The 56,690-nt window shown below is 69.9% G+C and carries 52 protein-coding genes and 3 tRNA genes (1 of these 55 running past the window's edge); 33 read left to right on the forward strand and 22 right to left on the reverse strand.

Annotated features, from left to right (window positions below; genetic code table 11):
* The 9 genes from dnaA (at position 1) to ACPWUT_RS00045 (ending at position 10,393) form a co-directional block, all read left to right on the forward strand.
* On the forward strand, positions 1–1,419 hold the full coding sequence (gene dnaA, locus ACPWUT_RS00005; RefSeq protein WP_284528436.1) for a chromosomal replication initiator protein DnaA: 1,419 nt from the start codon (positions 1–3) through the stop codon (positions 1,417–1,419).
* A gap of 453 nt (positions 1,420–1,872) precedes the next feature.
* The gene (gene dnaN, locus ACPWUT_RS00010) at positions 1,873–3,021 is read left to right on the forward strand and encodes a DNA polymerase III subunit beta (RefSeq protein WP_284528437.1); all 1,149 of its coding nucleotides are present in this window, start codon (positions 1,873–1,875) and stop codon (positions 3,019–3,021) included.
* A gap of 91 nt (positions 3,022–3,112) precedes the next feature.
* On the forward strand, positions 3,113–4,297 hold the full coding sequence (recF, locus tag ACPWUT_RS00015; protein ID WP_425839296.1) for a DNA replication/repair protein RecF: 1,185 nt from the start codon (positions 3,113–3,115) through the stop codon (positions 4,295–4,297).
* A complete protein-coding gene (locus ACPWUT_RS00020; RefSeq protein ID WP_284528439.1) occupies positions 4,290–4,784 on the forward strand; it encodes a DUF721 domain-containing protein in 495 nt (164 codons plus the stop codon). Before recF ends, ACPWUT_RS00020 begins: the two co-directional genes overlap by 8 nt.
* Before the next feature lie 122 nt (positions 4,785–4,906).
* Positions 4,907–6,949, forward strand: coding sequence for a DNA topoisomerase (ATP-hydrolyzing) subunit B (gyrB, locus tag ACPWUT_RS00025; RefSeq protein ID WP_284528440.1), 2,043 nt, complete (start codon positions 4,907–4,909; stop codon positions 6,947–6,949).
* A gap of 191 nt (positions 6,950–7,140) precedes the next feature.
* On the forward strand, positions 7,141–9,747 hold the full coding sequence (gene gyrA / locus ACPWUT_RS00030; RefSeq protein WP_425839300.1) for a DNA gyrase subunit A: 2,607 nt from the start codon (positions 7,141–7,143) through the stop codon (positions 9,745–9,747).
* Entirely contained in the window at positions 9,744–10,148 is a 405-nt protein-coding gene (locus tag ACPWUT_RS00035) for a DUF3566 domain-containing protein (RefSeq protein WP_284528442.1), read from the forward strand. The genes gyrA and ACPWUT_RS00035 overlap by 4 nt, the downstream gene beginning before the upstream one ends.
* A gap of 81 nt (positions 10,149–10,229) precedes the next feature.
* Positions 10,230–10,303: transfer RNA gene (locus ACPWUT_RS00040), tRNA-Ile, on the forward strand.
* Positions 10,304–10,320: 17 nt separating this feature from the next.
* Positions 10,321–10,393, forward strand: a tRNA-Ala gene (locus ACPWUT_RS00045).
* Between the two features lie 58 nt (positions 10,394–10,451).
* Here the strand turns inward: ACPWUT_RS00045 and ACPWUT_RS00050 are convergent.
* Both ACPWUT_RS00050 and ACPWUT_RS00055 read right to left on the reverse strand, forming a co-directional pair.
* Positions 10,452–12,086 carry a DUF1501 domain-containing protein gene (locus ACPWUT_RS00050; RefSeq protein ID WP_425839303.1) on the reverse strand — a complete coding sequence of 545 codons (1,635 nt, stop codon included), beginning with the start codon at positions 12,084–12,086 and terminating at the stop codon, positions 10,452–10,454.
* Between the two features lie 10 nt (positions 12,087–12,096).
* Complete coding sequence (locus ACPWUT_RS00055) at positions 12,097–13,716, reverse strand: DUF1800 domain-containing protein (protein WP_425839306.1); 1,620 nt, start codon at positions 13,714–13,716, stop codon at positions 12,097–12,099.
* A gap of 133 nt (positions 13,717–13,849) precedes the next feature.
* Here ACPWUT_RS00055 and ACPWUT_RS00060 point away from each other — a divergent pair, with 133 nt between their 5' ends.
* A complete protein-coding gene (locus ACPWUT_RS00060; RefSeq protein WP_284528445.1) occupies positions 13,850–14,278 on the forward strand; it encodes an NUDIX hydrolase in 429 nt (142 codons plus the stop codon).
* Between the two features lie 9 nt (positions 14,279–14,287).
* Here ACPWUT_RS00060 and ACPWUT_RS00065 read toward each other — a convergent pair whose 3' ends face one another.
* Positions 14,288–14,782, reverse strand: a complete 495-nt coding sequence (locus tag ACPWUT_RS00065) for an aminoacyl-tRNA deacylase (protein WP_425839310.1) — start codon at positions 14,780–14,782, stop codon at positions 14,288–14,290.
* The gene (locus ACPWUT_RS00070) at positions 14,779–15,351 is read right to left on the reverse strand and encodes a DNA helicase (RefSeq protein WP_284528447.1); all 573 of its coding nucleotides are present in this window, start codon (positions 15,349–15,351) and stop codon (positions 14,779–14,781) included. The genes ACPWUT_RS00065 and ACPWUT_RS00070 overlap by 4 nt, the downstream gene beginning before the upstream one ends.
* A 123-nt stretch (positions 15,352–15,474) precedes the next feature.
* Between ACPWUT_RS00070 and ACPWUT_RS00075 the strand changes: the two genes are divergently transcribed.
* Positions 15,475–16,032 carry a peptidylprolyl isomerase gene (locus ACPWUT_RS00075; protein ID WP_284528448.1) on the forward strand — a complete coding sequence of 186 codons (558 nt, stop codon included), beginning with the start codon at positions 15,475–15,477 and terminating at the stop codon, positions 16,030–16,032.
* Between the two features lie 27 nt (positions 16,033–16,059).
* Positions 16,060–16,932, forward strand: a complete 873-nt coding sequence (locus tag ACPWUT_RS00080) for a rhomboid family intramembrane serine protease (RefSeq protein ID WP_284528449.1) — start codon at positions 16,060–16,062, stop codon at positions 16,930–16,932.
* A gap of 186 nt (positions 16,933–17,118) precedes the next feature.
* Here the strand turns inward: ACPWUT_RS00080 and ACPWUT_RS00085 are convergent, their stop codons facing one another.
* On the reverse strand, positions 17,119–17,358 hold the full coding sequence (locus ACPWUT_RS00085) for a cell division protein CrgA (RefSeq protein WP_284528450.1): 240 nt from the start codon (positions 17,356–17,358) through the stop codon (positions 17,119–17,121).
* A 70-nt stretch (positions 17,359–17,428) separates the two neighbouring features.
* On the opposite strand from ACPWUT_RS00085, the gene ACPWUT_RS00090 reads away from it, so the two are divergent.
* Genes ACPWUT_RS00090 through ACPWUT_RS00100 form a run of 3 tightly spaced genes read left to right on the forward strand, consistent with a single transcriptional unit; the run spans position 17,429 to position 18,991 of the window.
* On the forward strand, positions 17,429–18,199 hold the full coding sequence (locus tag ACPWUT_RS00090) for a class E sortase (RefSeq protein ID WP_284528451.1): 771 nt from the start codon (positions 17,429–17,431) through the stop codon (positions 18,197–18,199).
* Positions 18,199–18,357, forward strand: a complete 159-nt coding sequence (locus ACPWUT_RS00095) for a hypothetical protein (RefSeq protein WP_284528452.1) — start codon at positions 18,199–18,201, stop codon at positions 18,355–18,357. Before ACPWUT_RS00090 ends, ACPWUT_RS00095 begins: the two co-directional genes overlap by 1 nt.
* Positions 18,350–18,991, forward strand: coding sequence for an anthranilate synthase component II (locus ACPWUT_RS00100; RefSeq protein WP_284528453.1), 642 nt, complete (start codon positions 18,350–18,352; stop codon positions 18,989–18,991). Before ACPWUT_RS00095 ends, ACPWUT_RS00100 begins: the two co-directional genes overlap by 8 nt.
* A 12-nt stretch (positions 18,992–19,003) precedes the next feature.
* Here ACPWUT_RS00100 and pknB read toward each other — a convergent pair whose 3' ends face one another.
* The 7 genes from pknB to ACPWUT_RS00135 form a co-directional block, all read right to left on the reverse strand.
* Complete coding sequence (gene pknB / locus ACPWUT_RS00105) at positions 19,004–20,686, reverse strand: Stk1 family PASTA domain-containing Ser/Thr kinase (RefSeq protein WP_425839317.1); 1,683 nt, start codon at positions 20,684–20,686, stop codon at positions 19,004–19,006.
* A gap of 96 nt (positions 20,687–20,782) precedes the next feature.
* Positions 20,783–22,555 carry a serine/threonine-protein kinase gene (locus tag ACPWUT_RS00110; protein ID WP_425839320.1) on the reverse strand — a complete coding sequence of 591 codons (1,773 nt, stop codon included), beginning with the start codon at positions 22,553–22,555 and terminating at the stop codon, positions 20,783–20,785.
* Entirely contained in the window at positions 22,552–24,009 is a 1,458-nt protein-coding gene (locus tag ACPWUT_RS00115; RefSeq protein WP_284528456.1) for a peptidoglycan D,D-transpeptidase FtsI family protein, read from the reverse strand. The genes ACPWUT_RS00110 and ACPWUT_RS00115 overlap by 4 nt, the downstream gene beginning before the upstream one ends.
* 58 nt (positions 24,010–24,067) lie before the next feature.
* Complete coding sequence (locus ACPWUT_RS00120) at positions 24,068–25,411, reverse strand: FtsW/RodA/SpoVE family cell cycle protein (RefSeq protein WP_425842321.1); 1,344 nt, start codon at positions 25,409–25,411, stop codon at positions 24,068–24,070.
* 29 nt (positions 25,412–25,440) lie between these two features.
* A complete protein-coding gene (locus tag ACPWUT_RS00125; RefSeq protein ID WP_284528458.1) occupies positions 25,441–26,721 on the reverse strand; it encodes a PP2C family protein-serine/threonine phosphatase in 1,281 nt (426 codons plus the stop codon).
* Between the two features lie 13 nt (positions 26,722–26,734).
* Positions 26,735–27,271 (reverse strand): FHA domain-containing protein FhaB/FipA, encoded by a 537-nt coding sequence (locus ACPWUT_RS00130; protein WP_425839325.1) that lies wholly within the window; start codon positions 27,269–27,271, stop codon positions 26,735–26,737.
* Entirely contained in the window at positions 27,268–27,999 is a 732-nt protein-coding gene (locus ACPWUT_RS00135) for an FhaA domain-containing protein (RefSeq protein WP_284528460.1), read from the reverse strand. Before ACPWUT_RS00135 ends, ACPWUT_RS00130 begins: the two co-directional genes overlap by 4 nt.
* 146 nt (positions 28,000–28,145) lie before the next feature.
* On the opposite strand from ACPWUT_RS00135, the gene ACPWUT_RS00140 reads away from it, so the two are divergent.
* The 4 genes from ACPWUT_RS00140 to ACPWUT_RS00155 all read left to right on the forward strand — a co-directional run bounded on the left by ACPWUT_RS00140 (position 28,146) and on the right by ACPWUT_RS00155 (position 30,625).
* Positions 28,146–28,229, forward strand: a tRNA-Leu gene (locus ACPWUT_RS00140).
* 677 nt (positions 28,230–28,906) lie between these two features.
* Positions 28,907–29,446 (forward strand): hypothetical protein, encoded by a 540-nt coding sequence (locus tag ACPWUT_RS00145; RefSeq protein WP_425839329.1) that lies wholly within the window; start codon positions 28,907–28,909, stop codon positions 29,444–29,446.
* A gap of 75 nt (positions 29,447–29,521) precedes the next feature.
* On the forward strand, positions 29,522–29,917 hold the full coding sequence (locus tag ACPWUT_RS00150; RefSeq protein ID WP_425839332.1) for a carboxypeptidase-like regulatory domain-containing protein: 396 nt from the start codon (positions 29,522–29,524) through the stop codon (positions 29,915–29,917).
* A 21-nt stretch (positions 29,918–29,938) separates the two neighbouring features.
* Positions 29,939–30,625: a hypothetical protein gene (locus ACPWUT_RS00155; RefSeq protein ID WP_425839335.1), complete on the forward strand. Its 687-nt coding sequence runs from the start codon at positions 29,939–29,941 to the stop codon at positions 30,623–30,625.
* Between the two features lie 18 nt (positions 30,626–30,643).
* Here ACPWUT_RS00155 and ACPWUT_RS00160 read toward each other — a convergent pair whose 3' ends face one another.
* Together ACPWUT_RS00160 and ACPWUT_RS00165 are read right to left on the reverse strand one after the other, a co-directional pair.
* The gene (locus ACPWUT_RS00160) at positions 30,644–32,242 is read right to left on the reverse strand and encodes a putative Ig domain-containing protein (RefSeq protein ID WP_425839338.1); all 1,599 of its coding nucleotides are present in this window, start codon (positions 32,240–32,242) and stop codon (positions 30,644–30,646) included.
* 94 nt (positions 32,243–32,336) lie between these two features.
* Positions 32,337–32,960 carry a hypothetical protein gene (locus ACPWUT_RS00165; protein WP_425839341.1) on the reverse strand — a complete coding sequence of 208 codons (624 nt, stop codon included), beginning with the start codon at positions 32,958–32,960 and terminating at the stop codon, positions 32,337–32,339.
* Positions 32,961–33,302: 342 nt separating this feature from the next.
* Here ACPWUT_RS00165 and ACPWUT_RS00170 point away from each other — a divergent pair, with 342 nt between their 5' ends.
* The 3 genes from ACPWUT_RS00170 (at position 33,303) to ACPWUT_RS00180 (ending at position 37,209) form a co-directional block, all read left to right on the forward strand.
* Positions 33,303–34,322 (forward strand): TerC family protein, encoded by a 1,020-nt coding sequence (locus ACPWUT_RS00170; protein ID WP_425839344.1) that lies wholly within the window; start codon positions 33,303–33,305, stop codon positions 34,320–34,322.
* Positions 34,323–34,330: 8 nt separating this feature from the next.
* Entirely contained in the window at positions 34,331–35,617 is a 1,287-nt protein-coding gene (locus ACPWUT_RS00175) for a hemolysin family protein (RefSeq protein WP_425842324.1), read from the forward strand.
* Positions 35,618–35,736: 119 nt separating this feature from the next.
* Positions 35,737–37,209: an SPFH domain-containing protein gene (locus ACPWUT_RS00180; RefSeq protein ID WP_425839347.1), complete on the forward strand. Its 1,473-nt coding sequence runs from the start codon at positions 35,737–35,739 to the stop codon at positions 37,207–37,209.
* On the opposite strand, the gene ACPWUT_RS00185 is transcribed toward ACPWUT_RS00180, so the two are convergent.
* Positions 37,167–37,877 carry a VIT1/CCC1 transporter family protein gene (locus ACPWUT_RS00185; RefSeq protein ID WP_425839350.1) on the reverse strand — a complete coding sequence of 237 codons (711 nt, stop codon included), beginning with the start codon at positions 37,875–37,877 and terminating at the stop codon, positions 37,167–37,169. The genes ACPWUT_RS00180 and ACPWUT_RS00185 overlap by 43 nt on opposite strands.
* A 344-nt stretch (positions 37,878–38,221) precedes the next feature.
* On the opposite strand from ACPWUT_RS00185, the gene ACPWUT_RS00190 reads away from it, so the two are divergent.
* Genes ACPWUT_RS00190 through ACPWUT_RS00200 form a run of 3 tightly spaced genes read left to right on the forward strand, consistent with a single transcriptional unit; the run spans position 38,222 to position 40,797 of the window.
* On the forward strand, positions 38,222–38,905 hold the full coding sequence (locus ACPWUT_RS00190) for an ATP-binding cassette domain-containing protein (protein WP_284528468.1): 684 nt from the start codon (positions 38,222–38,224) through the stop codon (positions 38,903–38,905).
* 36 nt (positions 38,906–38,941) lie between these two features.
* Entirely contained in the window at positions 38,942–40,216 is a 1,275-nt protein-coding gene (locus tag ACPWUT_RS00195) for a DUF7224 domain-containing protein (protein WP_425839354.1), read from the forward strand.
* Complete coding sequence (locus tag ACPWUT_RS00200; protein ID WP_425839357.1) at positions 40,213–40,797, forward strand: hypothetical protein; 585 nt, start codon at positions 40,213–40,215, stop codon at positions 40,795–40,797. The genes ACPWUT_RS00195 and ACPWUT_RS00200 overlap by 4 nt, the downstream gene beginning before the upstream one ends.
* Positions 40,798–40,830: 33 nt before the next feature.
* Here the strand turns inward: ACPWUT_RS00200 and ACPWUT_RS00205 are convergent, their stop codons facing one another.
* Positions 40,831–41,472, reverse strand: a complete 642-nt coding sequence (locus ACPWUT_RS00205; RefSeq protein WP_425839360.1) for a GntR family transcriptional regulator — start codon at positions 41,470–41,472, stop codon at positions 40,831–40,833.
* Positions 41,473–41,814: 342 nt separating this feature from the next.
* On the opposite strand from ACPWUT_RS00205, the gene ACPWUT_RS00210 reads away from it, so the two are divergent.
* Positions 41,815–42,021 carry a cold-shock protein gene (locus ACPWUT_RS00210; RefSeq protein ID WP_144806772.1) on the forward strand — a complete coding sequence of 69 codons (207 nt, stop codon included), beginning with the start codon at positions 41,815–41,817 and terminating at the stop codon, positions 42,019–42,021.
* 7 nt (positions 42,022–42,028) lie between these two features.
* On the opposite strand, the gene ACPWUT_RS00215 is transcribed toward ACPWUT_RS00210, so the two are convergent.
* The 4 genes from ACPWUT_RS00215 to ACPWUT_RS00230 form a co-directional block, all read right to left on the reverse strand.
* Positions 42,029–43,285 carry a hypothetical protein gene (locus ACPWUT_RS00215; protein WP_425839364.1) on the reverse strand — a complete coding sequence of 419 codons (1,257 nt, stop codon included), beginning with the start codon at positions 43,283–43,285 and terminating at the stop codon, positions 42,029–42,031.
* Complete coding sequence (locus ACPWUT_RS00220; protein WP_425839367.1) at positions 43,282–43,962, reverse strand: HAD hydrolase-like protein; 681 nt, start codon at positions 43,960–43,962, stop codon at positions 43,282–43,284. Before ACPWUT_RS00220 ends, ACPWUT_RS00215 begins: the two co-directional genes overlap by 4 nt.
* A gap of 92 nt (positions 43,963–44,054) precedes the next feature.
* Positions 44,055–44,750: an endonuclease NucS gene (gene nucS, locus ACPWUT_RS00225; protein ID WP_284528474.1), complete on the reverse strand. Its 696-nt coding sequence runs from the start codon at positions 44,748–44,750 to the stop codon at positions 44,055–44,057.
* Between the two features lie 79 nt (positions 44,751–44,829).
* The gene (locus ACPWUT_RS00230) at positions 44,830–46,053 is read right to left on the reverse strand and encodes an MFS transporter (RefSeq protein ID WP_284528475.1); all 1,224 of its coding nucleotides are present in this window, start codon (positions 46,051–46,053) and stop codon (positions 44,830–44,832) included.
* 58 nt (positions 46,054–46,111) lie between these two features.
* Here ACPWUT_RS00230 and ACPWUT_RS00235 point away from each other — a divergent pair, with 58 nt between their 5' ends.
* The 7 genes from ACPWUT_RS00235 to mnhG are packed head-to-tail and all read left to right on the forward strand — an operon-like array spanning position 46,112 to position 53,445.
* Positions 46,112–47,164 (forward strand): LacI family DNA-binding transcriptional regulator, encoded by a 1,053-nt coding sequence (locus tag ACPWUT_RS00235; protein ID WP_425839372.1) that lies wholly within the window; start codon positions 46,112–46,114, stop codon positions 47,162–47,164.
* Positions 47,165–47,204: 40 nt separating this feature from the next.
* On the forward strand, positions 47,205–50,144 hold the full coding sequence (locus ACPWUT_RS00240) for a Na+/H+ antiporter subunit A (RefSeq protein WP_425839375.1): 2,940 nt from the start codon (positions 47,205–47,207) through the stop codon (positions 50,142–50,144).
* Positions 50,141–50,677, forward strand: coding sequence for a Na(+)/H(+) antiporter subunit C (locus ACPWUT_RS00245; RefSeq protein WP_284528478.1), 537 nt, complete (start codon positions 50,141–50,143; stop codon positions 50,675–50,677). The genes ACPWUT_RS00240 and ACPWUT_RS00245 overlap by 4 nt, the downstream gene beginning before the upstream one ends.
* A complete protein-coding gene (locus tag ACPWUT_RS00250) occupies positions 50,674–52,236 on the forward strand; it encodes a Na+/H+ antiporter subunit D (protein ID WP_284528479.1) in 1,563 nt (520 codons plus the stop codon). The genes ACPWUT_RS00245 and ACPWUT_RS00250 overlap by 4 nt, the downstream gene beginning before the upstream one ends.
* Positions 52,233–52,826 carry a Na+/H+ antiporter subunit E gene (locus ACPWUT_RS00255; RefSeq protein ID WP_284528480.1) on the forward strand — a complete coding sequence of 198 codons (594 nt, stop codon included), beginning with the start codon at positions 52,233–52,235 and terminating at the stop codon, positions 52,824–52,826. Before ACPWUT_RS00250 ends, ACPWUT_RS00255 begins: the two co-directional genes overlap by 4 nt.
* Positions 52,823–53,092 (forward strand): monovalent cation/H+ antiporter complex subunit F, encoded by a 270-nt coding sequence (locus tag ACPWUT_RS00260; RefSeq protein ID WP_284528481.1) that lies wholly within the window; start codon positions 52,823–52,825, stop codon positions 53,090–53,092. The genes ACPWUT_RS00255 and ACPWUT_RS00260 overlap by 4 nt, the downstream gene beginning before the upstream one ends.
* On the forward strand, positions 53,089–53,445 hold the full coding sequence (gene mnhG / locus ACPWUT_RS00265; protein WP_284528482.1) for a monovalent cation/H(+) antiporter subunit G: 357 nt from the start codon (positions 53,089–53,091) through the stop codon (positions 53,443–53,445). The genes ACPWUT_RS00260 and mnhG overlap by 4 nt, the downstream gene beginning before the upstream one ends.
* Positions 53,446–53,604: 159 nt before the next feature.
* Here the strand turns inward: mnhG and ACPWUT_RS00270 are convergent, their stop codons facing one another.
* Both ACPWUT_RS00270 and ACPWUT_RS00275 read right to left on the reverse strand, forming a co-directional pair.
* A complete protein-coding gene (locus ACPWUT_RS00270) occupies positions 53,605–56,214 on the reverse strand; it encodes a penicillin acylase family protein (RefSeq protein WP_425839381.1) in 2,610 nt (869 codons plus the stop codon).
* Between the two features lie 150 nt (positions 56,215–56,364).
* Positions 56,365–56,690, reverse strand: partial view of a YhgE/Pip family protein gene (locus ACPWUT_RS00275; protein WP_425839384.1) — the final stretch only. 1,618 nt of this gene lie beyond the right edge of the window; the window shows 326 of its 1,944 coding nt (coding positions 1,619–1,944); its start codon lies off the right edge, out of view — the gene reads right to left on this strand; the stop codon is at positions 56,365–56,367.

The following is a 56,690-nucleotide window of genomic DNA, read 5'->3' on the forward strand; positions in this document are numbered from 1 at the left end:
ATGACACACCACGAACCGCCCGACGTCCCGGTCTGGTCCGCGGTCCTCGATGTGCTGCGCGTCGACGAGCGCGTGACGCCGCAGCTGCAGGGGTTCCTCAACCTCGCCGTCGCGCAGGGCGTGATGGGCGGCACGCTGTACCTCGACGTGCCCAACGACCTGACGGCGGCGCAGCTCAACAAGCGGCTCCGCACACCGATCATGGAGGCGCTCTCCCACGTCGACGCCGAGCCCGGCGCATCGACCTTCCGCGTCGTCGTGAACCCCGAGCTCGCCGACGCGCACCTCACCGCGCCCGTCCCGGTGCAGGCCGCCACGAACTCGACGCCGGTGAGCCGGCCTCCGCTGGAGGACTACCCCGAGCCGGCGCTGCCGCCCTCGCGCAACGACACGCGGCTGAACCCCAAGTACACGTTCGACAACTTCGTCATCGGACAGTCCAACCGGTTCGCGCACGCGGCGGCGGTCGCCGTCGCCGAAGCGCCGGCCAAGGCCTACAACCCGCTCTTCATCTACGGCGATTCCGGACTCGGCAAGACGCACCTGCTCCACGCCATCGGCGACTACGCGCTCAGCCTCTACACCGGCATCCGCGTGCGCTACGTGTCGAGCGAGGAGTTCACGAACGACTTCATCAACTCCATCGCCAACAACCGCGGATCCGCGTTCCAGGCGCGCTACCGCGACGTCGACATCCTCCTCATCGACGACATCCAGTTCCTGCAGGGCCGCGCCGAGACGCAGGAGGCGTTCTTCCACACCTTCAACACCCTGCACGACCACGACAAGCAGGTCGTGATCACCAGCGACGTGCCGCCGCGCCACCTCACCGGCTTCGAGGACCGCATGCGCAGCCGGTTCGAATGGGGCCTCATCACCGACGTCCAGGCGCCCGACCTCGAGACCCGCATCGCGATCCTCCGCAAGAAGGCCCAGTCCGAGCGCCTGCTCGTGCCCGACGAGGTGCTCGAGTACATCGCGACCAAGGTCTCCTCGAACATCCGCGAGCTCGAGGGCGCCCTCATCCGGGTCTCGGCCTTCGCGAACCTCAACCGCTCCACCCTCGACATCTCGCTCGCGCAGACCGTGCTCCGCGACATCGTCGACCAGGACGACGCGAACGTCATCTCCCCGACCGACATCATCACCGCCACCGCGCAGTACTTCCGGCTGTCGGTCGACGATCTGTACGGCTCGAGCCGCTCGCAGTCGGTGGCCACCGCCCGCCAGATCGCCATGTACCTGTGCCGCGAGCGCACGAATCTGTCGCTGCCGAAGATCGGCCAGCTGTTCGGCAATCGCGACCACACCACCGTGATGTACGCGTACAAGAAGATCAGCGAGCTCATGAAGGAGCGCCGCTCGATCTACAACCAGGTCTCCGAGATCACGACGCAGCTCGGCCGCGTCGGCCGCTGACGCGCCCCGCCGCTCCCGCAGAGGCGCTCATGCCGCCGCCGGCACGCGTATTCCGTGATCGGCGCTTGACATCCGCGCTGCCGACGCTCCATCATTCGCGTTCTACACAGTGTGGACAGCCTGTGGATAACTTCGCGTCGAGGTCGGATGATTGTGAGCGGATCCGGCTGTCCTGTGGATGAGCGCCGTCGGTCCCGGGTCGGCGCGATCCCACTCCCCACGCGGATTCCGCAGCTCGCCCACAACTTACACGCGTGTGGTTCCCGCGTGCCGACAGGCATCGGCCGACTTATCCACAGTTTCCACAGCTGTTAACACCATGACAGAGAACTATCTCTATGAAGCCGATCCGATCACCTCGAGGGCGGCGGCCTGTGAGCGGGCGCCTCTTCCGAATCACACGGGTCGGGGCACTAGCATGGGAGAGCCCTACTCGACCCCAAGGGAGCCCCAGTGAAGTTCCACGTGAATCGCGATGTGTTCAGCGAGGCCGTGTCGTTCGTTGTGAAGCTCCTGCCGCAGCGCAATCCCCAGCCCATCCTGGCCGGTGTGCTGATCGAGGCATCCGAGTCCGGTCTGTCCCTCGCGGCGTTCGACTACGAGGCGTCGGCGCGCACGACGATCGAGGCCACCGTCGACGAGCCGGGCACGATCCTCGTCCACGGCCGTCTGCTCTCCGAGATCGCGAGCCGGCTCCCGAACGCACCGATCCAGATCGAGCAGGACGACGAGAACGGCATCGTGCTCACCTGCGGGTCGGCCCGCTTCACCCTCGCTTCCATGCCGGTGCAGGAGTACCCCGCCATCCCCGAGGTCTCCGGCGAGGCCGGCCTCGTCCCGGCCGAGGACTTCGCCACCGCGATCGCACAGGTCGCCTTCGCCGCGTCCCGCGACGACGTCACCCCGGTGCTCACCGGTGTGCAGCTCGAGGTGGCGGGCAACGAGCTCAGCCTCGTGGCGACCGACCGCTATCGCGTGGCCCTGCGGCAGATCCCCTGGGATGCCGGCACCACCACCACCTCCGGCGACGAGGCCACCGCCGCACTCGTCCCCGCGCGCACGCTGACCGAGGTCGGCAAGACCTTCGCGCACTCGGGCGACATCCAGGTCGCGTTCTCCGGCTCGGGCGACCGCGAGATCATCGCCTTCACGGCCGGCAACAAGACGGTGACCTCGCTGCTGATCAAGGGCAACTTCCCGCCGGTGCGGCGCCTGTTCCCCGAGCAGACCGATCACTACGCGGTCGTCAACACGGCCGACCTGATCGAGGCGGTCCGCCGCGTCTCCCTCGTGCTCGACCGCTCCGCTCCGCTGCGGTTCACATTCACCGACGAGGGCGTCTCGATGGACGCGTCCGGCACCGAGCAGGCCCGCGCGACCGAGTCGGTCGACGCGACGCTCACCGGCGAGGACGTCACCCTCGGCCTGAACCCGCAGTACCTGCTCGAGGCCCTCGGCGCCGTGAAGAGCGAGTTCGCCCGGGTGACCTTCACCTCCAGCGAGAACGCGAACAAGCTCAGCCCGGTGCTGATCACGCCGCAGACGTCCGGTACGCCCGAGAGCTTCAAGTACCTCCTGCAGCCGAACCTGCTGCTGCGCTGATCTTCGGCGTTTCGTCTCGCTGCGCTCGCTCAACGACCGGGCGGGTGCGCGGACTCGCGGCGACGTCGGTCACGAGAACTAGGCTGACGGGGTGATCGTGGAGCAGCTCAGTCTCGTCGACTTCCGCAACTATGCGGCCGCCGACGTGACCTTGCACCCGGGCACGAACGTCTTCGTCGGCCGCAACGGCCAAGGCAAGACGAACCTCGCCGAGGCGATCGGGTACTTCGCCACCCTCGGCTCCCACCGGGTGTCGCAGGACGCCCCGATGGTGAGGCACGGGGCTGATGCCGCGATCGTCCGCACGCGGCTCGCCCACGGGGAGCGCACGGTGATCCTCGAAGCGCAGCTGAACCGCACGGGGTCCAACAAGGCCCGGGTGAACGGATCTGCGGTGAAGTCGGCCGAGCTGCCGCGGTACGCCCAGGTCGTGCTGTTCGCCCCCGAGGACCTGCAGATCGTGCGCGGCGACCCGTCCGCGCGCCGGCGCTTCGCCGATCAGCTGCTCATCCAGCGCGCTCCGCGCATGTCGGCCGTGCTGTCGGACTACGACCGCGTGCTCAAGCAGCGCACGGCGCTGCTGAAATCGGCACGCGCCCGCGGCATCCGCGGCGAGGAGCTGACGACCCTCGATGTGTGGGACGACAAGCTCGTCCAGCTGGGCACGCAGGTCATCCGCGCGCGCCTCGCCCTGGCCGACGATCTGGCCGCTCCGCTCTCCCGCGCCTACACGACCATCGCCGGCGCCGATCATCAGCCCGAGCTCGAGTGGGCTCTTACCGTCGACGGCGCACGAGCCGACGACGACGACGAGAGCGAACGGGGCGGCGCCGCCCCGGCTCCGGCCGTGCGCGGTCGCTCCACCGAGGAGGTGGAGTCACGGTTCCGCGCGATGCTCGCCGCGAAGCGCCCCGCCGAGCTGGAGCGCGGGGTCACGCTCGTCGGCCCGCACCGCGACGACCTCGTCCTGCGCGTGCGGGGCCTTCCCGTCAAGGGATACGCGTCGCACGGCGAGTCGTGGTCGGTCGCCCTCTCGCTCCGCCTCGCCTCCGCCGAGCTCCTGCGCGAGCACTCGCTGCTGGGCGACCCGGTCCTGATCCTCGACGACGTGTTCGCCGAGCTCGACGCCGACCGTCGGTCGCGGCTGGCCGGGGTCGTCGCCGGTTTCGAGCAGGTGATCGTGACCGCGGCGGTCGAGGCCGATGTGCCCGAGGCGCTCCGCGCCCGCACCGTCTATGTCGAGGCGGGGACCATCCGGGAGAGCGCCGATGCCTGAGGACGAGGTCGAACCGGTTCCCGAGACGATCTCCACCTATCTGCGCCTGCGCGGGCTGGAGCCGTCGCCGCGCGGCAAGCGCCGCCGGCGCCGGCGGGACGATGACGACGAGAACCAGCCGTTCACCGCCGGTCGCGACCCCAAGGGCCTCGGCGATGCGCTCGCCGACCTCACCCGGCAGTCCGGATGGAACTCGCAGCTGGCGCGCGAGGACCTGGTGCTGCAGTGGGAGCAGGTCGCCGGCGAGGAGACCGCCCGTCACGCGGCTCCGGTCGCACTCTCGGACGGTCTGCTCACCGTGCAGTGCGACTCGACGGCATGGGCGAAGAACCTCCAGCTCATGCGCGGCGCCATCGTCACCGAGCTCATGAGCAGGTTCCCGGATGCGGGTGTCGAGAACGTGCGTTTCATCGGTCCGGACGTCCCCTCCTGGAAATGGGGCCCCAGAGCCGTTCCAGGGCGCGGTCCTCGCGATACCTACGGATAATCCAGGTCCCGCGGCATCCGGAGGGATTTCAGCGCGCCACAGCGCCGTTCAGGCGCCGAAAAGCACGCCCGGACGGCTAGACTGGAGGGAGTGTGGAATCCGATCTGGAGTGTTCGAAACCTATGACGTCCGATAACCCCGACACCGTTCCCGAGGTCGACCCCCAGCAGCCGACTGAGCGGGTGCAGAACGAGTACGGGGCCGATGCCATCCAGGTGCTCGAAGGCCTCGAGGCGGTGCGCAAGCGGCCCGGCATGTACATCGGCTCGACCGGTGAGCGCGGCCTGCACCACCTCGTCTACGAGATCGTCGACAACGCCGTCGACGAGGCGCTCGCCGGCTACTGCGACACCATCCATGTCACGATCCTCGAGGACGGCGGCCTCCGGGTCGTCGACAACGGCCGAGGGATCCCCGTCGACCCGCACTCGTCCGACCCGACCAAGTCGACCGTCGAGGTCGTCCTGACCGTCCTGCACGCCGGAGGAAAGTTCGGCGGTGGCGGTTACGCGGTCTCCGGCGGTCTCCACGGCGTCGGCTCCTCGGTGGTGAACGCGCTCTCGACGAGGTTCGAGGTCGAGATCCGCCGCCAGGGGCACGTGTGGCGGCAGTCCTTCTCCGGCGGCGGCAAGCCGGATGGACCGCTCGCGAAGGGCGAGGAGACCGACGAGACCGGCACCATCGTCACGTTCTGGCCCGACGACTCCATCTTCGAGACGGTCCACTTCGACTACGACACGCTCCGCACCCGCTTCCAGCAGACCGCTTTCCTCAACAAGGGGCTGCGGATCACGCTGAGCGACGAGCGCCCCGACTCCGCGTACATCGTCGACGGCCCCGACGGCACCGCCATCTCGACGCAGCCCCACGACGACTTCCTCTACGAGCGCGGTCTCGTCGACTACGTCGAGTACCTCAACAAGGTGCGCAAGGCCGAGGTCGTCAACGAGGAGATCATCGAGATCGAGTCGGAGGACACCGTCCGCCACATCTCGCTCGAGCTCGCGATGCAGTGGACGACCAGCTACACCGAGAACGTCTTCACCTTCGCCAACACGATCAACACCCACGAGGGCGGCACCCACGAAGAGGGCTTCCGCGCGGCGCTGACGACGAAGATCAACAGCTACGCGCGCGAGAAGGGCATCCTCAAGGAGAAGGACGACAACCTCACGGGCGACGACATCCGCGAGGGCCTGACCGCGGTCATCTCGGTGAAGCTGTCCGAACCGCAGTTCGAGGGGCAGACGAAGACCAAGCTCGGCAACACCGAGGCGAAGGCGTTCGTGCAGAAGATCGTCGGCGACCAGCTGACCGACTGGCTCGACCGCAACCCCGCCCAGGCAAAGCGCGTCATCACGAAGGCGCTCGACGCGGCGACCGCACGACTGGCGGCCCGCAAGGCCCGCGAGACCGCCCGGCGCAAGAGCGTGTTCGAGTCGGCGTCCATGCCCGACAAGCTCAAGGACTGCACGAGCAAGGACCCGTCGATCAGCGAGATCTTCCTCGTCGAGGGCGACTCGGCCGGCGGCTCGGCCGTGCGCGGTCGCGACCCCGAGACCCAGGCGATCCTGTCGCTGCGCGGCAAGGTCCTCAACGTCGAGAAGGCGCGGCTGGACCGCGCGCTCGGCAACAACGAGATCCAGGCCATCATCTCGGCCTTCGGCACCGGCATCGGCGAGGACTTCAACGTCGAGAAGGCGCGGTACCACAAGATCGTGCTCATGGCCGATGCCGACGTCGACGGTCAGCACATCACGACGCTGCTGCTGACGCTGCTGTTCCGCTACATGCGCGGGCTGATCGAGGCCGGCTTCGTGTACCTCGCGATGCCGCCCCTGTACCGGCTGAAGTGGTCGAACCACGAGCACGAGTACGTCTTCAGCGACCGGGAGCGCGATGCGCTGCTGGCCGACGGCCTGGCCAACGGCAAGCGCATGCCGAAGGACTCGGGCATCCAGCGCTACAAGGGTCTGGGCGAGATGAACCCGAAGGAGCTGTGGGAGACGACGATGGACCACAACACCCGGACGCTGCGCCAGGTGACCATCGACGACGCCGCGGCCGCCGACGAGATCTTCTCCGTCCTGATGGGCGAGGACGTCGAGTCGCGCCGCAGCTTCATCCAGCGCAACGCGAAAGACGTCCGCTTCCTGGACATCTGACCACCACTATCCACCTCCCGCTGCGCAGCGGCCGGGACGACGAAGACGAAGAGAAGGGCGGAGGGATGCGTGCTTCCGGACGATCGGGGTGCCGCGAAGCGGCGGGGCCCCCGCTCTTGTCCTGAAGCACGCATCCCGTAGCCCTGGCCCCCCTCCCGGAGCCCGCCCGAGCATGACGAAGACGAGAAGACATGACTGACGAAGTACGCCCCGACCCGACGGCCGCTCACAACCACGGCAACATCGACCAGGTCGACCTCCAGGTCGAGATGCAGCGCAGCTATCTCGACTACGCGATGAGCGTCATCGTCGGACGCGCCCTCCCCGATGTCCGCGACGGCCTGAAGCCGGTTCACCGCCGCGTGATCTACGGCATGTACGACGGGGGCTACCGTCCCGACAAGAGCTTCAACAAGTGCGCCCGCGTCGTCGGCGAGGTGATGGGTCAGTATCACCCGCACGGCGACGGCGCGATCTACGACGCGCTCGTCCGGCTGGTCCAGCCGTGGTCGCTGCGCTATCCGCTCGCCGACGGCCAGGGCAACTTCGGCTCGCCCGGCAATCAGGGTGCGGCCGCCCCGCGGTACACCGAGACCAAGATGGCCCAGCTCGCCATGGAGATGGTCCGCGACATCGACGAGGAGACCGTCGACTTCGAGGACAACTACGACGGCAAGACGCAGGAGCCGACGGTCCTCCCGGCCCGCTTCCCGAACCTGCTGGTCAACGGCTCGGTCGGCATCGCGGTCGGCATGGCGACCAACATCCCGCCGCACAACCTCCGCGAGGTCGCCGACGGCGCGCTGTGGGCGCTCGAGAACCCCGACGCCTCGCGCGAGGAGCTGCTCGAGGCGCTGATGTCGCGCATCCAGGGCCCGGACTTCCCGACCGGCGCCCAGATCCTCGGCACCAAGGGCATCCGCGAGGCCCAGCGCACCGGCCGCGGGTCCATCACGATGCGCGCGGTCGTCAACGTCGAGGAGATCCACGGTCGCACGTGCCTCGTGATCACCGAGCTGCCGTACCAGGTGAACCCCGACAACGTCGCGATCAAGATCCGCGACCTCGCCCGCGACGGCAAGATCACGGGCATCGCCGACATCCGCGACGAGACGAGCGACCGGACCGGCCAGCGCCTGGTCATCGTGCTCAAGCGCGATGCGGTCGCGAAGGTCGTGCTGAACAACCTGTACAAGCACACGCAGCTGCAGGAGAACTTCGGCGCGAACATGCTGGCGATCGTCGACGGCGTGCCCCGCACCCTCGCGCTCGACGGCTTCATCTCTTACTGGATCGAGCACCAGGTCGAGGTCATCGTCCGCCGCACGGCCTACCGGCTGCGCAAGGCCGAGGAGCGGATGCACATCCTCCGCGGCTACCTCAAGGCGCTCGACGCTCTCGACGACGTCATCGCGCTGATCCGCCGTTCACCCACCGTCGACGAGGCCCGCGAGGGTCTGAAGACGCTGCTGGAGATCGACGACGCGCAGGCCGACGCGATCCTCTCGATGCAGCTGCGCCGTCTGGCAGCCCTCGAGCGGCAGAAGATCATCGACGAGGCGGCCGAGCTCGAGCTCCAGATCGCCGACTACAACGACATCCTCGCCACCCCCGCCCGTCAGCGCGAGATCATCCGCGACGAGCTCACCGGCATCGTCGACAAGTTCGGCGACGAGCGCCGCACCCACATCCTGCACGGGTTCGACGGCGACATGTCGATGGAGGACCTCATCCCCGAGGAGGAGATGGTCCTCACCGTCACGCGCGACGGCTACATCAAGCGCACGCGCAGCGACAACTACCGCTCGCAGCACCGCGGCGGCAAGGGCGTGAAGGGCGCCCAGCTGCGCGCCGACGACATCGTCGAGCACTTCTTCGTCACGACCACGCACCACTGGCTCCTCTTCTTCACGACGAAGGGCCGCGTCTACCGCACGAAGGCTTACGAGGTTCCCGAGGCCGGGCGCGATGCGAAGGGTCAGCACGTCGCGAACCTCCTCGCGCTGCAGCCCGGCGAGGAGATCGCGCAGATCCTCGACATCCGCGACTACAGCGTTGCGACCTACCTGGTGCTCGCCACCCGCGACGGCAAGATCAAGAAGACGGCGCTCTCCGACTACGACACCAACCGCCAGGGCGGGATCATCGCGATCCGCCTGCGCGGGCAGGAGGAGGAGGACGGCGACGAGGTCGTCAGCGCGCTCCTCGTCGACGAGACCGACGACATCCTGCTGATCTCCCGTCAGGGCATGTCGCTCCGCTTCACCGCGACCGACGACTCGCTGCGTCCGATGGGACGATCGACCGAGGGCGTCAAGGCGATGACCTTCCGCGAGGGCGACAGCCTGCTCTCCGCGTCGGTCGCCGGCGACGACGGATTCGTCTTCGTGGTCACCCAGGGCGGCTACGCCAAGCGCACCTCCGTGGACCAGTACCGCGTGCAGGGCCGCGGCGGCCTCGGCATCAAGGTCGCCAAGCTGAACGAGGATCGCGGCGATCTCGCGGGCGGTCTGATCGTCGGCGAGGACGACGAGGTCTTGGTGGTTCTTGCCAGCGGCAAGGTGGTACGCTCTGCCGTGGCCGAGGTCCCTGCCAAGGGACGCGACACCATGGGCGTCGTGTTCGCCCGCCCCGATGACGACGATCGCATTCTCGCGATCGCGCGCAACGGGGAGCGTGGACTGACCGAGGCCGCTGCCGATCCCGCCGGAACCGAGCCGGTCGCGGAGTCCTCCGAAGGGCCCGCTGCGCCGGAGGACGCGGCCCCCCAGACCCCCGAAGAAAGTCCTGAAGCATGAGCACAGTAGCTGACAAGCTCGCGAAGAAGTCGTCGAGCAAGACCAGCGCCAAGCAGGTCCGCCTCCGCTTGGTCTACATCGACTTCTGGTCGGCCGTGAAGCTGTCGTTCCTGGCGGCCGTCGCCCTCGCGGTGGTGACCCTCATCTCCGTGCTGCTGGTGTTCCTCGTGCTGCAGACCACGAGTGTGCTCACCCAGCTCGAGGAGCTGCTCCTGGCCTTCACCGGCAACGAGTTCCGGCTCACCGATGTGGTGAACCTGCCGCAGGTGATGGCGTTCGCCGCGATCGTCGCGATCCTGAACCTCATCGTCGTCACCGTCCTCGGTGCGGTCGTCGCCGGGATCTACAATCTGATGGTCAAGGTGACCGGCGGTCTGCTCGTCGGCTTCACCTCGAACTGACGGCATCGTCCCGGATTTCGGATTACCTCGCGATTCGGGTAAAGTCTTGGAGGTTGACGGCGCTGGCGCCGGTCTCCAGACGGGGCTATAGCTCAGGCGGTTAGAGCGCTTCACTGATAATGAAGAGGTCCCAGGTTCAAGTCCTGGTAGCCCCACACAACATCTCCCTCTCGGGGCCTTAGCTCAGTTGGTAGAGCGCCTGCTTTGCAAGCAGGATGTCAGGAGTTCGAATCTCCTAGGCTCCACAACTCTCCTCCACCGGCCGTCGAGCGAGCGCAGCGCGACGCAGCGACGTGGACACCGCTACTTCTTCTTCTTCACGGTGCCCCACGAGAACACCTTCGTCTTCGGCTTGTAGCCCTTCGCCGTGTAGGTCACTTTCACGCGCAGCCCGTAGCCGCGATACGTGGCCGGGATCCGGAAGGAGCGCGTCGTGCGGCGCTTCTTGACCTTCCCGCTCTTGACCGTCTCCCACCGGTAGCTCGTCTTGACGCGGGCCTTCTTGCCGGCCGCGGTCAGCCGGGGAGCCGGTGCCGTGACCTTCGAGCCCACGCGGCCCGACCCGGCGCGCTTGCCGTACGAGGAGAAGAAGCTCGACGGCATCGTCTTGACGACGGGGGTGCTCGGGCCGGTGTCGCCGCCGGTGACGAGGGGGGCCATGAACCCGAGCCGCCGATGCTGGAACTGGGGGAAGATCGCCGCGAGGCTTCGCTCGGGGTACAGCGCCGCCACCACTTCGCTCAAGACGTCGCGATAGTCGGTCGTCACGGCCAGATCGGCGTTCTGCGTGTTCTCCAGTCCCGGCCACCGGCCGTAGTAGCCGCCCTTCACGCCGGCACCGAGCACGAACATGACGTTGCCGTGTCCGTGGTCGAGGCCGCCGTTGCCGTTCTCCTTCACGCGCCTACCGAACTCGGAGATCGTGACGAGGGTGACCTTCTTGTCCATCGCGCCGAGATCGGAGAAGAAGGCGGCCAGACCCTTCCCCAGTGGCTCGGCCATGTTCTTGAGGTTGCCGTTCGAGAGGTCGCCCACCCACTGGTGGTGATCCCAGGACCCCTGATCGATCGTGATGACCTCGGCCCCGACATCGGCTTTGATCACCTTCGCCGCACCCTGCAGCGCCTCGCCCAGGCTGCCCTTCGGATACTCGACGGTGCTCGTGACCGCGCCGCGCGCGGCCGCATAGGCCTGCGCGACGGCCAGGGCACGCCCGCCGCCGCTCGCCACGGCATCGGGCGCGTCCGCCCAGAGTCCCCGCAGTGCCGTCTCCCACCCGGCGGCATCGCTTCCCCCCGGTCCGACGACCTTGAGCTTGTCGAGCCCGGCCGTCGACACCGCCGGCGCGGGACCTGCCAGCTGCGTGGCCAGCACCGTCTCGCCCAGCTGCAGGGCTGTGGTGTCGCTCGCGCCGCCGGCTCGCACGGAGATGAGCCGGTTCAGCCACCCGACCCGCGCCTGCGAGCCGGGGTCGGCATCCTCGACCTCCTCCATCGCGGCGAAGTGCGACCGTGTCGTCACCGCCTGACCGGTGGCGTGGACCGCGGCGACACGTCCCGCCTTCCACAGCGGCATGATCGGGGCGAAGGCGGGATGCAGGCCGAACTGCGCGTCGCCGGCCAGCAGCTTGTCCTTCGGCACGGCGATGTTCGGGCGCGCCGCGTAGTAGACGGGGTCGGCATGCGGCACGACCAGGGACAGACCGTCGGCGGCGCCGCGCAGCGACAGCACGACGAGCACGCGGTCCGCCTTCCGTCCCCCCGATGCGTACGCGGTCTCGACGAAGGCGTCGCCGAACACCGAGGCGGCGACGAGGCCGAGTCCGATGCCGAGCGCGGATCGGATGGCCGTGCGTCGCGACACGCTGGACGCGAAGTCGTCGCAGCCGGCGGCGAGCGGATCGGCGACGGTGGGACCGGAGTGGGGGGATTCGATCACGGCGCCGTCCCTATCGGAGGTAGAAGAGCGGTTGGTTGAGCACGAGCGCGAGCACCCAGGGCATCTGCCACCGCACGATGGAGTGCTGCGCGTTCACGGGCGCCGACGGGCGGACCTTCGTGGCCGTGCACACGGCCTCGAGGAGACCGGAGGTGGACCCCTGGCCCGTCATCCGCCGGGCGAGATGATCGACGAACTCCGCCAGGGTGAGCTCGGGCTGGGGCAGCCGCTTCGCGGCCGGGACGTGCGTCGTGTCCTTCGTCGGCCACCATCCGCCCGACAGGGTCCAGTGCGCATCCCAGGAGGCGAGGAAGCGCGACGGAGAGTTCCACGCGTCGTTGTGCTGCGGCGGTCCGTCGGGCCGGGGGTGCGACCAGGCGCTCGCACCGATACCGCCCGCCATGTAGTGCGCCTGCACGGCTCCGGTGTCCTGCGCGGTCGGCTTCGCGAACGAGACGCCCAGCGCGCGGTTCACCGAGACGAGCTCGTCGGTCGGCGTCTTCACCTTCGCCCCGGACGACGCCCAGAACTCGGGGTGGTCGACGAGCGCACGGAGCACGGGCCGGATCTGCGTGCCGTTGTCGAGATAGACGGACGCGAGGTGCTCGATCAGCGCCGACGAGGGACTGTCGCTCACGAACCGTCGTGCGAGCTTGCGCGCGATCCGCTCGGCGGTCGCGGGATGCCGGGCGAGGTAGGAGAGGTAGGCCCTCACGGCGGCGCGTCCGTCGGGGTCGGAGTTGGGGTGGGAGAAGCCCAGCACCGTCACCGGAGCGGTGTCGTGCCAGGTGGGATCGTAGGACACCTGCCATGTGGACCACGTGTCGACGCGGTAGCCCGTGAGGAGACGGGCCGACGCCTTCACAGCGTCTTCGTCGTATCCCGCGCCCTTGCCGACGGTGTGCAGTTCGAGCAGCTCCCGACCCAGGTTCTCGTTGACCGAGCGCTTGGTCGAGCGGGCGTTGTCGAGCGAGCATCCCATCGCGGGATGCACCGTGGCCGCCTGGAGAAGCTCCTCGAAGCTCGTGAGCGCGAGCTCGCGCATGCGGTGCCCGAACGCGATGCGGAACGGGAAGACCCCGTCATCGTGGATCGGGATGTAGAAGTGGTCCTCCCAGAACTCCGTCATCAGCTCGAGCACCTGTCGAGTCGACTCCTGGCGCCTCACCATGGCGTACCCCGCGTAGGCGGCCATCGCCCGCCAGGCCGGCTCCTCCCCGCTGCGGTCGCGGGCGACGATGTCGAGGGGATCCGCGGTGATGCATCGCCACCAGGAGTCGAGGCCGGCGGCCGTGGCGGACTCGGCGACATCCTGCGGCGCCAGTTGCGTCTCGAACCACGCCCGCGGGCCTCCCGCCTCGCGCACCGCAGCCAGCGCGGCGGGCTGGAATCCGTACGTCCAGCGGCGGATCACGTGCAGTTCCTCGTCGGTCGCGACGGGCGTCGCGGGGTAGGCGACCGGCGCGTAGCTGTCGGCCGCGTGAGCGACGGGGGCATCGAGCAGGGGCACCGTGAGGGCGGCCGCCGACGCCGCAGCGACACCGCCGAGGAAGCTGCGGCGCGGAAACAGGGGCGTCGACGGTGGAGGAGCGATCGCCGATTCGCCCGCGGGGGGGACGCGGGGAGTCATGCGCCGCAGTATAGCGTCACGCCCCTCCGACGCAGGAGAGCCGAAGAATGTGGCGCAGATCGTCGCCATTTCGTGAGCGAAGCGGGCCTTTGCGCCACGTTCTCGGCGCCGCGGTCCCAGTAGGGTGACGGGCATGGACCTGCGCGTCGCGGCCTACGCCGTCATCACCGACGATGACGGCCGGGTGCTGCTCGCGCACTGGCACGAGGGCCGGCGCTCCTCGTGGACGCTTCCCGGCGGCGGACTCGAACCCGGCGAGGATCCCGAGGTGGCCGCGCGCCGCGAGGTGAGGGAGGAGACCGGCTACCGCGTCGAGCTCGACGGCCTGCTCGGCATCGATTCGCGCGTCATCCCCGCACGCCAGCGCGTGCGCAGCGGACACGATCAGCCGCTGCACGCGCTCCGCATCATCTACCGGGCGCACATCGTCGGCGGCCGGCTGCGCAACGAGGTCGACGGCTCGACCGATCGTGCCGAGTGGTTCCCCGTCGCCGCCGTCGGCGAGCTGCACCACGTCAAGCTCGTCGACGTCGCGCTCCGCCTGGCGGGACTCGCGGACTGAGCTGCCGCGTCAGTTCGATGCGACGGGCTGCGAGATGTCGGCGACGGTCGCGCCGTACGCGGCGATGAGCGCGTCGGCGTCCACGAAGAGGCTGTAGCCGTGAGCGCCGGCCCCCATCGCGACCCGCCTGCCGGTGATCGACTCGTCGGCGAAGATCGGCCAGTCGGTGGTGCTCCCGAGGGGGACGATCGTCCCGCGCTCGTAGCCGGTCGCCACGAGGGCGCGCTCGGGATCGGGGAGCTGGAGCTTGTTGACGCCGACGACCGCGCGCAGCTTCGGCCAGGAGATCGCCTTGTCACCGGGGATGAGTGCGAACAGGTAGGTGTCGTCGGCGCGCTTGACGACCAGCGTCTTCACGATGTCCGCGGGCTGCAGACCCAGGAGCGCCGCGGCCTCCTCGAGGCTGCGCGCAGCGGGGCGCTCGCGGATCTCGATGTCGAGTCCGTGCTCGGATGCCGCAGCGCGGACCCGATCCAGGCCCGCGCTGCCGTGTCCGTCGGTCACGCGTCGGGTGCGCGGAGCGGGTCGTCGGCGACCCAGAGCTCGTCGTCCGCGCGGAGGGTCTGCCACGCCGCATACAGCACGCCGGCGGCCGCAACCACGCCGAAGATGATCGCCAGCACGCCGCCGGCGCCGATGCCCTTCTTGGCGGGCGGGGCGACGACGAGCTTCTTCGCGGCGTTCTTGCCGTACTTCTGCGCGTTCTTCTGGAGCTTGGCGACGTCGATGGAGCCGAAGCCGCGGCCCGATGCGAGCGCCTCGCGCTTCTCGTTGGCGGCGTCCCAGACCGACAGGGCCGAGCCGATGACCGCGCCTGCGGCCGGAGCGACCCGCTCGTTGTAGAGCTTGGCGGAGGTCCTCAGTCCCTGGTCGACGTAGGGTGCGGCGTACTTCTCGTAGCCGTGCTGCACCGTCGGCACGACGTGCTCGCGGTTGTAGTGACCCAGCTGGCGGCCCGCCTCGCGCGCGACCTCACCGGCCTGACCGATCAGGACCTGCTGCGACTCCCACAGGGTGTTCGCGTGCTTCTGGAGCTTGCGGAGTTCCTTCTTGCGCTTGCGGCTGAGGCTCACGGGGTGCCCTCCCTTGTACGGCTCGCCCTCTGCGGGCGCGCCTGGCTCGTCTGAGTGACCTGGTCCCATCTTGCCAGACCCCGCAGAGCGCGCCAGGGGTTGACAGATGTGAGAATGGTGAGCATGCCGATCCACACCGCAGTCGCGACGATCCACACCAACCACGGCGACATCGTCGTCAACCTCTTCGGGGACCACGCGCCCCGCACCGTGCAGAACTTCATCGGCCTCGCCGACGGCTCGCAGGCCTGGACGAACCCGGCGACGGGCAAGCCCGGCGAGGGCCCCCTCTACACCGACGTCATCTTCCACCGCATCATCCCGAACTTCATGATCCAGGGCGGCGACCCGCTCGGCCAGGGCGTGGGCGGTCCCGGGTACACCTTCAACGACGAGATCCACCCCGAGCTGACGTTCGGCTCGCCGTACCTGCTGGCCATGGCCAACGCGGGCCTCCGCCGCAACGCGATCACGGGTCAGGCCGAGGGCACGAACGGCTCGCAGTTCTTCATCACGACCGACCCCACGCCGTGGCTCAACGGTAAGCACACCATCTTCGGCGAGGTCGCCGACGACGCCTCCCGGGCCGTCGTCGACGCGATCGGCGCGGTTCCCACGGGTGCGGGCGACCGTCCGGTCCAGCCCGTCGTGATCTCGTCGATCGACGTCGTCGCGGCCTGAGTCCGCGACGGGGCCTCGGCGCAGCACGTGACGACACCGGACTACCGGGCCGACCCGGAGAACTTCTGCTATCGGCATCCCGATCGGCAGAGCTTCGTGCTGTGCCAGCGGTGCACCCGCACGATCTGCCCGGAGTGCCAGACGCAGATGCCGGTGGGCGTCATCTGCCCGGAGTGCCTGCGTGACCAGCAGAAGGCGGCGCAGGCGACGCGGCCGCCGCGCTCGCAGCGGATGCTGCGGGCGGTCCGCTCCTCGGACGAGCGCCCGCTGGTCACCTACGGCCTGGTCGCCGTCACGCTGCTGTTCTACCTGATCGGGCTGATCCCCGGCGGGATCGGCGATCAGGTGCAGTCGTGGCTGGCGTTCAACAGCGGATTCCTCGTGCCGGGCCCGTTCTTCCAGCCGTGGCGGCTGCTGACGGTGACCCTCGTCCACGCGAGCATCTGGCACGTCGCGCTGAACATGCTCGCGCTGTGGGCCCTCGGTCGCAGCCTCGAGCCGCTGCTCGGACGATGGCGGTTCGCGGTGCTGTACCTGCTGAGCGCGCTCGGCGGCTCGGTGCTCGTGGCGCTGCTGGCCCCGGGCACCTGGGTGGTCGGAGCATCCGGCGCGGTATGGGGTCTGCTCGGCGCCATGTTCGTCATCGGCCGCCACCTCGGTGTGAACGTGACGGCGATCGCCGTGCTGCTGGGACTGAACCTGGTGATCACCTTCCTGCCGGGCTCGAACATCTCGTGGCAGGCGCACATCGGCGGCGGACTCGTGGGCCTGCTCGTGGGGTTCGTCTTCGCGCGGACGCGGGCGGTCCGTCAGCAGCGCACGCAGAAGCTCCTGCTCGCGGCGACCGCCGTGGGCCTGCTGGCTCTCCTGGTCGTGCCGCTGCTGGTGTACTACAGCTGACACCCGCCGATCACTGGTCGCGCGGCACTTCGCACAGGGTATCCACACCTGTGAATGACACCGGTGTAATTCATCCCCACCTGTGGACAGAGCTGTGGATAACTCCCGCCGACGACGCGCCGGGATACGACGAGACGCCGCCTCGGCGAACCGGGGCGGCGTCTCGTGTGCGCGGGTGCGGGCGGGTCAGCGCCAGCGCGTGGTCATGAGGAACCCGACGAAGGCGATGCCGAAACCGATGACGAGGTTCCATGCGCCGATGTCGGGGATCGGGAAGCGCGATCCGCTGAGGTAGAAGACGATCACCCAGATCAGTCCGATGATCATCAGACCGAGCATGATCGGCTTGAACCAGACCGGGTTCGGGGCGGGCTCGCCCTCGTGGTGCTCGACGATCGGGTCGCCGTCGTTGCCTGAACGTGCCATGCGAACGATCCTATCGTCCAGTGCCCGTTCACCAGCAGCCATCCATGCGTGGTGTGGGAGAATCGGCGGCATGGGGGAGAACGCGGCGGCGGCACCGCGCCCGCGGCGACGCGGTGCGACGATCGCAGGCGTGCTCGGCGAGCTGCTGATCACCGCCGGCGTGATCGCCCTGCTGTTCGTGGCGTGGCAGCTGTGGATCGGCGACTGGATCATCGGCTCGCAGAAGCAGGCCGAGGCGTCGCAGCTGACGCAGACGTGGGCGCAGGAGTTCGCGAGTGCGACCCCCGCCGCGCCGTCGCCCACGGAGGAGCCGGCGGATCCCGGCGAGCCGATCGTCCCCGTGCTCGACCAGCCCCGCCACGGCGCCGAGTTCGGCGTGATGCAGATCCCCCGGTTCGGCAAGGACTGGAAGTTCACGATCGCCGGCGGCGTCACGCGCCCCGACATCCTGGACGAGGGCGAGATCGGCCACTATCCCGACACGGCGATGCCGGGCGAGGTCGGCAACACCGTCTACGCCGCGCACCGGTGGACCTCGGGCGCGCCGTTCGACCCCATCGACAAGCTCGTGGTGGGCGATGCCATCGTCATCGAGACCAAGGACGGCTGGTACACCTATCGCTTCCGCACGCTCGAGTACGTGCAGGACACCCAGGTCGAGGTGCTGCTGCCCGTCCCGCAGCAGGTGGGCGTCGAGGCCGATGGTCGCTACCTCACGCTCACCAGCTGCGCGCCGAAGCTGAACATGCTCGAGCGCATCATCGCGTACGCGCTGTTCGAGAGCTTCACCCCCCGCGCCGACGGACCGCCCGCCTCTCTCACCGAGGGGGTGAGCGCCTGATGTACGCCGCGCTGTGGCGCATCCTGCCCGGTCCTGCCTGGGTGCGCGTGCTCATCCTGCTGGCTCTGCTCGCCGCCGTCCTGTACGGCCTCTTCTGGTACGTCTTCCCGTGGGCGGCGCAGTTCATCACCCCGCAGGAGTCGACGATCGGTGGCTAGCGTGCCGCGGGTGCTCGTGGTGGACAACCACGACAGCTTCGTCCACACCCTCGTCGGGTATCTGCGCGAGCTCGGCGCCGAGACCGATCTGGTCGAGGCGGATGCCGTGAGCGATCCGGCCGCCGCCCTCGATGCGTACGCGGGAGTGCTCGTCTCACCCGGCCCGGGTGCCCCGGCCGACGCGGGGGCCTCGATCGCCGTCGTGCGCGCCGCGGCGGACCGGCGACTGCCGCTGCTCGGAGTGTGCCTCGGCCATCAGGCGCTCGCCGAGGCGTACGGCGCGACCGTGTCGCATGCGCCCGAGCTGCTCCACGGCATCACCTCGCCGGTGCACCACGACGGCAGCGCGCTGTTCGCGGGTCTGCCCGATCCGTTCGCGGCCACCCGCTACCACTCGCTGGCCGTGGTCCGTGAGACGGTGCCGTCCGAACTGGAGATCACCGCGACCACCGACTCGGGTGTGGTGATGGGCCTCGCGCACCGCTCACTGCCGCTGTGGGGCGTTCAGTTCCACCCGGAGAGCGTGCTGTCCGAAGGCGGCTACCGGCTCCTCGGCAACTGGCTGGAGCGCGTCGGCGTCGGGGGCGCGGCCCTGCGGGGGGCGGAGCTCACTCCCCACCGCCGCGTCGGCTGAGCGGCGCCGCCGTCACTCGCCGGTGCAGACGACGAGTTCGATCGTCGAGTGGATCGGCACATCGCCGATCGCCGACTGCGACTTCACGATCTGGTTCTCGGGATCGCCCGTGCAGTTCGGGTCCTCGACGACGCTCGGCGTCAGAGCGAGGTCCTCGGCCTCGAGCGCACGCTGCGCGGCGTCGAGGCGGTAGCCGGCCATGTTGACGACGGTCACCTTGCCGCTGGCCACCACCAGGTTCACCGTCGTGCCGACGGCGACCTCCTGACCCTGATCGAGGCTCGCGTCGATCACCGTGTCGGCCGGGAGGTCGGGATCGTTGCGCGTGGTCACCGTGCCGAGCTTCAGACCGGCATCGGCCAGCGCCTTGGTCGCCTCGCTGCGGGAGAGCGACTCCAGGACGGGCACGCTCGCGAGCTCCTGCCCGGTCGAGACGTACACCTTGATCTCCTGGCCGGGCGTCACCGTCGTGCCGGCGACCGGGTCGGTGCGGATGACGTTGCCCGCCGCGATGGTCTCGCTGCTCTCGTCGAGCTGCTGCCCCTGCAGGTCGTTGCGCCCGAGCTCCTCGTTGGCGCGCTCCCAGGACATGTCGATCAGGTCGGGCACCTCGCGGGCGGTGCTCGGCACCTCGGCCGTCGGCCGGATCATCAGCACCCAGATGAAGACGGAGACCAGCAGCGCCGCCAGCACGACCACGCCGGTCCAGATCCACGCCACGGGCGGCCCGGCCTGGGTGCGGCGCATCGTGGTGTCGGTGCTCAGCTGTCGCAGCGAGCGTGCCGTCTCGGCGGCCTGACGCGGGTTCGCGCCGTACAGCTCGCTGTGCAGAGCGCCGACCTGGCGCTTGCTCGGCGTCTTGCCGTCGACCGTCGCATCGAGGGTCTCGCGGAAGGTCGCGGCGTCGGGGAACCGCTGGAAGGGGTCCTTCGCGAGCGCGCGCAGCACGATCGCGTCGAGGGAGCGGGGCACGGTGCCCACCAGCTCGGACGGCGGGACCGGTGCCTCGCTCACATGCTGGTAGGCGACGGCGACCGGCGTGTCGCCGCGGAAGGGCGTGCGGCCGGTCAGCAGCTCGTAGAGCACCACGCCGGCCGAGTACAGGTCGGCGCGGGCATCGACCGGCTCTCCCTTGGCCTGCTCGGGCGAGAAGTACGAGGCGGTGCCGATGATCGCGGTGGTCTCGGCGACCGTCGAGGACGAATCGGAGACCGCGCGTGCGATCCCGAAGTCCATGACCTTCACCTGGCCCTGCTCGGTGACCATCACATTGCCGGGCTTGATGTCCCTGTGGACGACCCCGGCGCGATGCGAGTACTCGAGGGCCTCGAGGATGCCGTCGACGTAGCGCACCGCGTCGGGAACGGTGACGGGCCCGGCGGAGATGATGTCCTTCAGCAGCCGGCCCTGCACGAGCTCCATGACGATGAACGGCAGCGGGTGCTGCGTTCCGTCGGGGTCGGTCTCCACGTCCTCGCCGGCGTCGTAGACACGGACGATCGCGGGGTGCGACATGCGCGAGGCGGCCTGGGCCTCCAGGCGGAAGCGCGTGCGGAAGGCGTTGTCGGCGGCCAGCTCGCGCTTGAGGATCTTGATCGCGACGGTGCGGCCGAGCGTCAGATCCTGTCCGCGATAGACGGTCGCCATACCGCCGCGACCGACCAGTTCGTCGATGCGGTAGCGGCCCGAAAGCACGCGCGCCTCTGCTGCCACTTCACTCCCTGTGCTGAACCACGCCAGCCTATCCGACCGTTCCTGGGACAACGGAGGGAGCGACGCGGCGCGACGGGCTCAGCCGTCGGCGCCGTCGCCCTCGCCGTCACCGGTGTCGGCGGCCGGGACGATCGTCGCGGTGGCAGGGTCGGAGGTGGGCGAATCGCGTTCCCGCTCGCCGTTGGTGCAGTTCACGGCGTAGGACACCGACAGGGTGCCCGAATCGCCCACGACGATGTTCTGGGTGCGCGGGTCGGCGCTCGTGAACGACGCCGTCGTGTCACCCGTCTCGAAGGAGCCGCCTTCGACGACGAAGTTGTAGAACTGGACCGTCTGGGTGCCCGCCGGGCAGGTGAACCCGGGCCACACGACCTGCACGGTCGACCCGGCCTCCACAGAGCTGGCGTTGAGACCGCCCTCGATGCTCGGCGTGGTCGGCGTCGCGATCGGCGTCTCCGCGTCGTACACGGTGAGTTTCAGCGCCGTCGTGAACGGCACGTCGCCCTCGGGCTGCACGCGGTACACGAGGCCCTCCTGGTCCGCGGACGGTGCGGGGTCGCCCGCCGTGCACTGGACGCCGGCCGTGAAGCCCGCTCCCTGCGCGATGGACCGGGCGCTCTCGCACGTCTCGCCCTCGAGGTTCAGCGTCGCCACATCGACGCTCGTCGGCTCGGGGTCCGGACTGGGCGTGTTCGGCGGAGTGCTGGGCGCCGAGGACGACGGCGAGCTGGGAGGAGGCGAGCTCGGTGCCGGCTCCTCGCCGCCGCCGCCGTTGAGGAGCGCGAAGATGGTGCCCCCGAGGATGAGCAGCAGCAGGACGATGAGCGCGACCAGCGGCCACGTCCACGGGCTCCGCTTGCGCTTCTGCTCGGCGGGCTCATCGGTCTGCTCCACGCGCTCGTCGATGACCGACGTCGCGGGAAGCAGGCGCGTGGCCTGGTCGGTCCCCAGCCCGCCCGTGAGCAGCTGTGTCACGTCGTCGACGGCCGCGGCCCCCGCGATGGCGGGCACGATGGCGGCGGCGCCCGCGACGTCGCCGCGGCGCAGCGCGGTGGCCGCACGTGCCACCGCCGACGCGGTCGCCGGACGCTCGTCGGGCTTCTTCGCGATCATGCTCATCACGAGGTTCTGCACCGGGGTCGCCACCGTGGGCGGCAGCGGCGGGGGCGTGTCGTTGATCTGCGCCATCGCGATCGCGACCTGCGACTCGCCCGTGAACGGACGCTTGCCCGCAAGGCACTCGTACGCCACGATCCCGAGCGAGTAGATGTCAGTGGCCGGCGACGCCGCGTGCCCGGAGGCCTGCTCGGGCGACAGGTACTGCACCGTGCCCATGACCTGACCGGTCGCCGTCAGCGGGACCTGATCGGCGATGCGCGCGATGCCGAAGTCGGTGATCTTCACGCGGCCGTCGGGGGTGATCAGCAGGTTGCCGGGCTTGATGTCGCGGTGCACGAGTCCGGCGGCGTGGGCCGCCTGCAGCGCGGAGGCCGTCTGGGCGACGATGTCGAGCGTCTTGTCGCTGGACAGCGAGCCCTCGCGCTCGAGGATCGTCGACAGGGCCTCGCCGGGGACGAGTTCCATCACCAGGAAGGCGGAGCCGTTCTCCTCGCCGTAGTCGAAGACGCTGGCGATGCCCTCGTGGTTGACGAGCGCGGCGTGGCGGGCCTCGGCGCGGAAGCGCTCCAGGAAGCCCGGGTCGCCCATGTACTCGTCTTTGAGGATCTTGATGGCGACGGTGCGCCCGATCACATGGTCGGTGGCCTCCCAGACCTCGCCCATCCCGCCGATCGCGATCCGCGACTCCAGCTCGTAGCGCCCGCCGAAGCTCACACCCTGCGTCGGTCTCATCTGCTCAGCACCGCCTCAATGACTTTCTTCGCGATGGGGGCCGCGATCCCGTTACTCGTGCCGTTCTGGCCGAGTCCTCCACCGTCCTGCACCATCACCGCGACGACGACCTCCGGGTCCTCCGCGGGCGCAAACCCGGTGAACCAGAGGGTGTACGGATCGCCGGGGCCGTGCTCCGCCGTGCCGGTCTTCCCGGCGACGTCCACGCCGTCTATTCTTGCACCGCTCGCCGCGCCCTCACGGACATTGGCGATCATCATCGTGGTCATGGTCTCGGCCTGCTCGGCGGTCAGAGCGCGGCCGAACTCGGTGCTCTCGAACCGCTCCTGCTCGGTGAGGTCGGCGGCCACGACGGAGTCCACCATGCGGGGGTTCATGACCACGCCGTCGTTGGCGATGCCGGCGGCCACCATCGCCATCTGCAGCGGCGTCGCGCGCACGTCGCTCTGCCCGAAGCCGCTGAGCGCCGTCTGCGGCTCGTTGAGCACGGCGGGGTAGACCGACGCGGTCGAGGTGAGCGGGAGCTCGAAGGAGCGGTTGAACCCGTACTTCTCCGCCTCGGCGCGGATCGCGTCGTCGCCGAGGGCCACGGCCAGCTGCGCCATCGGGATGTTGCAGCTCAGGCGCAGGGCGTCGGCGAGGGTGACCTTCTCGCCGGGGCCGCACGTGCCGCGGTCGAAGTTGTGGATGTCGGTGCTGGTGCCCGGGAGCGTCCACGTCGCCGGGTTGTCGAACGTCGACTCGGGCGTGTACTGCCCCGATGCCAGAGCCGCCGACGCGACGACGAGCTTGAAGGTCGACCCGGGCGGGTCGAGGTCGCCGCCGATCGCCCGGTTGTAGAGCGGCTTGGCGGGGTCGGCGACGAGCTCGTCGTTCGCCTCGTTGACCGCCGCCGAATCGTGGGAGGCGAGCTGGTTCGTGTCGAAGGACGGGCTCGTGGCCATGGCGAGGATGCGGCCGGTATCGGGCTCGATCGCGACGACCGCGCCCTGGTAGCCGTCGAGGGCGTCGAACGCGATCTTCTGCAGCTCGGGGTCGAGCGTCGTGAGGACGTTGGAGCCGCGCGGCGGCTGACCGCTGACGATCCGCTCGATGCGGGCGAGGAACTGCGAGCTCCCGGTCCCCGCCAGCTGCGCGTTCATCGCCTGCTCGAGTCCCGTCCGGGAGTTCAGCACCGGGTTCATGTACCCGGTCACCGGCGCCCACATCTCGGCGTCGGGGTACTGGCGCTGCCAGCTGTACACGTCGTCGCTGGCGACCGAGGAGGCGATCACCTCGCTGCCGGCGAAGATCGATCCCCGCTGCACCTCGTACGAGTCGTACACGGCGCGCTTGTTGTGCGGGTTGGCCTGCAGCTCGTTGGCGGCGACCACCTGGATCCAGCTCGTCGCCCCGAGCAGGCCGAGGAACATCACCAGCATGACGATGCTGAGACGGCGCAGTTCCTTCGTCATGCCGACACCCCCGTCTCGTCTCGTCGCCCGGCTTCTCGCGACATGTCGCGCACCCCGCTCATCCGATCACCACGCGGGGCCGGGAGCGGACGGCGTCCGAGATGCGCAGCAGGATCGCGACGATCATCCAGTTCGCGATCAGCGAGGAGCCGCCCGCCGCGAGGAAGGGCGTCGTGAGACCGGTCAGCGGGATCAGGCGCGTCACGCCGCCGACCATGATGAACACCTGCAGCGCGATCGTGAACGACAGCCCCGTCGCCAGCAGCTTGCCGAAATCGTCCTGCCCGGCGATGCCGACGCGGATGCCGCGGCTCACGAACACCATGTAGAGCGCGAGGATCGCGAACAGGCCGACGAGGCCGAGCTCCTCGCCGAGGCTCGGGATGATGTAGTCGCTCCACGCCAGCGGGGTGATCCCGGGCCGGCCGAGGCCGAGGCCGGTGCCGAACAGGCCCCCCTGGGCGAGCCCGAACACGCCGCTTGCCAGCTGCAGGCTCGACCCGTCGATCGTCTCGGGGTTGAAGGCGTCGAGCCAGTTCGTGAAGCGCGCGTGCACGTACGGGAGCACCTGGGCGGCAGCCAGCGCACCGGCGACGGCGAGGGTGACGCCGATGATCACCCAGCTCGTCTTGCCGGTCGCGACGTAGATCATCGCGATGAACATGCCGAAGATCAGCAGTCCGGTGCCGAGGTCGCGCTGGAGCACGATGATGCCGAGCGAGACGCCCCACACCACCAGCACCGGGCCCAGCTCGCGCGCCCGCGGCCAGGTGACCCCGAGGAAGCGGGTGCCCACCGAGGCGAGCGCCTCGCGGGTGCGCACGAGGTAGCCCGCGAAGAAGATCGCCAGGGCGATCTTGGCGAGCTCGCCCGGCTGGAACGAGAAGAGCCCCGCCACCGAGACCCAGACGTCGGCCCCGGCCTCGACGCCCAGTCCCGGCACGAACGGGAGCAGCAGCAGCGCGATGCCCGCGAAGCCGAAGACGTAGGTGTAGCGGAAGAGGACGCGGTAGTTGCGCAGCGCGATGACGATCGCGATGGCGGCGGCGATCGCGATCGCCGACCAGGCCAGCTGGCGCAGCGAGAAGCCCTCCCAGCCCTCCCATCCCTTGCCGAGGTCGATGCGGTAGATCATCGCGATGCCCAGCCCGGTCAGCAGCGTGGCGATCGGAACGACGAACGGGTCGGCCGCCGGCGCCCGAAGGCGCAGCACGACGTGCAGGATCAGCGCGAGCACCGTCAGCCCGCCGCACAGGTAGAGGAACGTCCACTCGATCTCGCCCAGGACGCCCAGCTGCACGAGGGCCGTCGCGCTGCCGTTGACGAGGAACGCGAACAGCAGCAGCCACAGCTCGCGGTTGCGGTGGGTCTGCGGCATGCGGATGCGGCGCAGCGCCTTCATCACCTGGGTGTCGGCCTGGATCTCGGCGGTCACGGGGTCACCTCCGGCGTGGGCTCCGGCGTCGCCTCGGGCTCGGGCGTCGGTTCTGGCTCTGGGCGCAGGTTGTCGATGCGGGCCTGCGCGTCGGCGAGCGAGCGCACCGCGATCGTCTGCTCCACGGAGATGCGCTGGTAGGCACGGAGGTCGGCCAGCAGGATGCCGGTGTCCTCGTAGACCGACGCGAGCGAGATCGGGCCGATGTCCTGCGGGATCCCGCGGTAGATCACGACCGAGTCGTCGTCGGGACCGATGAAGTAGCGGGTCTGGGTCCACTGGTAGGCGCCGAACAGCGCGCCCGCGAGGGCGGCGAGCACCACGAGGAGTCCGACCAGCCACCAGATGCGGCGGCGGCGGGCGCGGCGGCGATCCTCCTCGATGACCTCCTCGAGGAACTCGGCGGCGGGCTCGAAGTGCGTGGGCTCGTTGGCGGCCTGGCGGCCCGGGTGCAGCCAGCTCGTGCGGCCGGGCCGCGCGGCGGGGACCTCGATGCCCTGCGGCGTCGAGGCCGACCCGACGATCGTCGGGGTGCCGCTGACGACGGGATGCGCTCCGCCGACGTCGACGAGGACGATCGTCACGTTGTCGGGCGCGCCGCCGTCGAGCGCCTGCTTCAGCAGCAGGTCGGCCGTGCGCCCCGGGGCCAGGCCCTGGCCGAGCACCTTGCCCGTGTGCGCGTCGTCGACCACTCCCGACAGGCCGTCGGAGCAGATGAGCCAGCGGTCGCCCGGCTGGGTCTGCATGACGAACGCGTCGATCTCGGGGTCGGGGTCCATGTCGCCCAGCACGCGCATGAGCACGGAACGGCGCGGGTGGTAGCGCGCCTCCTCGGGGGTGATGCGTCCCGAGTCGACCAGCCGCTGCACGAAGGTGTGGTCGGTCGTGATCTGCGTGAGGGCGTCGTCGCGGTACAGGTAGACGCGGGAGTCGCCGATGTGCGCGATCACGGCGTGGTCGTCGACCATCACGATCGCGCTGACCGTCGTCCCCATGCCGGCCAGCTCCGGCCGCACCACCACGGTGTCGATGAGCTCGGTTGCGGTGTCGGCGATGGCGTCCCGCAGCGCCCGCTCGGCCGCGGCGGTCGACGGGAAGGCGTGGTCGAGGTCCTTCAGGCGGTGGATCGCGAGGCTCGACGCGACGTCACCGCCGGCGTGGCCACCCATGCCGTCGGCGACCGCGAACAGGTTCGAGCCGGAATAGCCCGAGTCCTGGTTGTTCGATCGCACCTTCCCCGTATGGGAGATGGCGACACTCGAGCCCTCGAAGACCATGGATCGGCGCCCGCTACTTCCGCAGCTCGAACGTCGTCGCGCCGACCTTGATCGTCGCGCCGACGATGACCGGCACCGGGGTGGTGACGCGCTCGCCGTTGTGCCAGGTGCCGTTGGTCGAGTCCAGGTCCTGGACCATCCACTGCTCGCCCCACAGCAGCAGGCGCGCGTGGTGCGATGACGTGTAGTCGTCGCGGATGACGAGACCCGACTCGCTGGATCGGCCGATCGTGACCGGCTCCGAGCCCAGCGGCACCTCGAGCCCCGCCTTCGGGCCGCTCGTGATCACGATGCGCGAGACCGTGTCCGTGGTGGCCTTGTCGACGCCGCTGCGGCCGGGCGCCGGCGACGAGACCGGGGCCGTCGCTGCGGCCGGAGACGGCGCGGCGACGTTCGACGCGGGCGCCGGCGCTGCCGCGGGCGGCTCGGGGAGCTTCCGCGCCTTCACGCCGAACAGGTCGGCGCGGAGCGAATACACGACGGCGAAGACGAAGAACCAGAGCAGGACCAGGAACCCGACCTGCAGCAGCAACAGGGTCAGTGAGCTCACGACGCTCCTCCGAAGTCGAAGGCACGCGTCGCATCGTCGGCCGACATCGAGGGCCGGGCCGGCGTCGTCTGCGGCACCACGGTGAAGACGATGTCGGTGCGGCCGATCGTCACGACCGAGCCGGGCGTCAGGCCCGCCTCGACGACCTTCGCGCCGTTGAGCTTGGTGCCGTTGGTGGAGTTCATGTCGCGCACCATCGCGCGCTCGCCGTCCCACAGGATCTCGACGTGGCGGCGGCTCGTTCCGGCATCCGCGATGGTGATGTCGGCGTCGCTGCCGCGGCCGATGACCGTGCGGCTCTTGACCAGCGGGTGCCGCTTGCCCTCGACCTCGACGACGGCCCGCCACGACACATCGCCCGCGGCGCTGCGCGAATCGACGCGGAGGGTGCCGGTGGACAGCTGCTCGTCGGTGTTCACGGAGATCGTCACCGGGCCGGCGAAGCTGTAGCCCTGCGCCTTCGCGTGGTCCTCGACCAGGCGGAGCAGTTCGGTGTCGAGCGTGGAGCCGAGCGTGCTCAGCCGCTCGGCGTCGGTCGGCGACAGCCGCACGGCGAATGTGTTGGGCGCGAGGATGCGATCGCGGCTCACGACGGCGGCCTTCTTGTCGAGCTCGCTCCGCAGCGCGGACGCGATCTCGACAGGCTGGACACCGCTGCGGAAGGTCTTCGCGAACGCGCCGTTCACGGCGCGCTCCAGCCCCTTCTCGAAGCTGTCAAGTAGTCCCACGGGGCTCCTCTGGCAGGCGGACCGGTGCTCACATGGTAGTTGCAGAGTCTGAACACACGCCTGTGCGCGCTCCGGACACGGCGATTCTGCGCACCGACGGGGCCGTGATATCCTCGGGAGGTTGAGTTCGCGGAGACGCGGATTTCGCGCGAGTGGCGGAATAGGCAGACGCGCTGGCTTCAGGTGCCAGTGCCCGAAAGGGCGTGGGGGTTCAACTCCCCCCTCGCGCACAGCGAAGAACAACCATGAAGCCGGTCGGAGTCAGAAGCTCCGACCGGCTTCGTCGTCTCCGGCTGGGCGCCGCAGGTCGCTGCGTGAGCGGCGCTCGCCGCCGGAAGTACGAGTACTGTCGCGGCAGGACTGACTGACAGAGTCCGGCGTGAAGCAACTTTTCGAGACCGACAGAGCGGGTTCACGATGATCAGATCTCGGAGCGTCCAAGCTCAAGGGGCTCGATCATCGTTGTGCGTCGCAGTCGTTGTCGCGGTGACGTCCGTTGCGCTCACTGGTTGTGCGACGTCGACCTCGCCGTACGACGATCTGGAGCGTGCCGCTCAATCCTCTGACCAGCTCCCCGGTTCGGTGGCTGACGATGCCGTCCTCACCCCCGAATCGGCAAGACTCGTCGGCGAGTACGAGGGGACGCGTGTCTGGATCGCACGAGGCGCGTCCGAAGACCACGCATGTCTCGTGATCGTGCCGACGGATGGCGATACCCAAGCGGCCTGCGACTTCTTCGGTCGAGAGATCACGGTGTCAGAGAGCACAGCCGTGAACTATCTGCTCGTACCCAACAGCGGTGAAGCTCCAGACGGCGACCACCTCCGACTCTCCACGAACGTGTACGTGATCGCGAAGTAGCGAGAGCCCGATGACGGGTACGAGATACTCCAGGCATGATTCCCCCATGGACGTAGCCGCCGCCACGACATCACCGCGGAGGGGGTCAGCCCCCCACCTGCTCGGGCTGCTCTACGTCGTTCTCCTCGGCGCGGCCGGCGCAGCCGGCATCGCGGCCAGCTTCGCCACCAGTTCGGGAATGGGCTGCCCCGACGCCACCACCACTGCCGCGGTCATCCTGTCGTGCGTCGCGATGGCCGTCGTTCCCGCAGTGAGCCTCCTCCCGAGGGTGCGCGCACGCATTCATCGCGCATACCGGATCGTCGCGCTGGTCCTGCCGATCACGGCCCTCGTGATCTACGGAACAATCATGATCGCCGCGGCGATGTTCTCCGCGTACGGGGAGCGACCAGGGAGCTGGAGCGGGTTGCTCATGCCGATCGTTCACCTCGCCCCACTCGCGACATTGGTGGGGGCAGGGGCGCTGGCGGCGCTCGCAACGAAGCGGCGAAAGACCCTCTACGTAGGGATGGGCGCGCTCGTTGTCGCCATAGCGGCGCTCGTGACGGTTGTCGCGGTCATCCGCTCGCTCACCCTGTGCGTGTAGCCGGCGGGGTGCCTCGCTCTTCAGCGGTCGCTTGCAGTTCAGTAGCAACGGCCACTCCGGCAGTACGTTGTAGCCATGCACAGGGGGGTGCTGGCCCGGGTGGCCCGCAGACTCGCGGCGGTCACGATGATCGTCGCGATGACCGTGGCGCTCGCGTCCGCGTGCAGTGTGCCTCTCGGACCCGGAATGGCGTCGATCAGCGGACGGGTGACCCTCCCGGACGGCGTCGAACTCAGCGAGGAGACGCTCATCCATCTGTACCTCTACCGCCCCGGCGAGGACGAGACGGACTCGACGGCGGGCAGTACGACCGCCGGTCCGGATGGCACGTACAGCTTCTTGTCCCTCGCGCCCGGGGATTACACGGTGTTCGTCTCGGTGTACGACGCGGGGCTGGCCCCGCAATGGTGGGGAGGCGCGACCAGCGCACAGGACGCCGACGTCATCCACCTTCAGCCGGGGGAGCGGTGAGCGCGGGCGGATGTCGCGCTCGTGAAGGGCGCCACCCTCACGGGGACGATCTCCCTGCCGCCGACCTCCAAGCGCTCGCCGGAGCGTGTGTGGGTGACGGTGTGGGATGCTCGCGAACGCATCTCGAAGGGGCACTCCGCGGTGTCGTCAGAGGGCGAGTACGCGGTGGACGGACTGGCCGCGGGTGCGTACAAGATCGAGGTCACGCCTCCTCGCGGCAGGGCTGCACGCCAGTGGTGGGGCGGCGCCAGCGACTGGACCGGAGCGGACATCGTGACCGTCGGAGCATCGGCGGAGCGCGCCGGATTGGACGTGGCGCTGGCCGCGGGAGGAACGATCTCCGGCGTGGTGCGGGGTGAGGCCGCGAGAGAGTACGGCGCGTCGGTGTACAGCTGGCTGCTCGCCGCCGATGGCGAGTGGGAGCAGGGGAGCTGGGCGCAGAGCGACCAGGACGGCACCTACAGGATTCGCGGGGTGGCCCCCGGCACCTACGCCGTGAGCTTCTCCCGTCCCATCCGGGAGCGACCGTGGGATGACGCCGACACGGCGATGAGGCGCCAGTCCTCGGAGGCGGAGCCGTCGCACGAGAAGTACTGGGACGACAAGCCCGACCTGGACTCGGCCGACCTCGTAGTGGTGGGCGAGGGCGAGAGAGTCACCGGCATCGGCGCCGACCTCGACGTGCCGCCGCCGGCCGCGCGCGGCTGACTCGAGACGAGCCTCGCCTCAGCGAGTGACGGTGAACGTGCGGGTAGACGTGGACGAGGCGCCGTAGACGTCGCGGTTCGCGGGGACGAACACGACCTTGAGGGTGTGCTTTCGAACGCTGAGCGTGCGCGGCAGCGTCCACGTGATCTTCCCCGTCTTCGTCGACACGCTCGCAAGACGGTAGGACCCGGAGTAGATGCGGAACGTGCCCGCAATCGCGGGCGAGACCACCGCGGTCAGCTTCGCCGGCTGGGTCGTCCCATACTTCTGCGACGTCTTCGACAGGGCCATCTTCGTGGCGGTCGTCTGCTTGGCGACGCGGATCGTGATGCTCGCCCTGACGCGCACTCGCTCGTCCGTATTGATCAGGAGGTAGTCCGTGTACACCGTGTACGTCTGTGTGCTCTGTGCGCGCGTGGGCGTGCCGCTGATGACGCCGGTCGACGAGTTCAGTCGCAGGCCGGCGGGAAGCGCTGGCCACACCCGATAGTGCGCATCTTCGGTGTCGTACCGGTAGGTCGGTGTGGTCGACCGGAAGCTCTTTCCGGCGGTGGCGTTCAGCGAGCTGTCGGGGTAGACCAAGCTGCGAGTGACGCCGAGCGTGATGAGGTAACCCAGCGCCGACACATGGAGACGTCTGCCGTCGACCGACTCGGCGAGCGCCGAAGCCGAGCCACCCCACTCGGTGGGTGCGGCAGAGGTACCCAGCGTTTCCGTGTTGAAGACATTCAGAGAGGTCGAGGCGGACAAGTAGAGCCTCTTCCCATCGCGCGATAGCGCTGTGCTGAAGTGTTCGATCACCGGGGTTCGATCGATGTCGCCGGCTTCGTCGAGAGGCAGTGCGTTGTCGGCCAACGGCACGGTGTAGACCGCCCGGTCACTCACGGCGTGCAGCGTGTCGCCATCGGGTGAGACGTACAGCCTGTCGACCCGATCGGGGTCGGTGTCCACGGTAGGCAGACGGACGCTGGGCAGCATCATCCCCGCCGTGACGCTGATCGCGTGCACCCGGCCCCACTGTAGGTCGGCGACGTACAACGTCGAATCATCGGCGGACAGGGCGAGATCACCGGGGTATCCGGGGACATCGAAGGTGGCACGCACCGCACCCGTTGCGACGTCGACGAAGAGAACCTCGTCGTTGTCGGAGACGAACAGGGTCTTGCCGGTGCGCGACAGCAAGATCTCACGGCAGAAGGCGCCTACCTTGAGGTCGCGAATGATCCGAAGCGTCGAGGCGTCCACTTCGGAGATGAAGCACTCGTCGAGGAACACCGGTCCGCCATGCGTGAAGTACACGCGGCGTCCATCGGGCGACACCTCGACGTCGCCGACCCCATCCGCGAAGGTCTTCTGAGCTATCAGCGCACCGGAGGTGACGTCGAGGACGGTCAGCAAGCCGGGTTCACTGAGCTGATTGGAACCGCCGTACAGGCGTCTGCCGTCCGCTGACAGTGCGAGACGTTGGGGCTGGTCCTCCACGTCAGTGAAGTAGACCCGATTCAGGTCGTAATCCGGCTCGGCGCTGGCCGGGGATACGACCGCGAGTGCGCCCGCCATCACGATCGCCGCGACGATGGCGGTGGCGCGGAGCGTCCTAGAAGCAGAGACCTGCATCCGTATCCCTTCTTCGGGTGGTTGCGCTCATCCTATGAGCGCGACCCCGACGGTTCGGGCCCACCCGCAGATGCGCTCGCGGGGCGAATCACGCCTATCGCTCGCTGATCGCAGCCCGAAGGTCGTCGAGAGATCGGATGTCGAAGGCTGAGTCACTCGAGAGCGTTCTCACCGCGTCGTCAGCGGAAACGATGAACATGCCCTGCTGCGGGTTCAGAAGGTCGTAGGGGGCTTCTCTCCAGTCGCGCAAGAAGACGACGGCGGAGCCATCCTCCGGCAGCGTACTGAGCAGTGTCGTCTCGGCGCTGGAGTGATCCCGCGTTCCGAGCTGCGAGATCTGAATCCGATCGCCCCGTTGACCGTCGCCTTTGAATACCTCAGCGATCTCGACGGTGGCGACCGTGACTTCCACCGCTCCATCGCGACGTGCGGCTTCGAGTTCCTCGTCCGAAAGTCCTCCCTGAGGATTGTTTGTCGGGTTGACGTCCGCGATCAGATCTGGGTAGATGACGTCCTCGACGGAGTCGACGTAGGTGACGCGGACGACGAGATCTGCGCTGGACGCGATCTCCTCGATGGAGCCGCAACCCGGGTAATCCGCGTGCGAAGCGGGTGCCGCCGTGCACCCAACCAGGAGAGACGCGGCAGCCAGTAGCATCACACCGCCCACTCCTGTTGAAGCGCGTCGCCCGTTGCTGTGAAGATCCATCATCACCATCCGTGGATATCTATGACGTCTTGCCGGTCGTACAGTTGGGGTTGGCCCACGGTGGTCCGGTTTCGGTCGTGTTGAAGGTGTCCCCCTGCTCGACTGCGTCTCGATCGATCCAAAACTGCCGGTGGTGCTGCCCCTCTGCCGCCATACACCACCCCCCGCTTCAGCGATCGTTCAGGAATCGTTCCGCACGACCCCGTAGGATCGCTGTCGTTCCAAGGGGAGTACTCCGGCACGGTCGGCTCGTCATTACGGATGCATCGCATCCCGGGTCACCGGTCCTCGATCGTGAGGATGGAGAAGACTTTGGCGCTGATTCGCTCACGCCATCGTTAGGACACCTCTGTGAACATCACTCCGCTCGTGTGGATCATCACGATCGCGGTCACCATCGCGTTCTTCGTCTACGAGTTCTACGCGCACGTGCGCAAGCCCCACGAACCGACGATCGGGGAGTCCGCCCGCTGGTCGGCGTTCTACATCGGACTGGCCCTGCTGTTCGGCGTGGGCGTCGGCGTGGTGTCGGGGTGGACGTACGGCGGCGAGTACTTCGCCGGCTATCTCACCGAGAAGGCGCTGTCGATCGACAACCTCTTCGTCTTCCTCATCGTGATGACGGGCTTCGCGGTGCCGAAGATCTACCAGCAGAAGGTGCTGATGATCGGCATCGTCATCGCGCTGATCATGCGCGGGATCTTCATCGCCGTCGGCGCCACGCTCATCGAGAACTTCTCGTGGATCTTCTACGCGTTCGGCGCCCTGCTGCTGTTCCTCGCCTACCGTCAGGCCTTCACGCACGGCGACACCAACCCCGCCGACGGCCGCTTCATGCGGCTCGTGCGCCGGGTGCTGCCGGTCAGCGACGAGTACGACGGTGACCGGCTGACGGTCGTGCGCGACGGACGGCGCTTCGTCACGCCGATGCTGCTCGTGATCGTCGCGATCGGCTTCGTCGACCTCATCTTCGCCGTCGACTCGATCCCCGCGATCTACGGACTGACGGAGGAGGCCTACATCGTCTTCACCGCCAACGCGTTCGCGCTCATGGGACTCCGCCAGCTCTACTTCCTCATCGGCGGTCTGCTGGAGCGTCTCGTGTACCTCGCGCAGGGCCTCGCGGTGATCCTCGCGTTCATCGGCGTGAAGCTGCTGATCCACGCGTTGCACAAGAACGAGCTCCCCTTCATCAACGGCGGCGAGCCGTTCACCGTGATCCCCGAGATCCCGATCTGGCTGTCGCTGCTGTTCATCGCCGGCACGATCACGGTGGCGACCATCGCCAGCCTGATGAAGACGCGCGGCGACCGCCTGCGCGCCCCCGAAGCGACGGCCGATGAGGTCGCGCGCGGGCACGACCCCCGGTGAGCGCCGCGATGACCGGCGATCTGCTGTGGAACATCGGTCTGGTGATCGCGTTCGTGCTCATCGGCGGGGTGTTCGCCGCCACCGAGATGGCTCTCGTGACCCTGCGGGAGAGCCAGATCAACGCGATCGCCGCACGCGGTCGCCGTGGCGCGAAGGTGGCGGACCTCGCCCGCAACCCCAACACCTTCCTGTCGGCGGTGCAGATCGGCGTGACGGTCGCCGGCTTCGCCTCGGCCGCATACGGAGCGACCTCGATCGCGCCGTCCGTGGCGCCGCTGCTCGAAGCGGCCGGCGTGCCGCAGCCGCTCTCGCTCACTATCGCGACGGTGCTCCTCACCCTCGTGATCGCCTACCTCTCGCTCGTGCTGGGCGAGCTCGTGCCCAAGCGCCTCGCGATCCAGCGCAACGCGCAGTTCGCGTACGCCGTGGCGCCCGCGCTGAACGGTTTCGCCACCCTCATGCGGCCGGTCATCTGGCTCCTCTCGGTGTCGACCAACGCTCTCGTGCGACTTCTCGGCGGCGACCCGCACAAGACGGCTGACCAGATCAGCGACGAGGAGATCCGCGACATCGTCGCCAGCCACCAGGGGCTGCCCGACGACGAGCGGCGCATCCTCGACGACGTGCTCTCGCTGCGCGGCCGCCAGATCAGCGAGGTCATGCGGCCGCGGCCCGAGGTGGTCGCCCTCGATGAGGCCGCCCGACTTGTCGACGCGGTGGCGCAGGTCCGCGAGCTGCCCTTCTCCCGCTACCCCGTCGTCGACAAGTCCATCGACGACATCGTCGGCTTCGTCCACGTGCGCGACCTGTTCGAGGCGGCCGCCGACGACCCCGACCGGCCGCTCACCGGTCTCGTCCGCCCGATCTCCTACTTCCCGTCCACGGCACGGGTGCTGCCGACACTGACCCGCATGCGGGCCAGCAGCCATCAGATCGCCGTCGTGGTCGACGAGTACGGCGGCACCGACGGCATCGTCACTCTCGAGGACCTGGTCGAGGAGGTCGTCGGCGAGATCTTCGACGAGTACGACACCGCGATCGATCCGGTGGCCGCCGGCGGCGAGCTGGACGGCCGCCTCAACCTGCAGGACTTCGAGGAGGCGACCGGGCTCACCCTCGAGCGGGGGTCGTCTGACACGATCGCGGGATTCATCACCGAGCGGCTCGGCCGTCTTGCGGTGGTCGGCGACACCGTCGACGTGCCGGGCGGCACGCTCCAGGTGGCGGGGATGGACCGGCGCCGGATCTCGTCCGTGCGCGTCACGATCCGCTCGGACATGGAGAACGAGGGCTGATCCGGTCCCCGCGACGGCGGCGGGAACGTCGCTGCCGATAGGTTGGAGCCAGGTACGCCCCGCAGAGGTCTCGCACACCGGCCGCGACCGGCGGGCTCACACGAAAGACCCCTTCACGCATGGACTTCTTCGGGATCATCGTCGGCGGCATCGTCGCCGTGGCGGTGCTGTTCTTCGCCCTCATCGGCTTCTTCATCTTCCGTGCCTGGTACCAGGTGCCGCAGTCCGACGAGGCGATCGTCGTCGTCGGAAAGCGTCAGCGCGGCGAAGACGGCACGACCTCGGCCATGTCGGTGATCACCGGCGGCGGCGCCTTCGTCAACAAGCTGACGCAGCGCTCCGACAAGATCTCGCTGCGCTCGCGGCAGATCAAGATGGAGCCCGTCGCGCAGACCGCCAACGGCGTCACGCTGCACCTCGCCGGCGTCGCGCTCGTGAAGGTCGGCTCGCAGCCGAACCAGGTGCGGGCCGCGGCCGAGCGCTTCGCGTCGCAGGACCAGGCGATCGAGCAGTTCACCACGGAGCAGCTCGAGGGCGCCCTGCGCGGAGTGGTCGCGAAGCTGAGCGTCGAGGAGGTCATGCAGGACCGCCAGAAGCTCGGCGACCAGATCGCCGAGGGCATCTCGCCCGACCTGCTCGCCCAGGGCCTCGTGCTCGACTCGTTCGCCATCCAGGGGATCACCGACCCGAAGGGCTACATCGACTCGCTCGGCGCCAAGGAGGTCGAGCGCGTGCGACGCGAGGCCGAGGTCGCCCAGATCGACGCCGCCCGCGAGGTCAAGAAGCGCCAGCTCGCCACCGAGGAGGCCAACCTCATCGAGCAGACGGCGCTCGACAAGAACAAGGCCGTCGCCAAGAGCGAGATCGGCCGCGCCAACGCGGAGGCCGAGCAGGCCGAGCACCTGGCGCGCGCCGAGCGCGAGCAGGCGGTGCTGCAGCAGAAGGCGGAGAACAAGCAGGCCGAGCTCGACGCCGACGTCAAGAAGGTCGCCGACGCCGAGCGCTACCGCTCGCAGACCGCGGCCGACGCGCAGGCCTACACGCGGCAGAAGCAGGCCGAGGCCGATCGCGCCGTCGCCCAGCAGACCGCCGACGCCGAGGCGTACGCGGTGCAGCGCGAGGCGGAGGCCCGTCAGGCGTCCGCGGCCGCCGACGCCGCCGCGGTCCTCGCCCGCGCCGACGCCGAGGCGCAGGCGCTGCGGGAGAAGTCGGTCGCCGAGGCCGAGGCCATCCGTGCGATCGGTGAGGCCAAGGCCGCCGCCATCCAGGCCGAGGCAGAGGCGCTCCGCGAGAACCAGGATGCCGTCCTCGCCCGCGAGCTCGTCTCGCAGCTGCCGTCGCTCATGGCCGAGTTCGCCAAGGGCTACGCGAACGTCGGCGGCGTCACGCTCATCGGCGGCGACACGGCCGGCACGCACATCGCGCGCGAGCAGGCGGCGAGCCTCACCGCGACGTTCGAGTCGGTCAAGTCCGCGACGGGCGTCGACCTGAGCCAGATCCTCTCGGGGCATGCCCTCGGACGGGGGATCGCCGCAGGAGCCGCGCCGGATCAGACGACGCCGGAGGCCCCGAGCAGCGACCCGACGATATAGGTCGCGATCAGCGCGAGCGCGCCGCCGAGCACCACGCGGACGATCGCGCGGATCTTCGAGCTGCCGCCGATCCAAGCCGAGATCCCGCCGGTGAGGGCGAGCGCGACCAGGACGGCGACGAAGGTCACCGGCACGCGCAGGCCCGCCGGCGGAAGGAGGATCGCGAGCATCGGCAGCAGCGCGCCGAGGGTGAACGCCGCCGCTGAGGCGATCGCGGCGTGCCATGCGCTGACGACGTCGTTCTCGTCGATGTTGAGCTCCGCCGAGAGGTGCGCGGCGACCGCGTCGTGGGCGGTGAGCTCGATCGCGACCTGGCGCGCCGTCTCGGGGGTCAGGCCCTTCTCCTCGTAGAGCCCGGTGAGCTCGTCGAGCTCCTCGTCGGGCATCTCGCGCAGCTCGCGCTTCTCCTTCGCGATGAGCGCCCGCTCGCTGTCGCTCTGACTGCTCACCGACACGTACTCGCCGAGGGCCATCGAGATCGCGCCGCCGACGAGTGCCGCGACGCCGGCGGTGAGGATGGGCGCGATCTCGCTCGTCGCGCCCGCGACGCCGACGACCACGGCGGCCACGGAGACGATGCCGTCGTTGGCTCCGAGGACCCCAGCCCGCAGCCAGTTGAGTCGCTGGGCCAGGCCCTGCTGATGCGGTTCGTCGACATGTGCGGTCATGTGTCCACTCAACCACCGGAGGCGCGTCCGGCACAGAGCAAAGGCCGGGAGAAGGACGCCCTGCCGAATCCGCCGTGGGAAGCCGGGAGACCGGCAGGGGGCGCGGCAGCTTCGCGTCCCAGATCCTCACCGAGCCTGCGCGCCGAGGCATCTGTCGCGCTTACGCCGGTTGACGTGCCGGACTTGTGCCACGACGCTCCTGTCATGACACGCATCTACGAGCGCGTGTGAATGAGCAGGCGCATGCACACACCCGATCGACCAGGAAGACAGGGTACTGAGTGACGGCCCCGGTGCTCGATGTTCATGTCGCCCGGTTCTCGTATCGGCGCGGGGAGCCCCGCTTGATCGATGTCTCCGTCGCGCTCGACCGCGGCCGCACGGTGCTGCTGGGTCCGAACGGGGCGGGCAAGACCACGCTGCTGAAGGCCATCGCCGGCGTGGTCGGCTTCGAGGGCTCGCTCTCCCTCGACGGGCGGGCGCTGACGACGACCCGCCGACGCCCGCCGTTCTTCCGGCGACGGGTGGGGTGGTTGCCGCAGCACGTCACCGCGTTCCCCGGGCTGAGCGTCCATGAGCACGTGGCATACGTCGCCTGGCTGAAGGGGATCCCGATGCGGCGCGCGTGGCCCGAGGCGGAACGAGCGCTCGACGCCGTCGGGCTCGGTCCGCGACTCGACGAGAGCGCCGGGAGGCTCTCGGGCGGGCAGACGCGGCGCCTGGGAATCGCCGGCGTGCTCGTCCACGATCCGGCCTACCTGCTTCTCGATGAGCCGACGGCGGGACTCGATCCCCGCGAGCGCGAGCGACTCGTCGGCATCCTGCGGCGGATCGAAGAGGATCGTGCGGTCCTCGTATCGACGCATGACAGCGACGCGCTCATCGAAGACGGCGTGCAGGTGCACGTGCTCGCCGAGGGATCGACGCAGTTCGTCGGAGGGTTCGACGCCTTCCTCGCAGGCCACACCGGCGCGACGACGGCGGATCGGGTGCGCCGCGCGTACGCCACGCTGGTGCCGGAGGACTGAGCCCTGCGGTCGCCGATTCCCCTCCGCCGCCGGACCGTGTTCTGGCTCCTCCTTCCTGCTGCGCCCCTGCTGCTGATCACGGCGCAGTTCTCCCCGACCCTCGCTCCGCCGCCGCAATGGTGGACGTGGAGCATCGGACGATCCGTGCTGCTGATCCTTGTCCCGGCCGCGGTCGGCGCCACCGGAGCTGCCCTCGAGGCGTCGCGCCTGCGCGTGCGACGGACGGAGAGCGTCCTCGGCGTGCGCTCGCCGGTGTCCATCCTCGCGGTGGCGCTCTGGCCGAGCCTCGTCTGCGCGCTCGTCACGATGGTGATCGCCGTCGGCGTGATCGTTGTCGCCGGTGGTGGCGGCACGGAGGGCGCGATCCCCTGGGGCATCGTCGGCGCCGTTGCGGCGATCCTGGTCTTCCACACGTCTCTCGGGTTCGCCCTCGGGAGCATCGTCCGCCCCGTGTTCGGCATCCCGATGGCGCTCGTGGCCAGCTACAGCTGGCTCGGCTTCACCGGCACGGTCGACTGGTTCGAGCTGCGGCATCTCTCGGGGCTGGTCATCGAGACGTGCTGCGAGTACGAGCAGCAGCCCATCGCCGCATCGCTCCTGTCGGCGACGCTCTTCTCCGTGATCGGCGGGATCGGGCTGCTCCTCTTCTCGTGCGCCGTCCTGCGCATCACCGGTCGGCACGGCATCGTCGTCGGCGCCACAGGTGTCACCCTCGTCACGGGTGCGCTGGCGGTCGGGCTCGCCGTCGCGACGGGGCTGGGGCCGTCCTCGGCCGGGCCTCGTGACCCCGACGCGCTGGTGTGCAGCGCCGGCGAGGTGACGGTGTGCCTCTTCCCCGAGCAGATCGCGGCCGACGCGGCGAGGACCGATCGCAGCGTCGCGAGTCTCCCCACACGGGTGTCCGCTCTGATCAGCCGAGCGCGCGCCGCGGGGGTGGACCTGCCGACGCGGGTGTCCGCCTACCCCGGCAGAGAGGAGGACCGGAATGTCGTTCGATTGATCTATCTGGAGGGGATGACCGACGAGCAGCTGGCCGCGTCGCTGGCGAGCGACATCCCTGGAGACATCTGCCCTCCGCACGCCGGCGACGAAGCGGCGCATCGTGAGACCTCTCGTGCCGTTGCGGTCGCGCAGCTGCGGGCGATCATGCTGGGTCGCGACGCGACCCTGGACGATGTCGACGACCTCTACGGGCAGGCTGCGGAAACCCTCGAGGCGGTCGTCTCCCTGCCGCTCGACGCGCAGGCCGCGTGGGTGGACGGAGTGATCGCGGCGCTCGAGGACTGCGCTCTCCACCCTCCCGTCCCGTGAAGCTCGCGCTGAAGACGCATCGCGTCGCGCCGATCGGACTGCTCCAGGCAGGGTTGGCCGCCCTCGCCGCCCTCGTCGGCGGCCACCTCGTCACGCTGCCCGGGCCGGCCGGTGAGGCGCCGCTCGGAATGTTCCTCGCCCTGCTGGGCACCCTGCTCATCGCGCCTGCGCTCGTGCGCGCGTGGCCGTCGACGCGAACGGACGCCGTGCGCAGCGCCGGACTGCTGGCGGCGGTCATGGTGAGCCTGCAGATCGGTCCCGCCCTCGTCGCGTCAGCACTCGCCGCGCTGCTCGCCGGGCCTGAGGTGCTGGCATACGTCGGAATGCTCACCTGGCTGCTGGCGCTGCAGATCGTGGGCGGCGTGCTGGTGAGCGCGACCCATCAGGGGCTGGTGCCTGCGGTGTACGTGCTGATCTGCGCGCTGCTCGGGCGCATCGACGGCGTCGTGCAGCCGTGGGCGTGGCCGCTCGCGGACATCGGCCCGGCCGTCATGGCGCTTCTGGGCATGACCGCGCTGATGTCGTCGCTCGGGCTGCTCGTGTCGTGCGGACTGCGCGTGCGCCCTGTCTCGGCGTCGTAGCGTCGGCATGCGCCGCGTCGGCGCGGCCCGAGGTCAGCGCAGGCCGTGGATCATCCGGAGGGTCTGCTCCGCGCCGTCGCCGTCGCGACGGGCGATGCAGTCGCGCAACGCGACGTACGAGTCCGCACGGGCGATGGGGACGTCGAGGAAGGCGTCCCAGCCGCGCAGGTTCCGCTGGATCGCGAGCGCCGTCTCGCGCATGATGCCGATGAAGACCGAGTTGCCGGTGGCGCGGGTGACCCCCTCGAACATGGTGACCGAGAGGTCGAACAGGGCGAGGCGGTCGCCGGACCGCGCCGCGCTCACCACGGCGTCGGCCGCGGTGAGGATGTCGTCGAGCTGGGCATCGCCGCAGACGGCGAGCGACATCCGCAGCGCGTTTCCCATCAGATGGACCGTCACGTCGGCGGTCTCGGCCCGCAGCCGCTCGTCGGGCTCGGACACGCGGGTGTAGCGCCCGACCGCGACCTCCACCAGACCGAACCGCTCCAGGCGCTGCAGCGCCTCGCGCACCGGGGTGCGGGAGATCCCGAGCTGCGCGGCGAGCTCGACGTCGCGCAGCCGCTGGCCGGGACGCAGCCGGCCCTCGAGGATGGCCGCGCCGATGGTCGCGTAGACCTCGTCGCTGAGGATGCCGCCGTGGGAGAGATCGAGTGGTGGCAGGGTCTCAGTCATGACGGCATCAGTGTACGACCGGCGCCTATGCGTTCCTCGGACACGGGCCTCGTTCGCTCCCCGGCGTTTCTCGGCGGATTCTCATCGAGCACCATCTGCCCGACGTCGCCCGTTGACAGTAAAGTGAGCCCCGTCACGCTTTGCGTGGCCTATCCGGGGGGATCCGTCGACGCCCGGGCGAGCGCTCTGGCGTGACGCCCGGGCGTCGAATGGTTAACCGGACCGTCGTGCAACATTTGTGTCACCATCTTGAGCCCGGGTATGGCGCTGTCGGTGGCTTTCGTTACCGTGGGACTCGTCGGCGTGCATCCCTCTCCGACTTCAGCACAAGTAAGGCAGTTCATGAGCAGCAGCGGTACCGTCAAGTGGTTCAACTCGGAGAAGGGCTTCGGTTTCATCGCCCCCGACGAGGGTGGCGCTGACGTCTTCGCCCACTACACCGCGATCGAAGCGAGCGGCTACCGCTCGCTCGAGGAGAACCAGCGGGTCGAGTTCGAGATCGCCCAGGGCCCCAAGGGCCTGCAGGCGGAGAACATCCGCCCCATCTGATCGGACGCTAGCGTCCGTTGAGACGGTCGTAGTCCGCGAGGGCGACGGCGTCCTCGGCGTGCCGCAACGCGCGCCGAGCCGCGTCCAGCGCGGCGACCGGGTCCTGCGCCGACCGCGCGGCGGCCAGTTCGGCGTGAGCCGACGAGAGCCGCACGCGCGCGTCGGCGCTCGACGTCGATGCCGCAGCCTCCGCGCGCGCCACCGCCGCCCGCGCCGCTGCCAACGTCCCGGGCAGCGCCGTGCGTGCACCGCGCATGCGCTGCTGCGCGGTGCGGGCATCGCCCACGGCGGCGTCCAGGCGGTCCCGCATTCTCGCGACGCCGGCGATCGTGCTCGTCGGTCGTCCCGCCGCCCGAGCCTCCACCGCGTCGAGGTCGTCGGCGAGCCGGCGCAGCTCTCCGCCCAGCCGCTCCGCGTCCTCCGGCTCGAGGTCGGCGCGCAGCGCCTCCGCCTGCCGCAGGGCATCGCGCGCCGCGGCCAGCTCTCCCGGTGCCGCGCGGGCCGCCTCGGTCACCAGGCGATGCTGCTCTTCGAGGGCGCGCGCCGCGGTGCGAGCCCGGCGCAGCGCCCGCTCGGCGCGGGCCAGGGCGGGCAGCGCCGAACGCGTCGGGTCGCTCAGGAGCTCCGCCGCCTCCGAGAGGTCGGCCTCCGCATCGCCGAGCGCGGCCTTCGCCTGATCCGCGGCGGCGCGCGCCGCCTGCGCCTCGTCGTCCTCGACCTGCCGGGCGATGTCTGCGACGAGCGCCTCGGGGTCGCCGAGCTCGGCGCGCAGCGTCTCCAGCCGCGCTCGGGAATGGACGAGTTGCGCATCGGCGGTGCGGTGCGCGCTCATCCACGCGGCATGCTCCTGACGGGCCTGCGCGATCTGCCCGGCGGCGACGTCGACGCGCGTGCGGATGCCGCGGGCGAGGCGGCGGATCTCGTCGGGGTGCGCATCGCCGGCCAGGTCGCGGAGCTGCGCGAAGCCGTCGTCCCGCGCGTGCTGGGCGGTCATGCGCGCGCGCCGCAGGGCAGGCGGGGCCGTGCCGTCGTAGAGCGCGCCCGAGAGCGCGACCTCGAGATCGAGCTCTTCGACGGCATCATCGAGGGCGATGAGGGCTGAGCCGGCGGCCGCGCGATCGAGCTCGGCTGCGGCGCGGGCGCGCGGGCCTCGGCGCGCACGGCGCAGGGCCCAGAGTCCGGTGACGGCGAGCAGGGCGGCGACCCCGAAGACGACGGCGGCCGGGACACCCCAGCGCACCACCTCCTCCAGGGTCTCGTTCACTCGTCGTCCTCGATGAGCAGCAGGGCGCGCAGCTGGGCGGCGTCGTCGACGATCGCCTGCGCCCCCTCGGACTCGTGCGGCCAGCTGAATCCCCAGCGGACGAAGATCACCGGCACATCGTGCGCGGCGCCGCCCTCGATGTCGTGGTGACGGTCGCCGATGAGCACGGGACGGCTCGTGTCGACGCCCTTCTCGCGGAGCTGGCGGAGCGCCTCGGCGACGATGTCGGCCTTGGTGGCGAGCGTCTTCTCGTCGGGGGTGGCGCCGACAATCACGCGCAGGTGCGGGGCGAGCGCGAAGTGGTCCATGAGCACGCGGACCTGGTTCTCCGGCTTGGAGCTGGCCGTGGCCTGCGGGACGCCGGCGGCGTCCAGCTCGGCGATGAGCTCCCCGACGCCGGGGTAGAGGCGTGCGCCGGTGGCGTAGCCGTCCTTCTTGCCGATCTCGCGGTAGTAGGCCACGGCCTCCGAGGCGCGCGCGCCGGTCATGCCGACGTTCGCCTGGAACGAGTCGTACAGCGGCGGACCGATCCAGTGGACGAGCTCCTCACGGGTGGGTGCGGGGAGTCCGAAGTGGGTGAGCGCGATGGTGAGGCGGCGGAGGATGCCCTCGGACGCGTCGACCACGGTCCCGTCGACGTCCCACAGAATGCACGTCCACGGAGATCTGATCGTCATGCCTGCCAGCCTAGCCAGCGGGCCGACGGCACCGCCGCCCGCGAGGGCCGGGTCAGCGGGTCGGAACAGCCCCTGGCCGGAACAGATCCAGGTCAGAACAGACGGGGTGCGCCGGACTCGACGCCCTTCATGCCGTCGTAGTCGAGGGTCACGCAGCGGATGCCCCGGTCGGTGGCCAGCACCCGGGCCTGCGGCTTGATCTCCTGCGCCGCGAACACGCCGGTGACCGGTGCCAGATGCGGATCGCGCCCCAGCAGCTCGAGGTAGCGGGTGAGCTGCTCGACGCCGTCGATGTCGCCGCGACGCTTGACCTCGACGGCGATCGTGCCGCCCTCGGGATTGCGCAGCAGCAGATCGACGGGACCGATCGCGGTCGGGAACTCGCGCCGCACGAGGGTGAGGCCGTCGCCGATCACGTCGACCTGTTCGGCGAGCAGGCGCTGCAGGTCGGCCTCGACGCCGTCCTTCTGCAGGCCCGGATCGATCCCGAGCTCGTGGGAGGAGTCGTGGATCACCTCGTAGATGCGCACGAGCAGGGCGTCGCCGGTCTTGGCGTGGGTGACCCGCCAGTGCTCGATGACACCGGCCGACGCGGATTCGGCATCCGGCTCTTCGACGGTCAGCGTGCAGGGCGGACTCATCCAGTTGAGCGGCTTGTACGAGCCGCCGTCGGAGTGCACGAGAAGCGACCCGTCTCCCTTGTGGACGAGAAGCCTGGTCGCCAGGGGCAGATGGGCGTTGAGCCGACCGGTGTAGTCGACGGAGCAGCGGGCGATCACGAGACGCACCCGACGAGCCTACCCGCCGCCCGCGACGTGTCCCCGGCGTCGCGTCCCTGGTCAGCCCCGCGTCGGGGAGGACGTCGGATCAGTGGTGTCCGGCGCCCACCTTCGAGCCGGCGATCGGCTTGGCCGCGCCGGAGGCCAGCCCCGACAGAGCGATGAGGCCGACGATGATCCACAGGGTGGAGAGGATGCCGATCTGGTGGCTGATCCAGCCGAGCACCGGCGGACCGCACAGGAAGGCGAGGTAGCCGATCGTCGCGGCCGCCGACACCGAGGCGGCGGCCTTGGCGGGGTCGTCGGCCGCGGCGGACATGCCCAGCGGGAAGCCGAGCGAGGCCCCCGCGCCCCACAGCGCGACGCCGATGAAGGCGATCGGGGTCGACGGGGCGAGGATGAAGAGGATGAGCCCCACGCCGGCGGCGACGGAGAGGATGCGGAGCGTCCACACCCGGCCGATGCGGTCCACGAGCGGGCCGCCGAGCATGCGGAAGACGGTCATCGCCACCGAGAAGACGGTGAGCGCGATCGCGCCCGTCGCCTCGGTCTCGTCGTGGCCGTCGACGACCGCGATGGTCAGCCAGTCGTTGGCGCTGCCCTCGGCGAAGGCCATGCCCAGCATGATGACGCCGATCGCGTAGGTGCGCGGGTCGCGCCACACCACGAGCATGGCGCGGAAGCGCTCGCCGCGGGTGAGCTCGGGCGCATCCTCGGCGGGGGCGCCGTCGTGCGCCGGCACGTACGCCAGCGCGATGAGCCCCGCCGCGAGCACGACCAGTCCCGCGATCCACAGGTGCCAGGCGACTCCGACGCCCCACGCGGCCATCGCGACGCCGACCCCGGCGCCGGCGACGGTGCCGAGGCTGAAGAAGGCGTGGAACATCGGCATGAGGGTGCGCTCGAAGCTCTGCTCGACAGCCGCCGCCTCGACGTTCATCATCACGTCGGTGCTCGCCATGCCGAGCCCCATGAGCGACAGCCCGACGGCGGTGATCGCGTACGACTCGGCGAACTGCACCCCGAAGCCGGTGATCAGCACGCCGACACCGAAGGTCGAGATCGTGAACAGCATCCCGCGGCGCGAGCCCCACCGGGCGACGATGACGTTGGCCAGCGACAGGCCGACGATCGAGGCGACGCCCATCACGAAGAGCAGGATGCCGACCCCGAAGTCGTCGATCGACAGGGTGGCCTTGACGGAGGGCAGGCGCGAGGCCCACGACGCGAAGCCGAGGCCCGTGACGAAGAAGATCGCGAAGATGGCGGTGCGCCAGTGGACCAGTTGCGCGCGCGTCAGGGTGTTGCTCACCGCCACAGCCTACCGAATCGATTCGACGACCGAAATCCCACGGGTTACGATCGAGGCGATGAACAGCCGCCGCGCCACCATCGCCGACGTCGCCCGCGAGGCGGGCGTCTCGCCGTCGACCGCGTCCGTCGTGTTCTCGGGCAAGACCCCGGTCTCGGATGCCACGCGTGCCCGCGTGCTCGACGCCGCCGCCGCCCTCGGCTACACCGGACCCGACCCGCTCGCGGCTTCGCTGCGGCGAGGACGCAGCGGCATCGTGGGCGTGCTCCAGCGCGGCCCCCTCGGCATCGCGTTCACCGATCCGGTGCAGCGCACGACCATGGACGGCCTCGCCGACGCCGTCGCCTCGGTCGATGCCAGCCTCCTCCTGCTGCGGCCGGTGCCGGGCGGGCCGGCAGGCGACTCCGGCACCGCTCCCGGCCCCGCGACGGGCGCGGCGACGCTGGCGACCGTCCCGCTCGACGCCGCCGTGCTGATCGGCACCATCCCCGAGGCCGCCGCCGACGTGGCGGCCCTGCGTGCGCGAGGCGTGCCCGTCGTCGTGATCGAAGGCGACGCCGGCGAGGGGGTGCCGCGGATCGGGCTCGACAACCACGACGCCGAGCGCTGCCTCGCCGAGCACGTGCGCCGCCTCGGGCACACCGACGTGGCGATCGTGACCCTGCGGAGCGAGCTCAACGTCACGCACGACCGGCTCGGCGGCGCCCGCGACGTCTTCCCCGACGCGCCCGCCTTCGCCACCCTGGCCAGCTCGATCGACGAGGGCCTGCGCGTCGGACGCCAGGTGTTCGCCGCCGGGCGCCCCACCGCCGTGCTCGCGCAGAGCGACCTGCTGGCGGCCGGCGTCATCCGCGCCGCCGAGGAGGCGGGGCTGTCCGTGCCGGGTGACGTGAGCGTCGCGGGCTTCGACGGCGTGCCCGTCGACGGCCTCGCCCCGTACGAGCTCACCACGATGGTCCAGCCCGCCGTCGAGAAGGGCCGCGCGGCCGGCGCGGCGGTGGTCGCCATGCTCCTCGGCGAGCAGCCCGCGTCCGTGACCTTCACGAGCGTCTTCCGCGCGGGCAACACCACCGGTCCGGTGCCGGAGTCCCGCGGGGTCTCGCCCCGGTAGACTGGACGTCCGACCCCCGCGAACCCGTCTGGAGGCCAGATTGCTCCTGCTCCTGGCTGCGTTCGCGGTGATACCGCTGGCGCTGCCGTGGCTGGTGGGGCGGATCGGGTCGAGGGCGTTCTTCGTCGGCGCGGTCGTGCCGATCGCCGCGTTCGCCCACGCCGTCCTGCAGGCCCCGGCCGTCTTCGCGGGCGAGGCGCCGTTCGAGTCGTTCGCGTGGATCCCGTCGCTGGGCATCGATCTGTCCATGAAGATGGACACCCTCGGGTGGATCATGACGCTCATCGTCACCGGCGTCGGCGCGCTCGTGATGGTCTACTGCCGCTGGTACTTCGACGGCAAGAAGGACGGCGTCGGGCTCTTCTCGGCGGTCCTCCTCGCCTTCGCCGGGGCCATGTACGGCCTCGTGCTCACCGACGACCTCATCGTGCTCGTCATGCTGTGGGAGGTCACGAGCGTCCTGTCGTACCTGCTGATCGGCTTCTACCACGCGCGCGGCGCGAGCCGCCGTGCCGCTCTGCAGGCGCTGCTGGTGACGACGCTCGGCGGGCTCGTGATGTTCGTCGGCGCGGTGATGGTCGTCGTCCTCTACGGCACCACGAGTCTCACCGAGATCCTGTCGGCGGCGCCGCCCGTCGGCGTGGCCCACGGCGCCGACCAGGGCCTGCTCCTGAACATCGCGATCGTGTGCCTGCTGGTGGGCGCGCTCAGCAAGTCCGCGATCTTCCCCTTCCACTTCTGGCTGCCCGGCGCGATGGCGGCGCCCACGCCCGTGAGCGCCTACCTGCACGCGGCCGCGATGGTGAAGGCGGGCATCTACCTCATCGCCCGCCTGGCGCCGGCGTTCGCCGACAGTGAGCCGTGGCGGCCGATCATCCTCTCGCTCGGCCTGTTCACGATGCTCCTCGGAGGCATCCAGGCACTGCGCGAATCGGACCTCAAGCGCGTGCTCGCCTTCGGGACGGTGAGCCAGCTGGGCATGCTCACCGTGGTCCTCGGCTACGGCGAGCGCAACACGGCGCTGGCCGGCCTCGCCCTCCTCGTCGGCCATGCGCTGTTCAAGTCCGCGCTCTTCCTCGTCGTCGGCGTCATCGACCGTCAGCTCAACACCCGAGACGTCGGCGAGCTGTCGGGGGTCGGCCGCCAGGCCCCGACGCTCGCGGCGTTCTCGATCATCGCCGTGGCCTCGATGGTCGGCGTCGCCCCGACGGTCGGGTTCGTCGCGAAGGAGGCCACGCTCACCGCGCTCCTGGAAGGCGGCGCCGCCCCGCTGGCCCTGGCCCCGCTCATCGGCATCGTGCTCGGCTCCGTGCTGACCACCGCCTACGGCATCCGCTTCGTCTGGGGAGCCTTCTGGACGAAGAAGGACGCCGCCGGCGATCGGATGCCCGCCACGCCCTGGCCCGATCCGCCGCTCGGCTTCCTGGCGGCGCCGGTGCTGCTGAGCGGGCTCACGGTGGTCGCCGGCATCGCCTCGCCGTTGCTCGACGCCGCGCTGGCCGGCTACGCCGACACCATGCCCGAGGCGGGCGACGCGTATCCGTACCACCTCGCCCTCTGGCACGGGCTCGAGCCGGCCCTGTTCCTGTCGCTCGGCTCCATCGCCGCCGGCGCCGCCCTCTTCTGGCTCGTGCAGCGCACGCGGTGGCACTCGCGCGTGCTCCCCTTCACCGCCGCCGACGGCTACAACGCCGTGCTGCGCGGCATCGCGAAGGTCGCGGTGTGGACCACGACCTTCACGCAGCGCGGCTCGCTGCCGGTGTACGTCGGCACGATCTTCGTCGTCTTCGTGGCGGCCGAGGGCACGGCGCTGCTCGCGAGCCCCTCCTGGCAGATCAGCCTCGAGGCATGGCAGACGCCGATGCAGCTCGTCGTGGCGCCGATCATGATCCTCGCCGGCTTCGTCGCGGTGCGGGCGCGCAAGCGCTACACCGGCGTCGTGCTCGTGTCGGTCACGGGCCTCGGCATGGTCCTGCTGTTCGCCACCAGTGGTGCGCCCGACCTCGCTCTCACCCAGATCCTCGTCGAGACGGTGACCCTGGTCGCGTTCGCCCTGGTGCTGCGCCGCATTCCCGCGCGGCTGGGCGAGCACAACGCGTCGGTGCTGCCGGTCGCCCGCGCGGTCATCGCCGTCGCGGTCGGCGCGACCATGGCGCTCATCGCGATCGTCGCGACCGGCGCGCGCGTGGCCGAGCCGATCTCGCAGCGCTTCCCGGAGCTCGCCTACGAGCTCGGGCACGGCAAGAACGTCGTCAACGTCGCGCTCGTCGACCTGCGCGGCTGGGACACGATGGGCGAGCTGTCGGTGCTGATCCTCGCGGCGACCGGCGTGGCCTCCCTCGTCTTCGTCACCCACCGCTCCGATCTGCTCTCGCGCACCATCTCGTCGCTGCCGACGGGGGCCACCCGCACCCGCCGTCCCCTCATCGAGACGGTCGACGGACCGCGCCCGCGGGCCTCGGCGCCGGGGAGCACCCGTCAGGCCTGGCTCGTCGGCGGACAGCGCGTGCGTCCCGAGAACCGGGCGATCATGCTCGAGGTGATCGTCCGGATCCTCTTCCACACGATCATCGTCGTCTCGATCTACCTGCTGTTCGCCGGGCACAACCTGCCCGGCGGCGGCTTCGCCGGCGGTCTGGTGGCCGGGATGGCGCTCGTCATGCGCTACGTCGCGGGCGGTCGCTACGAGCTGGGCGCTGCCGCGCCGACGGATGCCGGGCGCCTGCTCGGGGCGGGGATGACGCTCGCCGTCGCGTGCGCCGTCGTGCCGCTGCTGTTCGGCGCGGCGCCCCTCACGAGCACGTTCTGGGAGGCGGACATCCCGGTCCTGGGGCACGTCGAGTTTGTCACCTCGACACTGTTCGACGTCGGCGTCTACCTGGTCGTCGTCGGGCTCGTCCTCGACGTGCTCCGCTCCCTCGGCGGCGAGGTCGACCGCCAGGCGCAGGAGCTGCGCGAGCGGGGGGTGGTCGTGTCGTGACCGCCTCCCTCATCCTCATCGTCATCATGGGCGCCCTCTTCGCCGCCGGCGTCTACGCGATGCTCGAGCGCAGCCTCACCCGCGTGCTCATCGGCTTCCTGCTGCTGGGGAACGCGGCCAACCTGTTCCTGCTCGTGGTCATGGGAGAGCCGGGCGTCGCCCCGTTCTTCGGCGCCGCCGACTCGCCGGACGAGATGAGCGACCCGCTGCCGCAGGCCCTCACCCTCACCGCGATCGTCATCACCTTCGCGGTGTCGGCGTTCCTCCTCGCGCTCATCTACCGCTCCTGGCAGCTGGGACAGGCCGACACGGTCGAGGACGACGAGGCCGACCTGGCGCTGCGCGAACGCGACGCCGAGGACCAGGACACGATGGGCGACGAGATCACCGACGAGGACGACGACGCGACCACCGACTTCATCGGCACCGACACGGCCCCGATCGTCGTGCTGCACCACCGCGACCTCGACGCCATCCGCGACGACGCCCCGACCGATTCGCCGCGGAACCCGACGAGCGGAGACGACCGATGAGCGCCCTCGTCCCGCTGCTGGTGGCGCTGCCCCTGCTGGGCGCGGCGATCGCGCTCATCTTCGGACGCCAGCGCAAGGTGCAGGTCGGCGTCTCGACGATCACCCTGACGCTGGTCCTCGCGATCGCCGCCGTGCTGCTGTACGCGGTGGACTCGTCGGGCAAGGCGATCGCCGTGTCGGTCGGCGGCTGGCCGATCCCGTTCGGCATCGTCCTCTACGTCGACCGGCTGTCGGCGCTGCTCGTCGTCGTCTCCAGCATCGTCCTGCTCGCCGTCCTGCTCTTCTCGGTCGGGCAGGGAGCGGCCGACGGCGACGACGAGACGCCCGTCACGATCTTCCACCCGTCGTACCTCATCCTCGCGGGTGGCATCTTCAACGCGTTCATCGCCGGAGACCTCTTCAACCTCTACGTCGGCTTCGAGATCCTGCTGGTCGCCTCGTACGTCCTCATCACACTGGGGTCGACGGAGTCCCGCATCCGCACCGGCGTGGTCTACATCGTCGTCTCGCTCGTGTCCTCGATCCTCTTCCTCGCGGCCATCGCCGCGATCTACGGCGCGCTCGGCACCGTCAACATGGCGCAGCTGGCCGAGCGGATGTCGGAGCTGCCGCAGGACGTGCAGCTCGTGCTCCACCTCATGCTGCTGCTGGCCTTCAGCATCAAGGCCGCGGTCTTCCCGCTGTCGTTCTGGCTGCCCGACTCGTACCCGACGGCGCCCGCGCCGGTCACGGCGGTCTTCGCGGGACTGCTGACCAAGGTCGGCGTCTACGCGATGATCCGCACCGAGACGCAGATCTTCCGCGACAACGACGTCAACACGCTGCTGCTGATCGTGGCGCTCGCGACCATGATCGTCGGCGTGCTCGGCGCCGTCGCGCAGGCGGAGCTCAAACGCATCCTGTCGTTCACCCTCGTCAGCCACATCGGCTACATGGTGTTCGGGCTCGCGGTGGCGACCCCGGCGGCCCTCGGCGCCACGATCTACTACATGATCCACCACATCGTGGTGCAGACGACCCTGTTCCTGGCCGTGGGACTGGTCGAGCGCCGCGCCGGATCGACGTCGATCCTCAAGGTCAAGGGACTCATGCGCGCCGCGCCCGTGATCGCGGTGCTCTACTTCATCCCCGCGATCAACCTCGGCGGCCTCCCGCCGTTCTCGGGCTTCATCGGCAAGTTCGCACTGTTCGACGCTGCCGCGCAGGTCGGCACGCCGCTCATGTACGCGCTGATCGTCGGGGGCATCGTCACCTCGCTTCTCACGCTCTACGCCCTCATGCGCGCGTGGAACCTGTCGTTCTGGCGCGAGGACGAGGAGCAGGGCGACGAGGGCGACGCCCCCGACCGCATCTCGTACCTCGGCGGAGCGCCCGCGGCGACGACCACGACCGAGCGGCGCGTCATCCCGCGCATCATGACCCTGGCCACCGCCGGCATGGTCGCCGTCACCGTCGCCCTGACCGTCTTCGCCGGGCCGCTCTACCAGCTGTGCGCGAGCATCGGGGAGGCGCTGCAGGATCCGGTGATCCTCGTCGAGATCGCGGAGGAGGCGCCATGACCCCGCAGTCGCTGACCCCGAAGGCCGTGGCCGTCACCGTCTGGCGGCAGCTGCCGTTCTTCATCTGGCTGATCGCGCTGTGGATGCTCCTGTGGGGGCAGTTCACGGTGCTGTCCTTCCTCACGGGCCTGGCGGTCGCGGTCGTCGTGACACGCGTGTTCCGCCTGCCGCCGGTGGAGCTGTCGGGCCGCGTGAACCTCTGGTGGGGACTCGTGTTCGGGCTCGAGTTCGTGCTCTCGCTCGTGCGCGGGTCGCTGACCGTCGCGTGGCAGGTGCTCGACCTGCGGCGTCAGCCGGGCACCGCGATCATCGCGGTGCCGCTGGTCACCGACGACGACCTGATCATGACGCACGTCGGCGTCACGGCATCCCTCATCCCGGGCTCCCTGATCGTCGACATCGATCGCGACCGCCGCATCCTCTACCTGCACGTGATCGGCGTGCGCGATGCCTCGCAGGTCGAGGCGCAGCGGCGGTCCGTGCAGCACTGGGAGGAGCGGATCGTCCGCGCCGTCGGCTCGCGCGCCCAGGTGGAGGCCATGCGGCAGGCGCTGGATTCCCGCGTGGGCGAGAGGAGGTTCGCCGGATGAGCGTGCTGCTGGCCGTCGTCTACATCGTCTTCGCCGTCTCGGCTCTGCTGACGGTGTGGCGGATCATCGTCGGACCCTCGATCCTCGACCGCGCCGTCGCATCCGATGTGCTGCTGACGCTCATCATGTGCGTGCTCGGGGCCGAGATGGCGCTGAACCACCACACCCGCACCCTGCCGCTGCTGCTGATCGTCGCCGCGGTGGGCGTGTTCGGATCGATCTCGATCGCCCGCTTCGTGGCCCGGCGCGACGGGGTGACGCGATGAACGAGGTGCGCGAGATCGCCGTGCTGGTGCTGATCCTCATCGGCGCGCTGCTCTGCCTGACCGCGGCCATCGGCCTGCTGCGGTTCCGCGACGTGCCCACCCGCCTGCACGCGGCGACGAAGCCCCAGGTGCTGGGACTCCTCCTCATCTGCATCGCGATCGCGCTGGCGCTGGAGTCGTGGGCGGTGACGGCCTTCCTCGTGCCCATCATGCTCATCCAGCTGGCCACCGCGCCGCTGTCGGCGCACATGGTGGGTCGCCAGGCGTACCGCAACGGCACGATCGACGAGCGCTCACTGGTGGTCGACGAGCTTGCCGACGACAAGCGCACCCCTCCCGCCGCCGGCGGCTGACCCTCGCCCTCGCCCCCCGCCCCCCGCGCCCCTCGCTCGCGCTCGCGCTCATTCCGCCGAGCCGACACGTCGCGTGCGAGCCGACACGCTTCTGCGCGCTCGCAACGTGTCGGCTCGCGCGGAGCGTGTCGGCTCGGCGCCAGCCGGGGGGGTGGCGCCTCAGGGGGTGAGGGTCAGGATGTGGGTGGCGGCGGATTCCACGGCGTCGCGCGAGAACGGCCACGGCGTCTGCCGCTTCTGCTGCCACGCCTCGAACTGGTCGGCGTAGTTCGGGTGGAAGGCGTGGCCGCTGGCCCCGGTCAGGTGGTTCCACCGCGATGCGTCGAGGTCGGCGAGGTCGACCGTCATCCGCATCGAGGGCACCGTCGAGGTCGCGAACCCGTCGCCGAGCGCCCAGCCCGTGGCGTCCACCACCGACGTCCCGCCGCCCACCGGGAACGGGCCGCGGTTGAACAGCGCCTCGATCGGGGCGATGCCGCTCTCGCCGAAGGACTCGTTGGTGAGGGTGAGCGCGTGGAGCGAGCCCCAGTTCCAGCGCGCCGGGTTGTCGCCCTGCAGCTCGACGAGCCGGTCGTACGCATCCTCCGCGCTGCGGGCGAGCATCTCGCGCTGACCCGAGACGCCGATGTCGGCGTTGACCCACCACGAGGAGTCCGGGTCATCCAGCAGCCGGTCGACGACGAGGAACAGCCGGCCCTGACCGGCGAGGGATGCCGGAGCCTCCCGCCGCGAGAACAGGTTCTGCGCGAGCTCGTCCCACAGGACGTTGGCGTACGCGGCCGCGGCACTGTCGGCGGCGTTCTGCGCGTCCCACTGCTCCAGCAGCGCGACGGCCGCCTGCGCGCCCGCTCCGTCGACCTCGACGCCGGCCAGCGCGGCCGTGATCCGCTTGCCGATCCAGAACTCGTCGTCGGCCTGGATCGCGGTCATGTCGTCGGCGGTGAGCTTCGCGCTCGCCGCCGCCCGCTCGATCAGGTGGACGATGCGTGCGGCGCGCCAGCCGTAGTCCCAGTCGTTCGTGAGGAAGTAGGGGTAGTCCTCGTCGACGATGGCGTTGTTGGCCGTGACGATGTAGCCGCTCTCGGGGTTGTAGGACATCGGCAGCTCCTCGAACGGGATGAAGCCGCGCCAGTCGTACGCGGAGTCCCAGCCCGGCTGCGGCATCGAGCCGTCGCCGGCGCCGCGGATCGGCAGGCGGCCGGGCGTCTGGTAGCCGATGTTGCCGCGCACGTCCGCGTAGACGAGGTTCTGCGCCGGCACGTCGAAGAGCGACGCGGCGGTGCGGAAGTCCTCGATGTCGGCCGCGGTGTTGAGCGCGAAGATCGCCTGGGCGGTGGTGCCCGGCTCGAGCGCCGTCCACTGCAGCGACACGGCGTACTCGCCGGTGCCGGGGGCGTCCGACGGAGCGGTGACGGCATCCGTCTCGCCCGTGTAGGGGTCGTCCGCGATCGCGGTGAAGTCGCCGGTGAGTCCCGAGACGATCGGGCCGTGCACCGTCGAGCGGATCTCGAGCTCCTCCGACGCGCCCCCGGCGATCTCGATCGTCTCGGTGCGCACCTCCAGCGGCACGAGCTCCCCGTCGCGCCAGTACTGGTCGCCCTCGATCCTCTCGAGGTAGAGGTCGGTCACATCGGTGGTGAGGTTCGTGAAGCCCCACGCCACCTCGGCGTTGTGGCCGATGATGACGCCTGGCATCCCCGAGAAGCCGAATCCGGCCACGTCGAAGGCGCAGTCCTCGGTGACGACGCGGCAGCGCAGCCCGATCTGGTGCCAGACGCTCGGCATCGACGCGCCGAGGTGGGGATCGTTGGACAGCAGCGGCATGCCGCTCTCGGTCAGTGCTCCCGACACCACCCACGAGTTCGAGCCGATCCCCTCGCCGGTGCCGCCGAGCAGCGCGCTCGCCGCCTCGACGACGTCGCCGACCTCGGTCCAGTCGACGCGGAGCGAGGCCGTGTCGGCGCCGGGCTCCTCGTTGCCGCCGCCGGCGGGCGGTCCGGTGATGACGGGCACGATGACCGGGTTGGTGTCGTACGGGTAGCCGGGATACAGCTCGGCGATCTGCTCGGGCGTGTGGGTCTGGGCCAGGAGCGCGCGGGCGGTCTCGTCCTCGATGTTGCCGCGGAGGTCCCAGGCCATCGCCTTCAGCCAGGCGACCGAGTCGACCGCCGTCCACGGCTCGATCTCGTAGTCGGGGTTCTGCAGGCCCAGCACCGCGTACTCGAGTGAGGCGGCGCTGCCCTGGTGGTCGGCGAGATACGCGTTCACCCCGGCCGCGTACGCGTCGTAGTAGCCGCGCTCGCGATCGTCCAGCGCGTCGACCTCCTGCGCGGCGATCTCGTGCCAGCCGAGGGTGCGCAGGAAGCGGTCGGTGCCCAGCTGCGAAGCGCCGAACAGCTCCGAGAGCCGGCCCGCGGTCACGTGGCGGCGGAAGTCCATCTCCCAGAAGCGGTCCTGTGCGTGGACGAAGCCCTGCGCGAAGAACAGGTCCTCCGACGTGTCGGCGACGATCGTGGGGACGCCGAGGTCGTCGCGCAGCACCGTCACCTCGGCCTCCAGGCCGGGCAGCGCGATCTCGCCCTCCAGCTGCGGGAACGAGCGCTGCACGTGCCACAGCACGATGCCGGCCGCGATCAGGGCGAGGACGGTGATCCCCGCCACCACGCCGAAGGCCCATCGTCCGATGAGGCGGCCGATCCGCCGCCGCGGCGCGGGGGGCGCGGACGCCGTCGGATCGGTGGGTGCAAGCGCGTGTGAGGCGTCGGACATCGGCGTCGAGAGCTCCTCCGGGGCATCGGCTTCGTCGCTTCGGGTCGCGACCCGGCCGCACGCCCCAGCGGCGCGGCCGTCTCTGGCATCGTACCCGGAGGGTGAGACTCGGTGTCACGGGGCTTTCGCCTGCCGGATCAGACGTCGAACTCAGCCGATGAGGCTCGGCTGCAGGTCGCGGAGCGTGCGGCGGTGCGTCATGCGCGTGACGCCGATCGCAGCGACGGCGAGAGCCGCTCCCATCCAGAGGAGGAGCACGCCGACGTCGCCGGCGACCCGGTCGATCGCGCCGCCGTACATCAGCTGGCGCATGGCGTCCACGACGTAGCCCATCGGGAGCACGTGGTGCAGCGCGGCGAGCGGGGCCGGCAGGGTCTGCCACGGGAAGGTGCCGCCGGCGGTCACGAGCTGCAGGACCATCAGCACGAGCCCGACGAACTGGCCGACCGAGCCGAGCCAGACGTTCAGCGCCAGGA

The organism is Microbacterium sp. PA5 (genome assembly GCF_049860775.1).
Classification (GTDB): Bacteria; Actinomycetota; Actinomycetes; order Actinomycetales; family Microbacteriaceae; genus Microbacterium.

Excerpts from the sequence above, each read along its gene's own strand:
- ACPWUT_RS00165 (WP_425839341.1), bottom strand. The coding sequence starts at position 32,960 with ATGGTGATGATGGATCTTCACAGCAACGGGCGACGCGCTTCAACAGGA.
- ACPWUT_RS00095 (WP_284528452.1), top strand. The coding sequence starts at position 18,199 with ATGTACGCCGCGCTGTGGCGCATCCTGCCCGGTCCTGCCTGGGTGCGC.
- ACPWUT_RS00255 (WP_284528480.1), top strand. The coding sequence starts at position 52,233 with ATGACCCCGCAGTCGCTGACCCCGAAGGCCGTGGCCGTCACCGTCTGG.
- ACPWUT_RS00115 (WP_284528456.1), bottom strand. The coding sequence starts at position 24,009 with ATGACGAAGGAACTGCGCCGTCTCAGCATCGTCATGCTGGTGATGTTC.
- ACPWUT_RS00235 (WP_425839372.1), top strand. The coding sequence starts at position 46,112 with ATGAACAGCCGCCGCGCCACCATCGCCGACGTCGCCCGCGAGGCGGGC.
- ACPWUT_RS00145 (WP_425839329.1), top strand. The coding sequence starts at position 28,907 with ATGGACGTAGCCGCCGCCACGACATCACCGCGGAGGGGGTCAGCCCCC.
- ACPWUT_RS00120 (WP_425842321.1), bottom strand. The coding sequence starts at position 25,411 with ATGAAGGCGCTGCGCCGCATCCGCATGCCGCAGACCCACCGCAACCGC.
- ACPWUT_RS00020 (WP_284528439.1), top strand. The coding sequence starts at position 4,290 with ATGCCTGAGGACGAGGTCGAACCGGTTCCCGAGACGATCTCCACCTAT.
- dnaA (WP_284528436.1), top strand. The coding sequence starts at position 1 with ATGACACACCACGAACCGCCCGACGTCCCGGTCTGGTCCGCGGTCCTC.
- ACPWUT_RS00125 (WP_284528458.1), bottom strand. The coding sequence starts at position 26,721 with ATGGTCTTCGAGGGCTCGAGTGTCGCCATCTCCCATACGGGGAAGGTG.
- ACPWUT_RS00210 (WP_144806772.1), top strand. The coding sequence starts at position 41,815 with ATGAGCAGCAGCGGTACCGTCAAGTGGTTCAACTCGGAGAAGGGCTTC.
- gyrA (WP_425839300.1), top strand. The coding sequence starts at position 7,141 with ATGACTGACGAAGTACGCCCCGACCCGACGGCCGCTCACAACCACGGC.
- ACPWUT_RS00075 (WP_284528448.1), top strand. The coding sequence starts at position 15,475 with ATGCCGATCCACACCGCAGTCGCGACGATCCACACCAACCACGGCGAC.
- ACPWUT_RS00220 (WP_425839367.1), bottom strand. The coding sequence starts at position 43,962 with ATGACGATCAGATCTCCGTGGACGTGCATTCTGTGGGACGTCGACGGG.
- ACPWUT_RS00060 (WP_284528445.1), top strand. The coding sequence starts at position 13,850 with ATGGACCTGCGCGTCGCGGCCTACGCCGTCATCACCGACGATGACGGC.
- mnhG (WP_284528482.1), top strand. The coding sequence starts at position 53,089 with ATGAACGAGGTGCGCGAGATCGCCGTGCTGGTGCTGATCCTCATCGGC.
- ACPWUT_RS00175 (WP_425842324.1), top strand. The coding sequence starts at position 34,331 with ATGACCGGCGATCTGCTGTGGAACATCGGTCTGGTGATCGCGTTCGTG.
- ACPWUT_RS00160 (WP_425839338.1), bottom strand. The coding sequence starts at position 32,242 with ATGCAGGTCTCTGCTTCTAGGACGCTCCGCGCCACCGCCATCGTCGCG.
- ACPWUT_RS00270 (WP_425839381.1), bottom strand. The coding sequence starts at position 56,214 with ATGTCCGACGCCTCACACGCGCTTGCACCCACCGATCCGACGGCGTCC.
- ACPWUT_RS00150 (WP_425839332.1), top strand. The coding sequence starts at position 29,522 with ATGCACAGGGGGGTGCTGGCCCGGGTGGCCCGCAGACTCGCGGCGGTC.
- ACPWUT_RS00110 (WP_425839320.1), bottom strand. The coding sequence starts at position 22,555 with ATGAGACCGACGCAGGGTGTGAGCTTCGGCGGGCGCTACGAGCTGGAG.
- ACPWUT_RS00250 (WP_284528479.1), top strand. The coding sequence starts at position 50,674 with ATGAGCGCCCTCGTCCCGCTGCTGGTGGCGCTGCCCCTGCTGGGCGCG.
- ACPWUT_RS00090 (WP_284528451.1), top strand. The coding sequence starts at position 17,429 with ATGGGGGAGAACGCGGCGGCGGCACCGCGCCCGCGGCGACGCGGTGCG.
- ACPWUT_RS00085 (WP_284528450.1), bottom strand. The coding sequence starts at position 17,358 with ATGGCACGTTCAGGCAACGACGGCGACCCGATCGTCGAGCACCACGAG.
- gyrB (WP_284528440.1), top strand. The coding sequence starts at position 4,907 with ATGACGTCCGATAACCCCGACACCGTTCCCGAGGTCGACCCCCAGCAG.
- ACPWUT_RS00180 (WP_425839347.1), top strand. The coding sequence starts at position 35,737 with ATGGACTTCTTCGGGATCATCGTCGGCGGCATCGTCGCCGTGGCGGTG.
- ACPWUT_RS00055 (WP_425839306.1), bottom strand. The coding sequence starts at position 13,716 with ATGACTCCCCGCGTCCCCCCCGCGGGCGAATCGGCGATCGCTCCTCCA.
- ACPWUT_RS00205 (WP_425839360.1), bottom strand. The coding sequence starts at position 41,472 with ATGACTGAGACCCTGCCACCACTCGATCTCTCCCACGGCGGCATCCTC.
- ACPWUT_RS00260 (WP_284528481.1), top strand. The coding sequence starts at position 52,823 with ATGAGCGTGCTGCTGGCCGTCGTCTACATCGTCTTCGCCGTCTCGGCT.
- ACPWUT_RS00185 (WP_425839350.1), bottom strand. The coding sequence starts at position 37,877 with ATGACCGCACATGTCGACGAACCGCATCAGCAGGGCCTGGCCCAGCGA.
- ACPWUT_RS00035 (WP_284528442.1), top strand. The coding sequence starts at position 9,744 with ATGAGCACAGTAGCTGACAAGCTCGCGAAGAAGTCGTCGAGCAAGACC.